The organism is Methylomonas sp. MgM2, assembly GCF_054172045.1.
This window is the reverse complement of the sequence record NZ_JBSYXO010000001.1, coordinates 115,343-172,120: the sequence shown is the minus strand read 5'-3', so window position 1 is coordinate 172,120 and position 56,778 is coordinate 115,343. Positions and strand designations below refer to the sequence as shown.

Annotated in this window: 58 protein-coding genes and 1 tRNA gene (1 of these 59 running past the window's edge); 27 read left to right on the top strand and 32 right to left on the bottom strand. The window is 52.4% G+C overall.

The window, feature by feature from the left end:
* The 4 genes from ACW73I_RS00795 to ACW73I_RS00780 form a co-directional block, all read right to left on the bottom strand.
* Positions 1-382: the 5' portion of a hypothetical protein gene (locus ACW73I_RS00795; RefSeq protein ID WP_458027285.1), read on the bottom strand. It extends 317 nt beyond the left edge of the window; only the first 382 of its 699 coding nucleotides appear in the window; the start codon lies at positions 380-382; its stop codon lies beyond the left edge, outside the window.
* 579 nt (positions 383-961) lie between these two features.
* Positions 962-4,993, bottom strand: coding sequence for a hypothetical protein (locus ACW73I_RS00790; protein WP_458027284.1), 4,032 nt, complete (start codon positions 4,991-4,993; stop codon positions 962-964).
* Between the two features lie 98 nt (positions 4,994-5,091).
* Complete coding sequence (locus ACW73I_RS00785; RefSeq protein WP_458027283.1) at positions 5,092-7,224, bottom strand: CHASE2 domain-containing protein; 2,133 nt, start codon at positions 7,222-7,224, stop codon at positions 5,092-5,094.
* A gap of 23 nt (positions 7,225-7,247) precedes the next feature.
* Complete coding sequence (locus ACW73I_RS00780) at positions 7,248-9,428, bottom strand: HD domain-containing phosphohydrolase (protein ID WP_458027282.1); 2,181 nt, start codon at positions 9,426-9,428, stop codon at positions 7,248-7,250.
* A gap of 217 nt (positions 9,429-9,645) precedes the next feature.
* Here ACW73I_RS00780 and ACW73I_RS00775 point away from each other — a divergent pair, with 217 nt between their 5' ends.
* Complete coding sequence (locus ACW73I_RS00775; RefSeq protein WP_458027281.1) at positions 9,646-10,095, top strand: FecR family protein; 450 nt, start codon at positions 9,646-9,648, stop codon at positions 10,093-10,095.
* Positions 10,095-10,715, top strand: coding sequence for an OmpA family protein (locus ACW73I_RS00770; RefSeq protein WP_458027469.1), 621 nt, complete (start codon positions 10,095-10,097; stop codon positions 10,713-10,715). Before ACW73I_RS00775 ends, ACW73I_RS00770 begins: the two co-directional genes overlap by 1 nt.
* Positions 10,716-10,774: 59 nt before the next feature.
* Here the strand turns inward: ACW73I_RS00770 and ACW73I_RS00765 are convergent, their stop codons facing one another.
* Both ACW73I_RS00765 and ACW73I_RS00760 read right to left on the bottom strand, forming a co-directional pair.
* Entirely contained in the window at positions 10,775-11,194 is a 420-nt protein-coding gene (locus ACW73I_RS00765; RefSeq protein WP_458027468.1) for an FKBP-type peptidyl-prolyl cis-trans isomerase, read from the bottom strand.
* 97 nt (positions 11,195-11,291) lie between these two features.
* The gene (locus tag ACW73I_RS00760; protein WP_458027280.1) at positions 11,292-11,882 is read right to left on the bottom strand and encodes a transglycosylase SLT domain-containing protein; all 591 of its coding nucleotides are present in this window, start codon (positions 11,880-11,882) and stop codon (positions 11,292-11,294) included.
* A 66-nt stretch (positions 11,883-11,948) separates the two neighbouring features.
* Here ACW73I_RS00760 and ACW73I_RS00755 point away from each other — a divergent pair, with 66 nt between their 5' ends.
* Entirely contained in the window at positions 11,949-12,572 is a 624-nt protein-coding gene (locus tag ACW73I_RS00755; RefSeq protein WP_458027279.1) for a PilZ domain-containing protein, read from the top strand.
* On the opposite strand, the gene ACW73I_RS00750 is transcribed toward ACW73I_RS00755, so the two are convergent.
* The gene (locus tag ACW73I_RS00750; RefSeq protein WP_458027278.1) at positions 12,564-13,565 is read right to left on the bottom strand and encodes a glycosyl transferase family protein; all 1,002 of its coding nucleotides are present in this window, start codon (positions 13,563-13,565) and stop codon (positions 12,564-12,566) included. The genes ACW73I_RS00755 and ACW73I_RS00750 overlap by 9 nt on opposite strands.
* Entirely contained in the window at positions 13,562-14,452 is an 891-nt protein-coding gene (cyoE, locus tag ACW73I_RS00745) for a heme o synthase (RefSeq protein WP_458027277.1), read from the bottom strand. The genes ACW73I_RS00750 and cyoE overlap by 4 nt, the downstream gene beginning before the upstream one ends.
* A 104-nt stretch (positions 14,453-14,556) precedes the next feature.
* On the opposite strand from cyoE, the gene ACW73I_RS00740 reads away from it, so the two are divergent.
* The 7 genes from ACW73I_RS00740 to ubiD all read left to right on the top strand — a co-directional run bounded on the left by ACW73I_RS00740 (position 14,557) and on the right by ubiD (position 20,533).
* Complete coding sequence (locus ACW73I_RS00740) at positions 14,557-15,942, top strand: M16 family metallopeptidase (protein ID WP_458027276.1); 1,386 nt, start codon at positions 14,557-14,559, stop codon at positions 15,940-15,942.
* Positions 15,932-17,248: a M16 family metallopeptidase gene (locus ACW73I_RS00735; protein WP_458027275.1), complete on the top strand. Its 1,317-nt coding sequence runs from the start codon at positions 15,932-15,934 to the stop codon at positions 17,246-17,248. The genes ACW73I_RS00740 and ACW73I_RS00735 overlap by 11 nt, the downstream gene beginning before the upstream one ends.
* On the top strand, positions 17,226-17,792 hold the full coding sequence (gene rsmD, locus ACW73I_RS00730) for a 16S rRNA (guanine(966)-N(2))-methyltransferase RsmD (RefSeq protein ID WP_458027274.1): 567 nt from the start codon (positions 17,226-17,228) through the stop codon (positions 17,790-17,792). Before ACW73I_RS00735 ends, rsmD begins: the two co-directional genes overlap by 23 nt.
* Positions 17,793-17,900: 108 nt before the next feature.
* Complete coding sequence (gene coaD, locus ACW73I_RS00725; RefSeq protein ID WP_458027273.1) at positions 17,901-18,386, top strand: pantetheine-phosphate adenylyltransferase; 486 nt, start codon at positions 17,901-17,903, stop codon at positions 18,384-18,386.
* 3 nt (positions 18,387-18,389) lie between these two features.
* Entirely contained in the window at positions 18,390-18,635 is a 246-nt protein-coding gene (locus ACW73I_RS00720; protein ID WP_458027272.1) for a YfhL family 4Fe-4S dicluster ferredoxin, read from the top strand.
* Positions 18,636-18,707: 72 nt separating this feature from the next.
* On the top strand, positions 18,708-18,956 hold the full coding sequence (locus tag ACW73I_RS00715; protein WP_458027271.1) for a hypothetical protein: 249 nt from the start codon (positions 18,708-18,710) through the stop codon (positions 18,954-18,956).
* Between the two features lie 113 nt (positions 18,957-19,069).
* The gene (ubiD, locus tag ACW73I_RS00710) at positions 19,070-20,533 is read left to right on the top strand and encodes a 4-hydroxy-3-polyprenylbenzoate decarboxylase (protein ID WP_458027270.1); all 1,464 of its coding nucleotides are present in this window, start codon (positions 19,070-19,072) and stop codon (positions 20,531-20,533) included.
* A 58-nt stretch (positions 20,534-20,591) separates the two neighbouring features.
* Here ubiD and ACW73I_RS00705 read toward each other — a convergent pair whose 3' ends face one another.
* Together ACW73I_RS00705 and ACW73I_RS00700 are read right to left on the bottom strand one after the other, a co-directional pair.
* Positions 20,592-21,206: a cation transporter gene (locus ACW73I_RS00705; protein ID WP_458027269.1), complete on the bottom strand. Its 615-nt coding sequence runs from the start codon at positions 21,204-21,206 to the stop codon at positions 20,592-20,594.
* An 81-nt stretch (positions 21,207-21,287) separates the two neighbouring features.
* Positions 21,288-21,782 (bottom strand): GNAT family N-acetyltransferase, encoded by a 495-nt coding sequence (locus ACW73I_RS00700; RefSeq protein WP_458027268.1) that lies wholly within the window; start codon positions 21,780-21,782, stop codon positions 21,288-21,290.
* A 194-nt stretch (positions 21,783-21,976) separates the two neighbouring features.
* On the opposite strand from ACW73I_RS00700, the gene ACW73I_RS00695 reads away from it, so the two are divergent.
* The 6 genes from ACW73I_RS00695 to ACW73I_RS00670 all read left to right on the top strand — a co-directional run bounded on the left by ACW73I_RS00695 (position 21,977) and on the right by ACW73I_RS00670 (position 27,171).
* Complete coding sequence (locus ACW73I_RS00695; RefSeq protein WP_458027267.1) at positions 21,977-22,315, top strand: ArsR/SmtB family transcription factor; 339 nt, start codon at positions 21,977-21,979, stop codon at positions 22,313-22,315.
* A 27-nt stretch (positions 22,316-22,342) separates the two neighbouring features.
* Positions 22,343-22,822, top strand: a complete 480-nt coding sequence (locus ACW73I_RS00690; RefSeq protein WP_458027266.1) for an arsenate reductase ArsC — start codon at positions 22,343-22,345, stop codon at positions 22,820-22,822.
* A gap of 18 nt (positions 22,823-22,840) precedes the next feature.
* Entirely contained in the window at positions 22,841-23,200 is a 360-nt protein-coding gene (arsD, locus tag ACW73I_RS00685; protein ID WP_458027265.1) for an arsenite efflux transporter metallochaperone ArsD, read from the top strand.
* Positions 23,201-23,221: 21 nt separating this feature from the next.
* Positions 23,222-25,018, top strand: coding sequence for an arsenical pump-driving ATPase (gene arsA / locus ACW73I_RS00680; protein WP_458027264.1), 1,797 nt, complete (start codon positions 23,222-23,224; stop codon positions 25,016-25,018).
* Between the two features lie 49 nt (positions 25,019-25,067).
* Positions 25,068-26,270, top strand: coding sequence for an ACR3 family arsenite efflux transporter (gene arsB, locus ACW73I_RS00675; protein ID WP_458027263.1), 1,203 nt, complete (start codon positions 25,068-25,070; stop codon positions 26,268-26,270).
* Between the two features lie 82 nt (positions 26,271-26,352).
* The gene (locus ACW73I_RS00670) at positions 26,353-27,171 is read left to right on the top strand and encodes a class I SAM-dependent methyltransferase (RefSeq protein WP_458027262.1); all 819 of its coding nucleotides are present in this window, start codon (positions 26,353-26,355) and stop codon (positions 27,169-27,171) included.
* Positions 27,172-27,220: 49 nt separating this feature from the next.
* Here ACW73I_RS00670 and ACW73I_RS00665 read toward each other — a convergent pair whose 3' ends face one another.
* The 4 genes from ACW73I_RS00665 to hemC are packed head-to-tail and all read right to left on the bottom strand — an operon-like array spanning position 27,221 to position 31,327.
* Positions 27,221-28,453 (bottom strand): heme biosynthesis HemY N-terminal domain-containing protein, encoded by a 1,233-nt coding sequence (locus ACW73I_RS00665; RefSeq protein ID WP_458027261.1) that lies wholly within the window; start codon positions 28,451-28,453, stop codon positions 27,221-27,223.
* A gap of 12 nt (positions 28,454-28,465) precedes the next feature.
* Entirely contained in the window at positions 28,466-29,638 is a 1,173-nt protein-coding gene (locus tag ACW73I_RS00660; RefSeq protein ID WP_458027260.1) for a uroporphyrinogen-III C-methyltransferase, read from the bottom strand.
* Complete coding sequence (locus tag ACW73I_RS00655; RefSeq protein ID WP_458027259.1) at positions 29,622-30,401, bottom strand: uroporphyrinogen-III synthase; 780 nt, start codon at positions 30,399-30,401, stop codon at positions 29,622-29,624. Before ACW73I_RS00655 ends, ACW73I_RS00660 begins: the two co-directional genes overlap by 17 nt.
* Entirely contained in the window at positions 30,398-31,327 is a 930-nt protein-coding gene (gene hemC / locus ACW73I_RS00650; RefSeq protein ID WP_458027258.1) for a hydroxymethylbilane synthase, read from the bottom strand. Before hemC ends, ACW73I_RS00655 begins: the two co-directional genes overlap by 4 nt.
* Before the next feature lie 219 nt (positions 31,328-31,546).
* Between hemC and moaB the strand changes: the two genes are divergently transcribed.
* The 10 genes from moaB (at position 31,547) to ACW73I_RS00600 (ending at position 38,956) form a co-directional block, all read left to right on the top strand.
* Entirely contained in the window at positions 31,547-32,068 is a 522-nt protein-coding gene (gene moaB / locus ACW73I_RS00645; protein ID WP_458027257.1) for a molybdenum cofactor biosynthesis protein B, read from the top strand.
* The gene (locus ACW73I_RS00640) at positions 32,068-32,430 is read left to right on the top strand and encodes a DUF423 domain-containing protein (RefSeq protein ID WP_458027467.1); all 363 of its coding nucleotides are present in this window, start codon (positions 32,068-32,070) and stop codon (positions 32,428-32,430) included. Before moaB ends, ACW73I_RS00640 begins: the two co-directional genes overlap by 1 nt.
* Positions 32,431-32,439: 9 nt before the next feature.
* Complete coding sequence (locus ACW73I_RS00635) at positions 32,440-32,946, top strand: phosphate-starvation-inducible PsiE family protein (protein WP_458027256.1); 507 nt, start codon at positions 32,440-32,442, stop codon at positions 32,944-32,946.
* A 2-nt stretch (positions 32,947-32,948) separates the two neighbouring features.
* Positions 32,949-35,588 (top strand): aminopeptidase N, encoded by a 2,640-nt coding sequence (pepN, locus tag ACW73I_RS00630; RefSeq protein ID WP_458027255.1) that lies wholly within the window; start codon positions 32,949-32,951, stop codon positions 35,586-35,588.
* A gap of 50 nt (positions 35,589-35,638) precedes the next feature.
* Complete coding sequence (gene hisB / locus ACW73I_RS00625) at positions 35,639-36,232, top strand: imidazoleglycerol-phosphate dehydratase HisB (protein WP_458027254.1); 594 nt, start codon at positions 35,639-35,641, stop codon at positions 36,230-36,232.
* A gap of 38 nt (positions 36,233-36,270) precedes the next feature.
* A complete protein-coding gene (gene hisH / locus ACW73I_RS00620) occupies positions 36,271-36,912 on the top strand; it encodes an imidazole glycerol phosphate synthase subunit HisH (protein WP_458027253.1) in 642 nt (213 codons plus the stop codon).
* Positions 36,913-36,977: 65 nt separating this feature from the next.
* Positions 36,978-37,712 carry a 1-(5-phosphoribosyl)-5-[(5-phosphoribosylamino)methylideneamino]imidazole-4-carboxamide isomerase gene (hisA, locus tag ACW73I_RS00615; RefSeq protein ID WP_458027252.1) on the top strand — a complete coding sequence of 245 codons (735 nt, stop codon included), beginning with the start codon at positions 36,978-36,980 and terminating at the stop codon, positions 37,710-37,712.
* 3 nt (positions 37,713-37,715) lie between these two features.
* Positions 37,716-38,489 carry an imidazole glycerol phosphate synthase subunit HisF gene (hisF, locus tag ACW73I_RS00610; protein WP_458027251.1) on the top strand — a complete coding sequence of 258 codons (774 nt, stop codon included), beginning with the start codon at positions 37,716-37,718 and terminating at the stop codon, positions 38,487-38,489.
* Positions 38,489-38,872: a phosphoribosyl-AMP cyclohydrolase gene (gene hisI / locus ACW73I_RS00605; RefSeq protein WP_458027466.1), complete on the top strand. Its 384-nt coding sequence runs from the start codon at positions 38,489-38,491 to the stop codon at positions 38,870-38,872. The genes hisF and hisI overlap by 1 nt, the downstream gene beginning before the upstream one ends.
* A gap of 8 nt (positions 38,873-38,880) precedes the next feature.
* Positions 38,881-38,956, top strand: a tRNA-Thr gene (locus ACW73I_RS00600).
* 77 nt (positions 38,957-39,033) lie between these two features.
* Here the strand turns inward: ACW73I_RS00600 and ACW73I_RS00595 are convergent.
* The 10 genes from ACW73I_RS00595 to ACW73I_RS00550 form a co-directional block, all read right to left on the bottom strand.
* Positions 39,034-40,113 carry a tyrosine-type recombinase/integrase gene (locus tag ACW73I_RS00595; RefSeq protein WP_458027250.1) on the bottom strand — a complete coding sequence of 360 codons (1,080 nt, stop codon included), beginning with the start codon at positions 40,111-40,113 and terminating at the stop codon, positions 39,034-39,036.
* A 306-nt stretch (positions 40,114-40,419) separates the two neighbouring features.
* The gene (locus ACW73I_RS00590) at positions 40,420-40,893 is read right to left on the bottom strand and encodes a FlhC family transcriptional regulator (RefSeq protein ID WP_458027249.1); all 474 of its coding nucleotides are present in this window, start codon (positions 40,891-40,893) and stop codon (positions 40,420-40,422) included.
* An 11-nt stretch (positions 40,894-40,904) separates the two neighbouring features.
* Positions 40,905-41,492 carry an STAS-like domain-containing protein gene (locus ACW73I_RS00585; RefSeq protein WP_458027248.1) on the bottom strand — a complete coding sequence of 196 codons (588 nt, stop codon included), beginning with the start codon at positions 41,490-41,492 and terminating at the stop codon, positions 40,905-40,907.
* A 20-nt stretch (positions 41,493-41,512) separates the two neighbouring features.
* Positions 41,513-42,139, bottom strand: a complete 627-nt coding sequence (locus ACW73I_RS00580; RefSeq protein ID WP_458027247.1) for a FlhC family transcriptional regulator — start codon at positions 42,137-42,139, stop codon at positions 41,513-41,515.
* Complete coding sequence (locus ACW73I_RS00575) at positions 42,140-42,421, bottom strand: flagellar transcriptional regulator FlhD (protein WP_458027246.1); 282 nt, start codon at positions 42,419-42,421, stop codon at positions 42,140-42,142.
* Positions 42,422-42,749: 328 nt separating this feature from the next.
* Entirely contained in the window at positions 42,750-43,223 is a 474-nt protein-coding gene (gene radC / locus ACW73I_RS00570) for a RadC family protein (protein ID WP_458027245.1), read from the bottom strand.
* Between the two features lie 272 nt (positions 43,224-43,495).
* The gene (locus ACW73I_RS00565; RefSeq protein WP_458027244.1) at positions 43,496-45,091 is read right to left on the bottom strand and encodes an ATP-binding protein; all 1,596 of its coding nucleotides are present in this window, start codon (positions 45,089-45,091) and stop codon (positions 43,496-43,498) included.
* A 132-nt stretch (positions 45,092-45,223) separates the two neighbouring features.
* Positions 45,224-46,987 (bottom strand): DUF4942 domain-containing protein, encoded by a 1,764-nt coding sequence (locus ACW73I_RS00560; RefSeq protein ID WP_458027243.1) that lies wholly within the window; start codon positions 46,985-46,987, stop codon positions 45,224-45,226.
* 115 nt (positions 46,988-47,102) lie between these two features.
* On the bottom strand, positions 47,103-47,600 hold the full coding sequence (locus tag ACW73I_RS00555; protein WP_458027242.1) for a hypothetical protein: 498 nt from the start codon (positions 47,598-47,600) through the stop codon (positions 47,103-47,105).
* 152 nt (positions 47,601-47,752) lie between these two features.
* Positions 47,753-48,415, bottom strand: a complete 663-nt coding sequence (locus ACW73I_RS00550; RefSeq protein ID WP_458027241.1) for a hypothetical protein — start codon at positions 48,413-48,415, stop codon at positions 47,753-47,755.
* 165 nt (positions 48,416-48,580) lie between these two features.
* Between ACW73I_RS00550 and ACW73I_RS00545 the strand changes: the two genes are divergently transcribed.
* Entirely contained in the window at positions 48,581-48,958 is a 378-nt protein-coding gene (locus ACW73I_RS00545) for a hypothetical protein (RefSeq protein ID WP_458027240.1), read from the top strand.
* On the opposite strand, the gene ACW73I_RS00540 is transcribed toward ACW73I_RS00545, so the two are convergent.
* From ACW73I_RS00540 to ACW73I_RS00505, 8 genes are all read right to left on the bottom strand, one after another.
* Positions 48,936-49,472, bottom strand: coding sequence for a hypothetical protein (locus ACW73I_RS00540; RefSeq protein ID WP_458027239.1), 537 nt, complete (start codon positions 49,470-49,472; stop codon positions 48,936-48,938). The two genes, ACW73I_RS00545 and ACW73I_RS00540, sit on opposite strands and share 23 nt — an antisense overlap.
* A 358-nt stretch (positions 49,473-49,830) precedes the next feature.
* The gene (locus ACW73I_RS00535) at positions 49,831-51,657 is read right to left on the bottom strand and encodes a VWA domain-containing protein (RefSeq protein ID WP_458027238.1); all 1,827 of its coding nucleotides are present in this window, start codon (positions 51,655-51,657) and stop codon (positions 49,831-49,833) included.
* An 85-nt stretch (positions 51,658-51,742) separates the two neighbouring features.
* Positions 51,743-52,948, bottom strand: a complete 1,206-nt coding sequence (locus tag ACW73I_RS00530; RefSeq protein WP_458027237.1) for a DUF3150 domain-containing protein — start codon at positions 52,946-52,948, stop codon at positions 51,743-51,745.
* Between the two features lie 122 nt (positions 52,949-53,070).
* Positions 53,071-53,823, bottom strand: coding sequence for a hypothetical protein (locus ACW73I_RS00525; RefSeq protein ID WP_458027236.1), 753 nt, complete (start codon positions 53,821-53,823; stop codon positions 53,071-53,073).
* Positions 53,824-53,825: 2 nt separating this feature from the next.
* A complete protein-coding gene (locus ACW73I_RS00520; protein ID WP_458027235.1) occupies positions 53,826-54,767 on the bottom strand; it encodes an AAA family ATPase in 942 nt (313 codons plus the stop codon).
* Positions 54,768-54,872: 105 nt separating this feature from the next.
* Complete coding sequence (locus tag ACW73I_RS00515; protein ID WP_292573776.1) at positions 54,873-55,085, bottom strand: hypothetical protein; 213 nt, start codon at positions 55,083-55,085, stop codon at positions 54,873-54,875.
* Positions 55,086-55,398: 313 nt separating this feature from the next.
* Positions 55,399-56,400 carry a YqaJ viral recombinase family nuclease gene (locus tag ACW73I_RS00510; RefSeq protein ID WP_458027234.1) on the bottom strand — a complete coding sequence of 334 codons (1,002 nt, stop codon included), beginning with the start codon at positions 56,398-56,400 and terminating at the stop codon, positions 55,399-55,401.
* Positions 56,397-56,732, bottom strand: coding sequence for a hypothetical protein (locus tag ACW73I_RS00505; RefSeq protein ID WP_458027233.1), 336 nt, complete (start codon positions 56,730-56,732; stop codon positions 56,397-56,399). The genes ACW73I_RS00510 and ACW73I_RS00505 overlap by 4 nt, the downstream gene beginning before the upstream one ends.
* Positions 56,733-56,778: the final 46 nt, after the last annotated feature.

Below are 56,778 nucleotides of genomic sequence, written 5' to 3'. Positions count from 1 at the left end.
CCTGCAGCAGCGTAACATCCACTTCATATTTCGTTGCCGCATCGGCGCCCAGCGGGCATTGCCATGCATTCGCATCGAATGTCTCCGGCAATGGTTGCGAGCCGCGGTATTTGATGGTGAGCTGGGTCTTTTTGCCTTTGGTTCGCTGCCTGGCGATCACCGCATAGCCGGCAGGAAGATCGGCAGGAGCGGTGACCGAGAAGTACGATACTCGGTATTCTTCCGCTTCGTCGGGTGCCGGTAACCGGAGTTGGTCGATTACCTCGGCGGCGGAGCGGGGGCCACCGTTCGTCGGGTCCCATCGAATTGCGAATTCCGCCGGCTCATCAGCCGCAATGGCACTGGAAAACGATAGCAGAATACATCCAACGATTCGAAACATGCTCGGGTTCATAAATTTCTAAAATCAATATTTATCGGAAATGGCCTGACCGGTCATGGCTGCCGGCATAATACTACGGCCTTCCGGCAGCTGCCTAATCTTGCGAGCCGGTTTAAAATCTTGAACAAACTGCCGGGATTAATGGCTTGCTGTAAGGGCTAAAACAGTCGCTCGCCGGAAACCCGGTTCTGCCTCCTGTGGGACGGGATTGGCCCGGTCAAAAACGGTAGCGGCCTCAATTTATGTAACCGCTACATGTTGTAATCGCTAAATTTCTGTCTGCTCCAATGTTATTAAACAAATGGATTACCGGCGAATTTGGCATCCTGGCGGAACCTATTTTCTTACGATCAGTTTGCGGCATAGAAAAAATAACGATTTTTTTGATACGGCATGTTCAGTCTTTACGGGAAGCAGTCAAAACGGTGAAAACGCATCGCCCGTTAGAAATTCACGGCTGGGTGGTATTGCCCGAACCCATCGACACAACAAAATGTACGCGCCGACGGTAATCGAATTTATACATTTTCAGGCCGGGCTTGAGCCGAGGCGGATAAAACCACCAGGATGTAACGTTGCCTATGCGCTGTTTTGTTGAATAACCGGCTTTTTCCGCCATATTCCGCCGCGGGAAAAACACCCCCAGCCCCAGCGCAGCCAGTCGAGCAAAGAGATTGCCATCCATAACGACCAAGCCAGCATCAGTAGCCTATAAAACATCATCGGTACCGATACCACCGTGGCGGTCGGTAATTCGGCATCGGCATGGTCTTGGTACCAGTTTAAGGTTGTCGCCGTCGATTCGTTACCGCTGATTTGCATATCGGGTGTGCCCAGCAAGCCTTGCTGTACCGCGCCGAATAGCAACAGTAAAGCAATCAGGGTCAATAACGCCAAAGCCGCTTGAGCGAGATTAAAACGCCGGCGTTCGGCACAGGTTTGACGTTCGCGCAGACCCAGCGCAAACAACCAGGCTGCCACGGTTAAGGCCGCGGCGATGTGCAATTGGCTTAAGCCGATAAACAATAAAAACCATTGTCGGGTTTTTAACGGCACCATGGATACGCGGCCCAAGCCTATCGAGATCAACAATAAAACAATGAGCAATCCCCAAATCAGCGCTGCCGGACCGAATTTAGGGCCTAGGGTAAGCAATACCCAGCGGTCGTCCGGCGAAAGGACCTGAATGTGGCTGTTGACGCTGTTCACGCCTAGATCGACGGTAGGCGTCGTCATGAATGCGGCCAGGCCCTCGGCCATTTGCCAGTTCAAATTGATCTGTTGAGCGCCGGGGCGAATGGGCAAGGTCACAGTATCGCCTTTTTGCCGAACGGCTTGGCTGATGCCGTCGATGCCGACGTTCTGCAGCATGGCCGCCGGAGGTAAGCGCAGGGTATGTTGCCCGCCTTTGGAGCTGCGTAGGTCCAGGATCAAGTCCGCCACCAAGCTACGCTTGCTCGGCTGGATTTTCAGCCGGCTCTTGTCTATCGTCAAGGTCGGGCCGGGTACCGCTTGAGGCCGAGTAATGGTCAATGCGACGGATTCGCCCGGCCAAGGCCGCCATTCCGGCATCCAGGCGCCGCTGTTGTCTTGGTGATGGACCGCTGCGATACCGGCGATTTGCAAATGCCAGATAGGGCTGACATCGGCTCGCCAAAGCTCGCTCCATTGCGTTGTGTCGCTGGCTTTAAGCGTCAATTGATCGCTTTTTTCCAGCATCGATGACCACTCCAGGCTATGTTGGCCGGCTGCCATATTGACCAGTACCTTGCCGTCTTTCAAGCGCACATTGGCATCGGTTACGGCTTCGCCAGTCAGCAAAGGCAGTTCCAAAACGACGGGCTCGTTACTTCCGGACAATCGGACGATACGAGTGGTAACGCTCCAATCCAAACCCAAATGCAGCGTTCGTTCTACGCGGATAAAAGGCGGCAAAGCGGCTTGGTTTAGATCTTGTCCTTTAATATCGCCTTCCAAATTCAAGCGCTTGAATTCCAATTGCGGGCCGGTCTTGCCGTCTTCGTACAGGCCGTCGATTCGCCAGCCTTCGCTGCGGCGAATTCGCGTGTGCTGCGGTGTCAATGGGAGGGGTAGAGTGAATTTATCCAGAGGCGCATGGCGGCCATGCATGACGACGCCATGCACGCCCGCGGCCAAGCCCAGCCATAGCGAGCCGTCATTCTGACGGACCAAGGCTTCGGCATCCTTGCCGTCGACCGCAATGTGTTCGGGGAACCATTGCTGAAGCTGCGCCGGCAAGGGAACGCCTAAGTTTTCCTGTGCATCGACTTGCAGTTGGATTAGCATGGCCTCGGCTGTGATGTCGATGTTCATGCTAGGAATTTGAGCACAAGAGGGTAAACATTCGGGCGGTTGCAACAGTCGCTGTTTCAATTGCTCCAGCAGGGCTTGATCGGGAATATCGGCGAAGCTGTCCGGTGCCGGTGCGATCAATAACGGGACCAATATCCATGCGCCCGGCGCCGGCAAGGAGGATTTCCACGGTTTGTTAAGTACGCCCAATACCTGTAGCGTCATTAGCGCGGCCAATAATGCTTGAAGAATATGCATCAACATGGTCCAGAAGGGAGGCAAATACCAGAGGCGTATGGTTTGCCGGCCATCGACGGCGCCGTTCCAGGATAATTGCACGGTTTGCCACTGCCACTGCGGTAAGCCGGGGCCTGTTTGCAGATTGGCTTCCGGATCGATACGGTCGAAATTGGCCGCCGAGTCGGTGCCGCCGCCCAAGGACGAAAATACACGGCTCTTATTCAGACGGGCAGGTGCGGCGGGCGCAATGGATTCCATCGCCTCCTTGGCTTGCATGGGCATAGCCCTATCTTCTTCCGCTGCCGTATCGGTCGCCGTATAGGATGCCGGCATGATGGGTTGCCAAGGCTTTTCCAGCTGCGGATAAATGCCGACGCGTATCTGTGCAATCATGAACGGCACGACGATGAGGGTTAAAATCAGCCAGCAGGCGTTACGGTACCATTTGACCCAGTGATAAAAACGGCTGTCCGGTAACACGCGCAACAGCGCAACGGCCGCCAGGATATGCAGCCAAATCAAGCGTGGGGCATCGGCTTCATGCCAAAACAGCATCAGGCTGAATAAGGCTAGGGCTCCCCATTGCCATGACCATAAACGCGTGATCGTCAACCCTGTGATCAACACTAAAAACAAGTCCAACAAGGTCCAACGCGTCAGCCAACTGTCCGGTTCGTTATCGACCCCGGCGACGGCCAGCAAGCGCCAGCCGGGCGGGATGTTGAGTTCCGCCCGGGCTTGCCGGAAAGATTGTTGCCAGCCAACGGCGTTCACCCGGCCGATATCGGTTTGAATCCGGCTGTCGGCTTGCAGTTGCAGGGCTCCGCGGCGGACTTCTATGCCTTCTTGTTCGTCCAGCCGAGTTATCAATTGATTTTGCCCGTTCAGCAGCGCTTGACCCAGTTGGATCTCGGGAACGACGTTCAAGCGCCAATCCCGGGTCATGTTGCCGCTGATATTGTCGTTGACGGTGTAGCCGCCGCCGTCAAAATCCAGCCATAGTTTGCGTTCCAAGTTTAATTGGTTGGGTTCCGGTTCGGGATCGCCTTTTCTGATCAACTTGAAGTGCATGCTCTGGCCCTGTTCGACCTGATACGCCGGCAGATGGCGCCATTCCGGCGGCATATTGGTCTGGCTGGCGTCTATAGCGGATAGATTGTCGATTTCGACCAGACGCAACGCCGGCATGGCTTGGAAGGCCCAAAGTTCGGTTTCCGGCCAGTCGGGGTCTTTGACGGGGAAATCGAGCCGGGTTAGATACCCGGGATGGCGGGCGCGGATATCGATAGTCCAACGCCCGGCCCGAACTTGCACCAACAAGCGCCCGTCTTTTTCTATGCGGGCCGGCAGAGGACTGTCCAATTTAATCGGAATAAAGTCCGGCAATAAGGCATGTGACAAAGTCACTTCCCTGGCGCGGCCGGATACGTTCAGTTCCAGGCGGGTGATTATCTGTAAGGGGTTATCGTCGACGATTTGTCTGAATACTTGTAAATTCAGATTGTTCTGCCGGTTTTCGTCCGTTTCCGAAGGTTGCGAACTAAGCCATAGCGCCGCCCGGTCTATACGCGGGTAAGCGATGGTCTTACCGTTCAGATGGAGTTCGATCAGGCCCGTGTCGTCCGGTATCGTCAATCTTTCCGGGAGTTTTTCCCATAAAAACGTTCCGCGTAGCTGATAATGGCCCGCCTCTCGCCATACCGCCGGCTTGCCGTTGTGTTCGATGACGATTGCCGGCGTCTGGTTTACCGAAACTTGCTGGGGCCAGTTTCGGTCGTCGCCCGGTAAAAAGATCCAACCGGCTTGGTACAGCACCCATTCGCCGCTAAATCGGCCGCCCGTCGCCTCTAAATCCAGTTGCAGTTTTCCGGTCCAGCTACACTGTTTTTTTTGAAAATCGCGATAAAAAAACGGACATTGATAATCAGGCTGATCGGACATGACCCAGGGTATCCAGGGTTTTAACAATTCCGGAACTTGTTTCGTATCCATAGCCATCGCAGGAAAAACGCTAATACTACAGATCAATGAAATCAATAAGCCGCGAAAGTAGTTCATGTTAACTGCTCCGGTCGTGGGTTGGGTGTGCGTGGTCGGAAAAACTATAAGGCAAATTTACCTTTTTACCCCGATGTCATTTTTATCGGTAATGGGGTCTATTTCCGATCCAATCTGATTAAATCGTCTCGTTCACCCTTTAGCAACCGTTGTAAATGAAAATAGGCCAGGGTGTCGTTCGGATTTTTATCGATAATCCGTTGAAACGCGGCGATTGCTTCCGGCCGTTTGTTTTGCATCAGCCGATAGGCGGCGTCGTATTCGGCAAGTGCGGTTAGGTCGGCGTTTTTTGGGGATAAAGGCTCGAACACCATCAGCGGATTCGCTTTGCCTTTTACCGATAAATGCCCGATCGGCCTGGATAGCATATCGGGACAGGCTTTCAGGGTGGTTTCCGAAACACAGATCAGGGTGCCGAGGTATTTGTTGGCACTTTCCAAACGGGAGGCCGTGTTGACCGGATCGCCTAAGGCGCGGTAATCGAAAATGGTTTTTCCGCCAAAGTTGCCGACGATCACCGGGCCGCTATGCACGCCGATCCGAGTTTGGCCGAATGCAATGCCTTCGTCGTTCATGCAGCGGCTGTAGCGCCGGGTAAATTCTTGCATATCCAATGCGCATTGAATGGCGCGGCGCTGATGATCGTTTTGTTTAATGGGTGCGGAAAACAGAATGGCCACCGAATCACCCACAATACGGTCGAGCGTGCCCTGGTGGGAAAAGGCAATAGCAATCATGTTTTCCAGGTACTCATTCAATAGATTGACCGCATGGCGCGGATCCAGATCTTCCATTAATGCGGTAAAGTCAGTCAAATCGGTAAACACAAAACTGCAGTTACGCCGACGACCGCTCAATTCGAGTTCCTGCGGATGCGCAATCAGATAGTCGACCAAATTGGGCGAGACGTAACGGGAGAACGCGTGTTTGATCCAGCGCTGACGGCGTTCACTATGAAAATGCCGAAATAGGCTGGAGTACAGAAAAACCACCAATAAACCGATGGTCGGCACCATGGGGTCGATCAGCAGGCGGTATTCGGCAAAGGCGCGCCAGCTGACGGCCCAAAAGCCGGTCAGGCTCAGAAGGAAGACCGTAAGCGATGTCGCTATCCTATAGCTCAATGCGATACAGCCTACTATTAAGCCGCCGCCCAATAGAAAAAAAACTTCCAGGCTTGCGTGCCAGAACGGGCGGACCAGTTGGGTGCCGCTCAGCACTTGTTCCAGGGCTTGTGCATGGACTTCAATGCCGGGAATGACGGTTCCTAGCGGACTAATGCGCAAATCCATTATGCCCGGCGCAGACGCACCGATTAACAGAATTTTGTCTTTGAGGCGCTCCGGCCCGATGTGCCCTTCAAGTATGCGCCAGGCCGGAATGTAACGCTCATTGGCCGGCCGGCTGTAGTAAAGCCAGATTTCGCCTTTTTCCGTGGTCGGAATCCGAATGTTGCCGACGCTTATTTCGGCTAATCCCATGGCGGCTTCGTCGTGGCTTCGTAATATGTAGTTATCGGTTTGCTGCGCCACGCGCAAAGCTTCCATGAATAAGCTAGGCACGATTTGATTCCGGTAGCGTAACGCCACCGGAACCTTCCTGATGACGCCGTCGGAATCGACAACGAACGTTAGCGCGCCGTTGCCGGAGGCGGCCGCTTCCAGCATCGCTAACGATTGGATGGAACCTTCGAAGGCATGTAAAAAAGGTAGGGACGAATGGCCGATTTCAATGAAACGTGCGGGCAATTTCGGTGCGTCGGCGCCTGCGGTTTCGTTTAGCGCAAATCCTAAGACAGACTTGCCGTTAGCGATGCTTTCGGCCAATGCTCGGTCATGGTCGGGTAAACGGCTGAGCACTTGCCGTTCGGTAGGCGATAGCTGCCATAGCTCCGACATGACCTTAGGCGAGGTACGGTCTTTTTCGGCGAAAATAATATCAAGAGCAATCGCCGCCGGCCCGGACGTTTGCAGCGCCGAAATCAGTTTGGCTATCTGGGTACGGGGCCATGGCCACTGGCCCAGACGTTTCAAGCCCTCGTCGTCGATATCGACGATGGTTACCGGCGCATCTTGATAAGGACGGGGTTTAAGGCGTTGATAGTAATCGAAGGTGTTGTTTCTAAATAGTTTTAAAGGCAGCGGGTCCCATATGTAAAGGCCGGTGTTACCCGCTATTAGGACTATCAATACGGCAAGACTGACAGGGAGGCGCTTGGCGACGTTTTGCATGAAATCCGATGCCCAGTGCGTTGCTACTCTAGGAAATCGCTAATTTCGACTTCATCGATCTGTTCCGGTTTGAGATATTTTTTCGCGTACGCCATATAGACACCCGTCCTCAAAAAAAGATCGTATATATCGGGATCGATGTGCCGGTTGTTTTTCATGCTGTAAAGGATGCCGAGGGCTTCCGACAAGGTGTAAGGCCGTTTGTAAGGCCTGTCCGACGCGGTGATCGCTTCGAAGATGTCGGCAACCGCCATGATACGGGCGGGAATGGATAATTCCGAGGCGTGCAGTTGCCGCGGATAACCGCGTCCATCCAGAGTTTCGTGATGTGTGGATGCATATTCCGGAACCCGTTTCAAAAAATCCGGGAACGGAATTTTTTCGAGCAGTTTGATCGTTTCAATGATGTGTTCGTTGATTTTGTAACGGTCTTCCTTGTTCAGAGTGCCTTTACGGATGCTGAGATTATAAATTTCGCCATAGTTAAACATATCGTCCGGCACCAGCATTTTGATTCCCAATTCGGGATCGGGTTTTTCATGATTTGTGCGAGGGACAATATGCTTGGGTTTATCGGAAAGCAGCCGTTCTTCGACGGGTAGTGCCGGTCTAACTTGGTCTTTCAGGTTTATGGTGTCTTCCTGAGACAATCCCAGCGTATCGTCGAAATAACGCAACCAAGTCTTTTCGGCCAATTTTTTTATCCGTTCGCAATCATCGTCGTGCATGTATTCCCGGCCTATATTGCATTCGGCGATAAAGGCGAAGTCTTCATGGAGCTGGGCTTTTTCCCGCTCGAACCGCTGGCGTGCATGCTCAGGGTCGGCACCTGCCAGCATGGATTTTAAACGTCTAATATCGGCGTCACGCAGCAGTACTTCAAAGCGCATACGAATTTCGTGAATCCGGTTATAGAGCATGTCGAGTTTGGTGGCTTTGTCGATCACGAATTCCGGCGTCGTGATCTTGCCGCAATCGTGCAGCCATGCGCCGACTCGAAATTCGAACCATTGATCTTCGGATTCGAAATTGAAGGAGGCTAACGGGCCTTCGGTCTGCCTGCAAGCGGCCTCCGCCAGCATGATGGCCAACTCGGGAACGCGCACGCAATGGTGTCCGGTATGCGGGCTTTTGGTGTCCAAGGCCGTTGCCAACACGCGGATGATGCTCTCGGTCGTGGTTTTTTGCGCGGCGATCAATTGGAGATTATCCAGCGCGATCGCGGCTTGCGCGGCCAGCGCTTCAACCAAGGGTACGGCATCATCCGCAAAAGACGTCAGCTTGCCGGTCTCCGGATCCAAGGCATTGATAAATTGCAGGATTCCTATTACGTTGCCGTTTCTCGGCGCCATCGGGACCGTCAGCAGCGAAACCGTCCGATAACCGGACTGCGCATTGAAATTTCGAGTGCCGCTGAAATCAAAACGAGAGTCTCGATAGACGTCGTCTATTAGAATCGTTCGCTTGTGATTGGCCGAGTAGGTCGACACATAGTTGTCGTTAAACCGGCCGGTTTCCGGGTCGATGAGAAGCAACGCCTCGAACGGCAACAGATCGCTTCGCGTCCGCGTGGCAAAGCGTAGCGTATTTTCTTTGGTGACCAGATACATGGTGCCCGCATCGCAGTGCAGCAATTTTTTCCCCTCTTCCAGTATGAATTGCAGCAAGCGGTCGCGGCTTTTTTCCATGCCCATCATCAAGCCGCTATCGATCAGCATGTTGAGTTTTGCGGTTCTGTTTGTTATCGCGCGCTCTAATCGCTCCCGAATAGCTTGATTGGCGAGGAAATAACGCCTGAATATCAGAGCGTTTCTGATTTTAAGTTTGGTCTCCGATGCTTGGAGAGGTTTATAAAGAAAGTCGGTGGCGCCCAGGTCTAACTGCGAATCCCGTTCGTCGGACGACCTTTCCGAGGATAGAAGCAGAGTCGGCAATTGTTCGAGCAGAAAATGTCTTCTGATTTGCGGTAAGAGTTTATCGGCCGTTAGGCTGTGGCCGTCGATATCAATGAGTAAAATATCGAATTCGCTGGCCAACAGGAGCGGAAGCACTTGGTCGGGGTCGCTTACCGAATGCACATCGCAATTCGGGCAGTAAGCCCGGATGCAATCGCTTAAGCCGGAGCCGGACGAGTCACTGCTGCTCAACAGTATCTTGTTGTGAGTCGATACGCCGGTCCGCGAAGACGTATTTGTATGGGTCACGGATTTTGTTCTCTAGAGCGCTGAGTTGGGTATGTCAGGAAATATAGCAGACCTTGCATAATCTTCCGGCAAATATTCGGGCTAAATCACGCAACTTCTGCTGTATAAGCTAATAATTTAAAAGCAGCTTTTCTCTCGCGCCGGCGATTCAATGCCATTGGAAGGATTGTAATTAGCAGCTATTTTTATAGTAATGTCAATGCAGTTTGGAGGAGTGATGCCTAGAAATAAATTGATTCTCGCGATTATGGCGGCCGGTTTCCTGTCCTTTCCGGCTAGGGCAAATGATAAGGTGCTTGGGTATATCAAAATCGTTAGCGGCGAAGCGGTTGTGACATCGGAGTCGTCCACTGTTCCGGCTCAACCGGGGATGCCGTTGTATCTCGGAAACATCTTAAAAACCGGGGAAAACGGCGGGTTAGGAATGACGTTTAAAGACAATACCGTGATTTCTCTGGGGCCGAATACCGAGGTTACTATTGACGAATATCTTTACGCGCCCGCTAACGATGAATTGAAGTTGAGCGCCAATTTGATTAAAGGCGCATTGCATTATATTTCCGGGGTAATCGCAAAACTGAAACCTGAAGCCGTATCGGTAAAAACGCCGTCCGGTATTATCGGCGTGAGGGGTACGCGTTTCCTGGTCAAAGTGGAGGCGCAGTGATGGTCATCGCAAGAAGGAAGACGGCGGATTCGGCGCATTTAGCCTTTAGCGCTTTGCTATTGTTCAGTTTTATGGGCTTGAGTGCCTGTTCCCAATCGTACGTGGTGTTGTTGGCCGAAGAAGACGGTAGCTTGGGTAAGGTTGTGGTAAGCACGCCCCGGGGGGCGACTACGCTGGAAAAAGACCGCGACGCGGTGAACATGACGGAAAATGCCGGCGAAACGTTTACCGCGACTGAAGAACAAATACAAAAGGATTTCGGCCGGGCGCTCGCAGCCAGTCCGCAAAAGCCGGTGTCCTATTATTTGTATTTCATAGAGGGGACGGCAAGGCTGACGCCCGAATCTCAAAACGAGATTCCGAAAATTATCGACGAAATGAATAGGCGGCCTGCTGTCGATATCTCCGTCATCGGGCATACCGATACCATCGGTAATGATCGGGACAATGCCCGATTAAGCTTGGCGAGGGCACAATCGGTGGCTACGTTGTTTGTCGACGCGATGACGGATGCCGAAAGAATCACCATCGATTCGCATGGTGAAAAGAATCTTCTGATACCTACTCCGGACAATACCGGCGAACCGAGAAATCGCCGGGTCGAGATAACGATTCGATAATAAGGCGAAGAGAGTTCCGCAGCTGGTCAAGCCGAGAGTTTGGCCAGCTGTTCGATGGCTTAATTGACTTTGATTAATTCAACGTCGAATATCAATGCCGCGTTCGGGCCGATCGCGCTACCGGCACCGCGTTCGCCGTAAGCCAAATCGGATGGAATGAAAAAGCGATATTTGGCGCCTTCCTTCATAAGCTGCAATCCTTCGGTCCAACCCGCGATGACACGGTTAAGAGGGAAAGTGGCCGGCTCGCCGCGGCTGTACGAACTGTCGAATTCCTTGCCGTCTATCGTGGTGCCCTTGTAATGCACGGTGACATTGTCGGTCGCTTTTGGCGACGCGCCGCTACCTTCGCTGAATACCATGTATTGTAGGCCGCTGGCCGTTGTGATCACGCCGGGTTGTTGGGCGTTTTCGCTCAGAAATTTTTCGCCAGCAGCTCGGTTTTCTTCGGGAGTAGTGGCGTTTGCCATCGAGAACATAATAAATCCTATTAAAAAAGCGCTTAAGATCGCAATGATGCGGTTTCGAAGTTTTTTCACAGATGTGCTCCTCTAAAAATCGGGGCCGGCTAGTGTATCAGTTTTCGTTTTCCAACTCTTGCCGGCAAGTGGCGAGTTGCGCATCGTATTGCCAGGCGCGCCGGTGAACTTTTTGCGCGACGTTGATTAGCCATCCTTTGTTTTGATAATGCCGGCGCCGATACCCGGTCAAGCCCTCATGGTAAGCTAGATATAAGTTGTTAGCGTCGTATACGGGAATGCCCAATTTTTGGTGGGTCATTGCGCAGTACCAAGCAACAAAATCGCAGCTATCCGCGAAATCGTCACGGTCCGCCCAGTTGTTTCCGCTTTGTTGCTGGTAATCGGACCAAGTGCCGTCTTGCGCCTGCGGATAACCGTAAGCGCTGCTGGATCGAAACCAAGGGATAAAGCCCAATATCGTCGGTCGCGGCGGTTCGGCGTCCGCAACAAATCGGGACTCTTGGTGAATAATCGACATTTGCACCGCAATCGGCACGCCCCAGCGTTGGGACGCGGCCAGCGTTGCCCGATACCAATCGTCTTTTTCCCGAAATATTTCACATATGTTGCCGGTGTCGTGCGGAGGGATATTGGCACATGCCGATAATGCGACTAAGCTTACTGGACGTAAGGACTTAAATTTCATTCCATTTGAACTCCTGGTTCTGACCTGTAATTTGAAGTGGACGCAATGATTAATGCACTCTCTGACATGGAAAAACGAGCATATCGCAAAAAGCTCCGTTCCGAAGGACTTATTTATCTGGGCTTTGAAGAACATCGGATTCAGGTGGTCAATCTGTCCTTAACCGGTTTATTAGCGGAGTTTAAAGCGGCTGCTTCGGTCAACGGCGTTAAGGACATTTTTCAAAGTATTCAAGTTTCGCCGGTAGTCGATATTTATTTGCCCGATCTGCGCATGGCAGGCGAAGCGGAAGTCGTCCGCGCCGAGTCTACGGAACAAGGACTTCAAATTGCGATCGAATTTCGCAATATATCCTACGATGTCGAAAACTTGCTATACAACCGCCGGGCTTATCGCAAAAACATGACCGCGCCCGGCCAAATTAGCGTCGGCGAAACCGTTTATGCATTCAATACGGAGAACGTTTCGGTCGACGGCATCATGGCCCATATTCAAGGCAGAATTACAGTCGAAACAGGGTCGGCCGTTCACTTCAGTTTTAAGCATTTGGACTTACAGGGCGAAGCGGAAGTCGTGTGGACGGAAATTGGCGAACAGTCGACTTTGTTGGGGCTTAAATACTTATATCTCGAACGTGATTCCATTCCCGGAGTGCCGCGTTTTCTGCGTGATACCGGGACATCAGCCTAAGAGCCGTTGGCGGTTGCGCTTGGCCCAATATTGCTGCGCGATGTGATGGGCGTTTTCCCGGGTATCGGCTTTCCCCAGCAATTTTAAGGCGACGGCCGCAGTGCCGATTACGGTTGCTTCGGCGAATTCGTCTTTAGTTTTGTCTTGCCATAGGTCGGCGAGTTGTGCCGGATTAAGCTGCTCGGCTTTCATATGTCGGCGTGCAAATAAAGCCGGCCAAAGTTCGTCCTCCAATTCACCGTCCCGCACGCTTTGCACCAGACATTCGACATCGGGATTGCGCTCGGTTTCCCCGCCTTCCCCTTTTAAGACCGCCATATTGCGTTCACCCAGCAACAGAGCGGCATGTTGATGCACTTGCCGGTAACCGGGGTGAAAAATGCCTTGAATGGTATGGCTGGCATTGAATGGATTCAACAGCCTGACCAGGGTGTGTACCGGCGAGCGCAGCCCCATGGTCGGGCGCAGATTGATCATGCCGTAAAGCGCGGGGCAGATGTGCTCGAGCGATAAATAACTAAAGTTATGCGCAGCCAATTGTTGTTCGGCCTCGGGCATGGAATGGGCGGCACGGATACCGATGGCGTTCAAGACGTTTTCGGTGTAAAGCCGGCCTTGAGTATGGCCGCCCGCCCCGTGCATGAACACCTTGACGCCGTTTTCCGCCAACAGCAAAGTCGACAACAAAAACCAAGGTAAATGGCGGCGTTTACCGGCATAGGAAGACCAGTCCAAATCGACGCGCAATGACGGACTGAAGTCGAAACTTTCTCGAGCGGCCCGCACAAAACCGGCCAGTTCCTGTTCGGTCTCTTCCTTGATACGCATTAACATCAAAAAAGCGCCTAATTGAATCGGCAACACTTCATCAGCCAAAATCATTTTCATGGCCCGATAGGCTTCGTCTTGAGTCAAAGGGCGGGCGCCTTTTTTGCCCTTGCCCAGGATTTTGATGAATTCGGCGAAAGGGTGCTCTTGTTCGGTAACTGTCATGATATCGAAAACGGGTAATAGTGGTCGATCAAAAGAGCCGCGAAGATCAGCATCAGATAAATAATTGAATAGCCGAAGGTGCGCATGGCGGTTTTATTATCTTTTTTGCGCATCATCTGAATCGCGTAATAAAGGAACCCCAGCCCCAACAAAGTGGCCGGGAGCAGGTACAGCAAGCCGCTCATGCCCGTTAGATAAGGCAACAGCGTGGTAAGCAGCAGCAATATGGTATACAGCAGGATCTGTAAGCGAGTGAATTCGACGCCGTGGGTAACCGGTAGCATCGGAATTTCGACTTTGGCATATTCGTCGCGGCGGGCGATGGCTAGCGCCCAGAAATGCGGCGGCGTCCAGACGAAAATAATCAAAACCAGCAACAAGGCATGGTGATGAATTTCGCCCGTCATCGCGGTCCAGCCTAAGAGCGGAGGCGCGGCTCCGGCGATGCCGCCGATGACAATGTTTTGGGGCGTCAATTTTTTCAAGTAAACGGTATAAATGAGCGCGTAACCGATTAACGATAAAAAGGTTAGAAAGGCGGTCAGCGCGTTGACCATGAATACCAGCATGATCATGGAGACAGCCCCTATCGTGCAGGCGAAAAATAAGACCTGGCGGGAGTTCAATTCGCCTTTCGGTAGCGGCCGGTGTTGGGTGCGGGCCATTTCCGCGTCGGTTTTTCGGTCGATGAAATGGTTGATGGCTGCGGCCGAAGCAGCCGCTAAAGCGATGCCGATCGTGCCGTACAGAAAAAGACCCAATGGCGGCCAACCGGGGACCGCCAACAGCATGCCGACGATAGCGGTAAACACGATTAAAGCCACTACCCTCGGTTTACAGAGTTCATAGTAATTTTTTAAGGATAATGTCGTGTTTTTGGCGGTCATTCGCTTCCGAATAGTTTAAAGATCTATAAAGCTATAGAATAACAGTGAACCTTTAATTATTGAAATCATCTCAAACGATCGTTTTTACTGACAATGAGGGAGTTATGAAATTGGAATTTTTGAAGCGGGGGATGGCCGCAGCGATGGTATTGTGTCCGGCATTTTCGGTCTGTGCGGAGGAAGGCACAGTATACGAACACGTGTTTGCTAACGGCATGAAGATCTTGGTCAAGGAAGACCATAGGGCGCCGGTGGTCGTGTCGCAGGTTTGGTATAAGGTCGGCAGCAGTTACGAGCCGGGCGGCATTACCGGTATTTCGCATATGCTGGAACATATGATGTTCAAAGGGACTAAAGCATATCCGGCCGGTGAGTTTTCCCGCATCGTTGCCGAGAATGGCGGTCAGGAAAACGCTTTTACCGGCAGCGATTACACGGCTTATTTCCAGACTTTAGAAAAATCGCGGCTGGAAATCAGCTTCAAGCTCGAGGCTGACCGCATGCGTAATTTGGACTTAAAAGCCGAAGAGTTGGAAAAGGAATTGCAAGTCGTCACCGAAGAACGCCGGATGCGCACCGACGACAAGCCCCGTGCTAAAACCTTGGAGCAATTCAATGCAGTGGCTTTTAGCAATAGTCCCTACAAACATCCGGTCATCGGTTGGCCATCCGATATCGCAAATTACAAGATTGACGACTTAAAAGCCTGGTACCAACTGTGGTATGCGCCCAATAATGCGACTTTGGTCGTCGTCGGCGATGTCGATCCCGATCAGACTGTTAATTTAGCCAAGCAATATTTTGCCGGCTTGAAACCCAGCGATATCAAACCGCTTAAGCCGCAGACCGAAATAAAGCAAGAAGGCGTGCGTAAGCTCACTGTCAAAGCGCCGGCCAAATTGCCTTATTTGATGATGGGGTACAAAGTGCCTGTTTTGAAGACCGCCGATCCCAAATGGGAAGCGTATGCGCTGGAAGTACTGGCCGGCATTCTGGACGGCGGCAACAGCGCCCGATTGACGTCGCGCTTGGTTCGCGGCAGGCAGATAGCGGTTTCCGCCGGAGCGCAATACGATTTGAATTCACGCATGGCCGACATGTTTATGCTGGAAGCAACGCCGGCGGAAGGCAAGAGCGTCTTGGATCTGGAATATGCCTTGAAGGAAGAGGTCTATCAATTGCAAAGCCAATTGGTCAGCCAGGAGGAATTGCAGCGCATCAAGGCTCAGGTTTTGGCCGACGATATTTATCAAAAAGATTCGAATTTTTATCAAGCGATGGAATTGGGTTTATTGGAAACGGTCGGTTTAGGCTGGCAAAAAGCCGGCGAATATGTCGCCAATATCAACCGGGTCACTGCCGAACAAGTACGCGACGTGGCGCGCAAATATCTGATCGAGGACACGCTGACCGTGGCTTATCTGGAGCCGCAACCCATTGCCGATACCCCGGAAGCGGGCAAAGAGATAGGAGGTCGCCATGCGTTTTAATTTGATTGCTTTTTGTTTGTTTTTTATGAGTCAAGTCGGTTGGGCCGGCGTCGATATACAACACTGGCAAACGGATCAAGGCACGCGGGTTTATTTCGTGCAAACCCCGAGTTTGCCCATGGTGGATATTCGCGTGGCTTTCGATGCCGGCAGCGCTCGCGATGGCGATCAATTCGGCTTGGCGGCCTTAACCTCGGCCATGCTGGACACCGGAGCCGGCAAGTGGAATGCCGATGAAATAGCCAACCGCTTCGAATCGGTCGGTGCCGCGTTTTCCAACGGTATTTCCGAGGATATGGCATGGTTGTCGTTGCGCAGCTTGACGCAGCAAGACTTATTCGATAAGGCATTTGAGACCTTTCAAACCATTTTGTCGGCTCCAAGCTTTAATGAAGACGATTTTCAGCGCGAAAAAAATCGTACTCTGGCCGGACTGAAGCACAGGGAAGAGTCTCCGGGCGCTTTGGCCAACATTGCTTTCCAAAAGGCTTTGTATCATGACCATCCCTACGCGCACCCTGAAGAAGGCATGGTCGAGACGGTGGCGGGCTTTGGAGCTGACGACCTAAAAGCGTTTTATAAACAGTATTATGTTGCGGCTAACGCGATTGTCGTTCTCGTCGGCGATATCGAGCGGAAGCGGGCCGAGCAACTCGCGGAGAAATTAGTTGCCGGCTTGACGCTTGGGCAAAAGCCGGCGGAAATTCCGCCGGTGACGATGCCGTCAAAACCGAGTGTGCTGCACATCGAATTTCCGTCCACTCAAACTCATGTGTTGTCCGGCATGCCGGGGGTTGCCCGCAAGGATCCCGATTACTTTACGCTATACGTAGGCAATCATATCTTGGGCGGGGCCAGTCTGGTATCGAGATTGTTCGACGAAGTCAGGGAGAAACGGGGTTTGGCCTATAGTGCGGCCAGCCAATTCATGCCGTTGTATCGCGAAGGGCCGTTCGTGATGAGCTTGCAGACGCGTAATGATCAAACCCGACAAGCGATTGACGTGATGGACGCTACGTTGAAAGATTTCGCCGAAAACGGTCCGACCGAACAAGAATTGATTGCGGCTAAGAAAAACATCACGGGCGGTTTTGCCTTGCGCACGGATAACAATAGCAAGTTAATGGATTACGTCACCATGATCGGTTTTTATCAACAGCCTTTGGATTATTTGGACGTCTTTCCCGCCAAAGTGGAAGCGGTAACGGTGGACGATATCAAGGATGCGTTCCAGCGCAGGATAAAACCCGAATGGCTGCAAACCGTCACCGTGGGGAACTCGGGTGCCAAAGGCGGCAGCGATTAACAAGCTGCGTATCATTGGCGGCGAATGGCGGAGCCGGGTCATCACGTTCGACGATGCGCCCGGTTTGCGGCCCACGCCGTCCCGCGTCAGGGAAACGCTGTTCAATTGGCTGCATGCCGATGTTCCCGGTTGCCGTTGCCTGGATTTGTTTGCCGGCAGCGGCGCGCTCGGTTTCGAAGCGGCGTCAAGAGGTGCCGCCTACGTGCTGCAGGTCGAAAATAATCTGAAAACCTGTCAGAATCTGCGGCGGAACGCAGTTGAATTGAAAGCGGACCGAATCGAAATAGTTCATGCCGATGTGCGGAATTTTGTACCGGATTACCCCGATTCATTCGATTTGATTTTTCTCGATCCGCCGTTCGCTCAAGGTTTAGTCGAACCGATATGCAGGGAGATAGCGAGGGGCGAGCTGCTGAAACTTTACGGCAAAATCTACATCGAAACCGAAAAAAATTTAAGATTGGATGGCATGCCCGAAAATTGGTCGCCATTGAAACAAAAAACCGCCGGCGATGTCCGTTACAGTTTATATCAACGTCGGTAAGCGCTGAAAGCGCGCCGATCGTGCCGGAGATTCACCCGTCCGTCATTAACGACTGCTTTTATTTGGCGGATGCTTTAAAATCCGCCATCCGGAAACCGAAACAGCCTGATGCAAATTACCGCAATTTATCCGGGTACTTTTGACCCGATTACCAATGGTCATCTTGACTTAATCGCCAGGGCGTCGAAGCTTTTCGACGAAGTGATTGTCGCCGTGGCCGAAAGCCGCGGAAAACAGCCTTTATTCGGCTTGGATGAGCGCGTGCGTCTGATTGAAGGCTTAATCGGGGAATTTTCCAATGTTAGCGTCATAGGTTTCGAGAATCTTTTGGTCGAATGCGCCAAACAATATAACGCCAGCGTCATTATCCGCGGTTTACGGGCCGTGTCGGATTTTGAGTACGAATTTCAAATGGCCGGAATGAATCGCCGGCTGGCACCGGACATTGAAACCGTTTTTCTGACGCCGGCCGAACAATACGAATTCATATCATCCAGCATGATACGGGAAATCGCCAAATTGCACGGCGATGTGTCGGGTTTCGTGCCGGAAACGGTCAAGCAACAGTTAATTAACAAGTTTAAATCGGAGTGATTTATGGCTCTTATCATCGGCGACGAATGCATCAACTGCGACGTCTGCGAACCGGAGTGCCCAAACGGCGCTATCTCGCAAGGCGAGGAAATTTACGTGATCAATCCTTCTTTGTGTACGGAGTGCGTCGGTCATCACGACAAGCCTCAATGCATGGAAGTCTGTCCGGTCGACTGCATCGGCAAAGATCCGGACAATGTGGAAGACCAAGATGGTCTGTATCAAAAATATCTGCGTTTGAGCAGTTAACGCATTTGGTATTTTAGTTTTTGGTAATATTTTTTTCGAAACATTCTATTCATCCTTAGCCACGAGATCATCATGCCCGAAAACATTTCCAATAACGCCCTGATTCTTGCCTTATTGTCTTTGAACGGTGAGATTGCCATTCAAAAAGATTATTTGGAGTCGGGAGAAATTCCTGATGGCGAACTAGAAAACGAGCAAGAAGTGCTCGATGATCTGGAGCAGGCTTTTATGGAGTTTGTCGACGTCTATAAAGCCAGAGCGAAAGCCGACAAGAGTTTGCCTGGTCTGGAAGAATTGTTGGCAGGCGAAGAGGAAGCTTAATTCGCGCCATGATTTGTTCATTTGCCGGTCGAGTCGGCCAATGACGGAGCGCGCCGCCGGGCGACCGCTGTCCGCTAGCACTCGCCCGGATTCCGTCCGACACTGCCCTTGTTATGAAATATAGAGACTTACGAGACTTCATTCGGCAACTGGAAAAACAAGGCGAACTAAAACGCATACAAGCGGAAGTCGACCCGGTGTTGGAAATGACCGTGATCTGCGACCGGGTGTTGAAGCAAGGCGGTCCGGCCTTGCTGTTCGAGAACCCGAAAGGTTTCAACATTCCGGTGCTGGGCAATTTGTTCGGCACACCGAAACGGGTGGCGATGGGGATGGGCGCCAGCGACATTTCCGAATTACGCGGGATCGGCGAGTTGCTGGCCTATCTGAAAGAGCCGGAGCCGCCCAAGGGCATGAAGGATGCGATGGAAAAGTTGCCGGTGTTCAAGCAAGTGCTGAATATGGCGCCCAAAATCGTCGGCTCCGCGCCGTGCCAGGAACTGGTTCGCACCGGCGACGAAATCGATCTGGCGGATTATCCGATTCAAACCTGCTGGCCGGAAGATGCGGCCCCGCTGATTACTTGGCCCTTGGTGATTACCAAAGGACCCAACAAAGAACGGCAAAATCTGGGCATCTACCGGCAACAGGTCATAGGCAGGAACAAGGTCATTATGCGCTGGTTGGCGCACCGCGGCGGCGCCTTGGATTTCAAGGAGTGGCAGGAAAAATATCCGGATAAGCCTTTTCCGGTTGCAGTGGCCTTGGGGGCCGATCCCGCCACGATATTAGCCGCTGTGACGCCGGTGCCGGACCCTTTGTCGGAATACGCTTTCGCCGGTCTGTTGCGAGGTAGTAAGACCGAAGTCATCAAATGCCAGAGCAACGATTTGCAGGTGCCGGCCAGCGCCGAGATCGTGCTGGAAGGCTTTATCTATCCGGGTGAGACGGCTCAGGAAGGGCCGTACGGCGACCATACCGGCTATTACAACGAGGTCGATGAGTTTCCGGTTTTTACCATCGAACGCATCACGCAGCGGCAAGCGCCGATTTATCACAGCACTTACACCGGCCGCCCGCCCGATGAACCGGCTATTCTAGGCGTTGCCTTGAATGAGGTTTTCGTGCCGATCTTGCAGAAGCAATTTCCGGAGATCATCGATTTTTATTTGCCGCCGGAAGGTTGCTCTTATCGCATGGCCGTGATCAGCATGAAAAAGCAATACGCAGGCCATGCCAAGCGGGTCATGCTGGGTACTTGGTCCTATCTGCGCCAGTTCATGTACACCAAGTTCGTGATCGTGGTCGACGACGATGTCGACGTGCGGAATTGGCAAGACGTGATCTGGGCGATCACCACGCGGATGGACCCGGCGCGCGATCTGACGATATTGGAAAACACGCCGATCGATTATCTGGACTTTGCCTCGCCGGTATCCGGTTTGGGCTCCAAGGTCGGCTTCGATGCCACAAACAAGTGGCCGGGAGAAACCGCTCGGGAGTGGGGTAGGCCCATCGTCATGCGCGCAGATGTGATTAAAAAAGTCGACGCGATATGGGATACGCTATTCGACTGAGGCAACTCCACCAGGCGCGGCGTCAACCAAGCTTTTTTCCGTCGCGGAGACGGTTGGATTAACTCGCGGCTTTGAGCTCTGCTAGGGCTGATTTGATGACTCTAAGCGCCGAGCGCATCAAGAACCAGACTAAACCGGCCGCTACGACGATATCCGGCCATCCGGAGCCGGTTAGCCAGACCGCGCCGGCGGTGACGAATACCGAAAGGTTAACGGCGATGTCGTTTCGCGAGCATTCCCATACCGAACTCATGTTTACGTCTTCATGCCGGTGCCGCCAAAGCAAGAACAGGCAAATTGAATTTGCGGCAAGGCCGAGCAGGCTGAAGGCGCTCATGACTTCGAATAGCGGCGTGCTGGGAACGATTAACTTGTAGATGATTTGACCGGCTACGGAAACAGCGGCGAAAAGAATTAAACCGCCCTTGAATAGCGCGACTTTGGCTTTGGCGCTAGCCCCCTTCGCAACGGCATAAAGGCTGAGGCCGTAGGTCAGGGCGTCTCCGAAGTTGTCTAGACTGTCCGCCAGAAGCGACGTTGAGTCGCCGTATATCGCAGCCGCCGCAATAACAAAAAACATCACCGCATTGATGCCCAGCACGCTCCAAAGCGTTCCGCGCTGTTTTTCCCGTAAAGCCTCCAACGAGCAGTGGTTATCACAGCAGTCGCTCACGGCTAAATCCCCTCAATGTATAAATGGTCGGCGGCGCCGTATCTGTGCGGCGCGGAAACGGGTCAAATTGAATCATCATATCTAAACCCCATTTGAACGGATGCTCTTCTCCATGATGAAATCATCCATAAAGAATCCATCGCCGATATCCTTTTTCACTTCATCCACGATATCGAATCCGCGATATTGGTACCAAGAAATGCTGCCGGCGTTAAACCGGTTGACGGTCAGCCAAAGCCTTCCGATTTTATCCTTAACGCATTTTTGCTCGGCGAAATCCAATAGAGACTTGCCTATGCCCACGCCTCGGGCCGAACGTTTCAGGTAAATTTTGCTGATCATCATTTCGTTTTTTTCCGAATCGGGAATCAAGCTCATGTAGCCTACCGACAGATGTTCGATGCTCGCCAGATAATATTCCCCGCCGCCGGAGATTTGGCTTTGAATGGCGCCGGCACTTTGAAAGTTCCGCAACATATAATCCACCTGCGCTGCGCCGATGATTGGCGTGAAATGCTGAGTCCAAATTTCTCGCGCCAATGCCGCAACAACATTGATTTCATCGGCTGTTTTCACGGGTGTTATTTCGGCGGACACTGGGCTTGTTTTTTCAGAATGGGTGTTAACCGTTAAGGCGAAAGTCTCCTTCCGTCAATTCGGAATAGCCACTAGCTTATTTCCGAACTGTATGGATGTCTAGTTTGCTTTAAGTTCCGATTGGAAGATAAATTTTTATTTTTATATTTCAATAATTGTTGTATAGTTGCCCAATGAATAAAGAACTCGCTACCAAATTGTTTGAATCTTTGGCGTCCGGGGTACGTTTGGATGTTTTTCGCTTGTTGGTCAAGCATGCGCCGACCGGTCTGGTTGCCGGGGAAATTGCTACGGAATTGGCTTTGCCGCCCACCAATCTGTCGTTTCATCTGAAGGCGATGACCCACGCAGGTCTGGTTAATGTTACGCAAGAAGGCCGCTATCAGCGCTACCGGGCCGATTTAACCGTCATGCAGTCGCTGATCGATTATTTAACAGCCGAATGTTGTGCCGGCCATGCCGAGCGCTGTTTCGATAATGGCGCGGCGTCGACTTGCTGCGAATCGGACTGAATTTTTCCACTCTACGAGCTTTGCAATATGAACGTCCTGTTTCTTTGTACCGGTAACTCCTGCCGCTCTCTGATGGGCGAGGCAATATTCAACCATCTTGCGCCGGACGGTTGGCGTGCCATCAGCGCGGGCAGCAATCCCTTGGGCCGCTTAAACAGTCGCGCGGTGGCCAAGCTTGAAGAAAAAGGCATATCGACCGAGGGTTATTACAGCAAATCCTGGAACGATCTTCCCGAAACGCCGGATATCGTTCTCAGCGTGTGCGGTAACGCCGCCAACGAAGTTTGCCCGGCTTATCTGGGCCCGGTCATGCGCAGCCATTGGGGCGTGGAGGATCCGTCACATGCCGAAGGCACGGAGGACGAAATCGACGCGGCTTTCGAGACCGCTTACGGCATCTTGCGCTATCGCATCGAACAATTTCTGGCTTTGCCGCTGAACGAATTGAAAAACGATCCTGATCGTTTGAAAGCTGAGCTCGATCGCATCGGCACGTTATTACCCTAAACAACCGGGATCTCTATCATGACTACGATACAAATTTATGACCCCGCCTTATGTTGCAGCACCGGCGTTTGCGGCACGGATGTCGATCAGCAATTGGTGACTTTTTCGGCTGATGTCGATTGGGCCAAACAAAACGGCGCCCGGGTCGAACGCTTCAATTTAGCCCAACAGCCGGTAGCCTTCGCCGAAAACGCCGTCGTCAAAGCCTTTCTGGAGCGTTCCGGCGCGGAAGCCTTGCCGGTGATTCTGGTCGACGGCGATATTGCCTTGGCCGGCCGTTATCCCAGCCGATCCGAACTGGCGCGCTGGGCCGGGATCGACCTCAACGCCAACGCGGAAACCGAATCAAGCTGCTGTTCCGGCGGCAAATGCTGTTAATCGCCAATTGCGTTTATGGTCATGGCCGACATGAAATTTCTGGCTCAAGCACCGCGCTTTCTGTTTTTCACCGGCAAGGGTGGGGTCGGCAAGACTTCGATCGCTTGCGCCTCGGCGGTCAATTTAGCCGATTCCGGTCGCCGGGTGTTGCTGGTCAGTACCGATCCGGCCTCCAATGTTGGCCAGGTATTCGGCACGGAAATCGGCAACCGGATTACGGCAATCTCCGATGTGCCCGGCCTGTCGGCGCTGGAGATCGACCCGCTAGCCGCCGCTCAAGCCTATCGCGATCGCATCGTCGGTCCGGTACGCGGCGTGCTGCCCGAAGCCGTCGTCAATAGCATAGAAGAGCAATTATCCGGTGCCTGCACCACGGAAATCGCCGCCTTCGACGAATTTACCGCGCTGCTGACCGACCCCGCGCTGACCGCGGACTATCAGCATATCGTGTTCGATACCGCCCCGACCGGACATACCATAAGGTTGTTGCAGTTGCCCGGCGCTTGGAGCGGCTTTTTGGAAGCCGGCAAAGGCGATGCGTCCTGCTTAGGGCCCTTGGCGGGGCTGGAAAAACAACGCAGCCGGTACAAGGCGGCGGTCGAGGCTTTGGCCGACGCCCGGCGTAGCCGATTGATTCTGGTGGCCCGCGCCCAACAAACCACACTGCGGGAAGTCGCCCGCACCCATGAAGAATTGGCCGCCATCGGTTTGCATGATCAATATCTGATCATCAACGGTATCTTGCCGCCTGCCGAAACGGCCGGCGATCCGTTGGCCTTGGCGATCCATCAACGCGAGCAAGCCGCAATGGCAAACATTCCGACCGCACTGCAAACCCTGCCGGGCGACCGGGTCATGCTGAAGCCGTTCAATCTTGTCGGCCTCGATGCTTTACGCCGATTGCTGGTGGAAACGGTAGAGGACGCGCCGGTTTTCGTGGATTCGGCTAACAACGGGGCGGCAGAACCTAGCCTGTCCGACTTGGTCGACCGGATCGCGGCCGACGGCCTCGGTCTGGTGATGCTGTTGGGCAAGGGCGGCGTCGGCAAGACCACGCTGGCGGCCGCCATTGCGGTTGAACTGGCGAGACGCGGCTTGCCGGTGCATCTGAGCACGTCGGATCCGGCCGCGCACTTAAACGAAACCTTGAACGGCGCGCCGGACAATCTGACCGTCAGCCGTATCGATCCGCAACGCGAAACCGAGCGTTACCGTCAGCATATTTTGGAAAGCAAAGGCGCCAATCTGGATGATCAAGGCCGGGCGCTGCTGGAAGAAGACTTACGCTCGCCGTGCACCGAAGAAATTGCGGTGTTTCAGGCTTTTTCCGCCATCATCCGCGAAGCCGACCATCGATTTGTGGTCATGGACACCGCGCCGACCGGGCATACCTTGCTGTTGTTGGATGCGACCGGCGCTTATCACCGTGAAGTCGGCCGGCAAATGGATGGCAAACGCGAGCCTTACAGCACGCCTTTGATGCGCCTGCAGGATCGCAAGCGAACCAAGCTTCTGATCGCCACGCTGGCGGAAACCACGCCGGTATTGGAAGCGGCCGAACTGCAAGACGACTTGAAACGGGCCGGCATCGAGCCGTGGGCTTGGATCATCAACAACAGTGTGGCGGCAGCGTCGGCGAAATCGCCCATATTGCGGCAACGGGCGGCGAATGAGTTGCGCGAGATCAACGCCGTTGCAACCCGCCATGCCCAACGTTATGCCGTGGTGCCCTTGGCGCACCAAGAGCCGGTCGGGCCCGAACGCCTGCTTGACCTCGTTCGCAAACGCTCAATATCCTCCATGACCAAACTGGATTGACCCGCGTGCAGCCGGCACCAGCTATCCCGTAACCACTTTCATATTAAGCATGAACGCGCCTCATCAAACGAATACCATGACCGACAAACAACACGATATGGGTTTTTTCGAACGCTACCTGACGTTATGGGTAGGCTTGTGCATAGCCACCGGCATTTTGCTGGGCGCCTATGCGCCGGAGCTTGCCAATACGCTGGACGGCATGAGTATTACCGTCGACGGCGCGCCGGTCATTTCCATCCCGATTGCGGTCTGCCTTTTCTTCATGATGTACCCCATCATGGTCAAAATCGATTTTACCGAAGTGGTCAAGGCCGGTAAGAGTGTCAAACCGGTCACGCTGACCCTGGTAGTCAACTGGTTGATCAAACCATTCACGATGTACGCGATCGCCTATCTATTTTTAGGTATTCTGTTTCGGGAGCTGATCGGCACCGAGGCGGTCGACTTGGTTAAGATGCCGTTCGGTCTGGATTTGCCGGTTGGCAGCCGGTATGGTGCAGGTACTGTGGTCGTGCAGGATGGCGTAAAAATGCTGACCGTGCCGTTGTGGCGCAGTTATCTGGCCGGCTGCATCTTGCTGGGCGTCGCCCCTTGCACCGCCATGGTGTTGGTTTGGGGCTATTTGGCCAAAGGCAGCGCCGGTCATACCCTGGTGATGGTGGCGATCAATTCGTTGACGATGCTGTTTTTATACGGCTTGATTGGCGGATTTTTGTTGGGCGTAGGCAAATTGCCGGTACCTTGGCAGGCCTTGTTATTGTCCATCAGCATTTATGTGGCCTTGCCGTTGCTGGCGGGCTTTTATTCCAGAAAATGGATCATCGCCCACAAAGGCCTGGATTGGTTCGAACAGAAGTTTCTGCATTTATTGACTCCGATCACCATCATCGCCTTGTTGGTGACCTTGGTGTTGCTGTTTTCCTTCAAAGGCGAAGTGATTACCGCCAACCCGCTGACCATCCTATGGATAGCGATACCGTTGGCGATCCAGACCGTTTTGATCTTTGCGCTGACCTACGGAGCCGCTAAACTCTGGGGTTTTTCCTATCAAAATGCCGCACCTTCGGCGCTGATAGGCGCATCCAATCATTTTGAGGTCGCTATCGCCACGGCAGTAATGCTGTTCGGGTTGTCATCGGGCGCGGCTTTGGCTACCGTGGTGGGCGTATTGATAGAAGTGCCGCTGATGTTGGCCTTGGTCGGTTTTTGTAAGCGCACGCAACATTGGTTTGCCGGGAGCAGTTTATAGCTTGTCCTAAGCTTGGTTTCACAGTTAACAGCGGCAGTCCGGATTTACTCTGATCAGTCCAATCAAGAAAGGCACCGGGACTATGAACCAATACGAACAAGCCAAGGCAAAAGCCGCGATGGCCTACAATATGGCGGCGGATTATTTCGATCATCCGGTCGCTTCCTTCTGGCACGGCTTCGGCCGAAAAACCGTGGAGCGCATCGCTTTACGTCCGGGCGAATCGGTGCTGGATGTTTGTTCCGGTAGCGGCGGGTCGGCTTTGCCGGCCGCAGAATACGTTGGTCCCAATGGAAAAGTGATTGCCGCCGATCTGGCTGAACGGCTGATTGCGTTGGCTGAAACTAAAGCCAGGGCCAAGCGGCTTGAGAACATCGAGTTTCGCGTGGCCGACATGCTGGATTTGGGCTATCCGGACGCCGGTTTCGATGCCGTGGTGTGTGTCTTTGGAATATTTTTCGTGCCGGATATGATTGCGGCGGCCCGGGAATTATGGCGCATGGTCAAGCCGGGAGGGCGTTTGGCGATCACTACCTGGGGACCTGATTTGTTCGAGCCGGCGAACGGCGCTTTTTGGGAGGCGATCGGCAACGTACGGCCCGATCTACAGCGCAGCTTCAATCCGTGGGAGCGCATTTCAAATCCCGATGGTTTGCGGCGGATGCTGGCCGCAGCGGGAGTCAATACCGATAATATCGTTGCCGAGTCCGGCTCGCATCCCTTGAATTCGCCGGAAGATTGGTGGGCCATCGCGATGGGCAGCGGTTACCGAGGAACGCTGGCGCAATTGGACGCGGAAACCTTTGCGCAAGTGCGTGACGTCAATTTGTTACGGCTGGATGAAGAGCGAGTCCGGTCGATTAGTACCAATGTGGTCTATGCGGTAGCTGCGAAACAATAACGACCGAGTGGGGGCGCCAATGCGATATCACCGGCCACTATGCGTGTGCTTAAGCGTTCACCGTTTCCACTTGAGTGAGTATTTCGCTGGATGCCAGTTGCAATCCGCGTTTATAGTAATTGCAAGCTTGATCCTTATCGCCCTTGGCATACATCACGTCGGCCAATAACTGGTAGGCGCCTACCGACGAGTCGCCATTCAGGCTCTTTAGCAAATACTGCTCCGATTTTTCCATTTGCCCAACTTTCAGCGCTAATTTGCCCAACACTTTTAACAGGGCCGGGTCGTTCGGGTAAACCGCCAGCCATTTCTCGGCCGCCTGCAATTGTTTACCGCTGTGTTCCGTTTCGATATTGGCGTAAAGTTCCAGTGTTGTGGAGTCCCAATGTCTACCGAGCTGTTCGATCACGGTTTGTTCGATGTCGTGGCCGGCGCCGGCGTTGATCATCGCCGCAAAATAAATATTTGCAATGCCGGATAAGATTTTAATGTGTTCCGGAATATCATTCCAACAGGCCTGTATCGCCGCCGCTTCATTTTGTTCGGCCGCTTTTTTCAGCAGACTGCTATAGGCCTGGGTTTCCAGAATTTTTACTTCGGCTTCCATCAGCACCTTATTCTGCTGTAACGAAGGCAGTAAACGGCTCAAGCCTTCCCAGTCGCCTATGTGCTGGTAGGCTTGATGCATCATTTTCAATACGCGGGCGTGGCCGGGATTGATAGAGTGTAGTTTGCTCAAGGTTTCGATGGCCTGTTCGAATTGTTGTTCCGACATGTGCAATTCGGCTTGGGTGAGGCCGACCGTCAGATTATCCTCGGACGATTGTTCGGCCGCCTTCTGCAAGTATTCGTCGCGTTTATCAAACGCGCCGCGAGATTGCGCGGCCCTTGCCGCCGTCAGATAATGCAGCAAAGGCGTTCCGCTATTGGCCGCGTGCTTGATCAGGGTTTTTTCCGCGCTTTCCCAATTACCGTCGGCGGCGTCGAATAAACCCGCAATCAAGGCTTCCTGCGAGCGATTGAATTTAACCGAGCGGCGGTGTTTCGCCAAGCGGCTAGGCAGGCGCAACAGCGCGCCCAGTAGACGAAAAAAAGTATATAACACGAAAAAACCAATCACTTGCGCAACTGTATATACGGTTAGCGAAGTCTCTAGCGACCAGTGGCCGAAACCGATGAGTACGTAGCCCGGATCGTTATGCTTCGCCAACCAACTATGCAGCGCATAAGCGACGGCCACCGCAGTCAGCAAGGAGATAAGAAAATAAATGACGTTTCTCATGACAGAACTCGTTTATTGTTGGCCGTTTGCCGGTTGTTGAGCCTGATCGGGAGCGGGTTGTGCAGGCGTGTCGTTCAATAGGGCTTTGTCGGTTTCCAGGCGTAATTTGCTGATGTCTTTCAACAGTTTCAATGAGCCGCTGACATCGGGATATTGGCTATGCAACCGCACGGACGCCAGCTTATCCATTTGCGCGGCAAAATTTTCGGTTTGTTGATTCTCGGCGAAATTTTTCAATAACCAGGCTTTGGCATCGGCGATACTGCTTTTGAACAAGGTATCGTTTTGTTGCACCAAGGCAATTTCGATCATTTCCAATCTGACCTTGAGCTGTTGCTTGATGAAGTGCGCTTCTTCGGGCGTCAGCACGGCATTAACCGGTTGCTCGGTATGTCGCAAGACGACATAGCCTTCCAATTGTTTGGCGACCTGTTCCAGAATTTCGTGGCCATGTTCGGATAAGTCTTGTTGAGCGGGCTCCTTTTCGGGTTGTTTGCCGGCGTGCGGTAAAAATACCGAAAGATTTTCTACCTCATCTTGTAGATGCTGAATGCTGGCATAAATGCCGACGATATCCGGCTCTTCGATGTTATTCAACGCAGCGATTTCTTTTGCGATTTGCTCGCGAACTTTAAATACCGAGGCATCTCCGCTTTCTCTGAGGCGTTGATCGGCCGCTTCCAATGCTTCGCGAGTCGTGTCGACGTCGCCGACTAAATGTAAGCGCTGATTCGCAACGCTCAGCAAATATTCGGCATCGGCGATTAGCCAGTCGCCGCGCGTTTTACCCAACTGACGCTGTAATGCCAGTATCGATGCTTCCAGTTCTTTGCGCGTCGTACCCAAACGCTCTTCGTGCAGCTTGGAAAATTCGGCCAAGGTTTGGGTGAAATGATTGTCTTTGCCGGTCATTTCGGCATTCACATTGGCAATTTGGGATTGAAGATTAGATAGCTGCTGTTGCAGATCATTCAGTTCTTTATCGACTTCGATTAATCTCAAGCTTTCTTCGCTGCTTTTGCTATCCTGCGTGGCGCGCAATTGCTGCATGAAATAGAAGCCGGCAGCGGCCAGGCCGACTACCAATGTGATAGCGATGATGCCGATCCATAGACCCGAATTAGACTTTTTAACCACGACTACCGGAGCTTGCTTTTCTTGTTGTTGTTCAATTACTTCGGTCACTGTTTTCCCCGCAAAATAACATCGTCAATGTCTCTAAAATGGCCGCATCTGTCGGCTGCCGGCTGACTGAAATGTGTTCAAAACTCAATTTTTGGGCTAATTGCCCTATTCGGTTGCTGACCACAATTAGCGGCAGCTTGCGCAATAAAGATGCCGTCGTCCGGTCTAACAATGCCAAAAGATTTTGTAGCGCTTCGCTACTGGTGACGGTGCTGGCCGCCAGCTTGCCTTCTCGTAACGGTTTGATCAGCGTGTCATTGTTAGTCTTAGGACAGCAGCGCCGGTAAACCTCTAAATAATCTACGGCGGCCCCTCTTTCTCTTAAGGTTTGGGCTAGTTTTTCCCGGCCGCCTACACCGCGCACGATCGTAATTTGTTGTCCGACAACATTTTGCATGATTGGTTCGGCCAGCAAACCTTCGCTGCTGAATTCTTGTTCGGGCATGCATTTTACGTTTAATCCCGCTTGGCGCAGAGCCTCCGCCGTCGCCTGGCCGATGGCAGCCAGTTGCATCGGCCGAAGACGGTCTAATTCGACGGCAAGCGTTTTCAACCCAAATTCGACGGCATTGGCGCTGGTAAATATCAACCAGTCGCCGGCCAGCGCTTTCGTTATTGCTTCCATCGTAACCGAGGCCGGTCGGATTTCCAAAGTCGGAAAGCATAGCGCTTGTCCCCCGTGTTGCTCAATGAGCCGGCAAAGTGTGCCGGCTTGAGCTGCGGGGCGGGTAACGAGTACCAAAGCGCCATTTAAGCCGTTCATCCGGAATATAACTCGCGTAGTATCCTGTCGGCGCCTTGGGCCAACAAGTCCTCGGCCAGCGCCCGTCCCAATTGTTCCGCTTGATTCAGCTCGCTGTCGGCAGCGGCGCGATATATTGTGGAACCGTCGGGGCTGCCGACCAGGCCGCGCATGAACAAGCGGCTGCCGCGAATTTCGGCAAAACCGGCAATCGGGACCTGGCAGCCCCCGTTCAATCGGGCGTTCATCGCGCGCTCGGCGCTCACGCGGATACTGGTCTGCTCGTCATGCAGGACTTTCAAATAATCGTGTATTTCGGCATCGTCGATACGACATTCAATACCGATGGCGCCTTGGCCTATGGCCGGCAAACTTTCGTCGGGTGTCAGCCGCGTCGTGATACGTTCGCCCATGTCCAATCTTATTAAGCCGGCAGAGGCCAAAATGACGGCGTCGTAGTCGCCGGCATCCAATTTGGATAAGCGCGTATTGACGTTGCCTCGCAGACTCAAGATTTCCGCCTGCGGAAATTTTTGCTTAATCTGACATTGTCTGCGTAAACTGGAAGTGCCGATGCGGGCGTTGCCGGGCAATTCAGCCAAGTTCTTGAAACGATTCGATACAAATGCATCCGTGGGATCTTCGCGTTCCAAGATCACCGCAAGATGCAAACCTTCCGGAAACTCCACCGGAACGTCTTTCATTGAGTGCACCGCGATATCCGCACTGCCTTCGAGCATGCCTTGTTCCAGTTCTTTGACGAACAGTCCCTTGCCGCCGACCTTGGCCAGCGGCGCATCCAAGATTTTATCGCCGCGGGTAACCAACTTTACCAATTCGGTTTTGAGACCGGGAAAAGCTTGCTGCAGCCGTGACGCGACGTGTTCGGCCTGCCAGAGTGCGAGCGGGCTTTGTCGGGTTGCAATGCGAATAGTTTTTTCAGCCAAAATAGCTCCTGCAGAATCATGACGAAATTCGATGGTGACGTCGTTTTCGCTAATATATCCGGGAAATAAATATTCGTATTGTAATCCGATTCGGCGATGAAATTCTTTAGAACTTGTTACTTTTGCGCAACATTGTTTTAAATTAAGAACCGAGTAAGCGCTTGATTTGTACTGTGACGGTTTCTTAGAATGCCTAACTTATCGAGCCGGAGCCTATAGATGAGCGAAGACAAGGGATTTATCCCATTAAATATAGCCGTGTTGACAGTGTCCGATACCCGCACGGAAGAAAACGATGTTTCCGGTTTGACATTGGTTACCGGGATAAACGACGCCGGTCATCGCCTGTATGACAAAAAGATTGTGCGCGACGATATCTATCAAATTCGTGCTATTGTCAGCCAATGGATAGCGGATCCGGCCATACAGGCGATTATCAGTACCGGCGGCACGGGCGTGACCGGTCGCGATGGCACGCCGGAAGCAGTGGCGCCGCTATTGGATAAAGTATTGGACGGTTTCGGCGAAGTATTCCGGATGATTTCGTACCAAGAGATTAAAAGCTCGACGATGCAATCACGGGCGATCGCCGGTGTTGCTAACGGCACTTATATCTTTTGTGTGCCCGGCTCGTCGGGTGCTTGCCGCACCGCGTGGCAAGATTTGATTAAGGACCAGCTCGATTTTCGGACACGGCCGTGCAACCTGGTGCAGTTAATGCCGCGTTTACTGGAGAAATGATGCAAGCCCGTTTTTTGTTAATCGCGGCCATGGCCGGTTTTACCGGCGTGGCGATGGGCGCCTTCGGCGCTCATGGTTTAAAGCACGTGCTCACCGAACATTATTTAGAGGTCTATAAAACAGCCGTGAATTATCAGATGTGGCATGCGCTGTTATTGGCCGTGGTTGCAGCGTTGCCGCAGCAGCGGCTATTGACCTGGGCGGGCTGGTTGTTGATTACGGGTATTGTATTGTTTTCCGGTAGTCTTTATATATTGGCCATCGGCAAAATAGGCTGGCTGGGTATGGTCACGCCGTTTGGCGGCTTGGCGTTCTTAGCGGCTTGGGCCTTGTTGGCCTTTATTGCGTACCAACATCGGTGAGGTTGAATCATGGCGCTTCGGCCTTCGGCACCCTCTCATAAATTGCCCGATTTGGATAGCCGCGAAGAGAAGTTGCCGCAGCCGGAAGACGAACTAATCAAAATACTGCATCGCGTCATTCATTTTGCGGTCAGAATATTGGCGGTGTTGATGACCTTGGTGATTTTATGGGGTGTGGCCGATGTGGTCCACGTGCTGTACCAAAAGTTAATGATGCAACCTTTTTTGTTGTTGACGGTCACCGACATTTTGGCCGTTTTCGGTTCGTTTTTAACGGTATTGATCGCGATCGAAATCTTCATCAATATCACGGTCTATATCAAATACGACGCTTTGCCGATTAAAATGGTCGTCGCTACCGCCTTGATGGCGATTGCCCGAAAAGTCATCATGTTAGAGATCGAAGATTTGGATTGGCATTATGTCGTCGCGATGGCTGCCGTCATCGTGGCGTTAGGCATGACCTATTGGCTGATTTCCTTTAAACCCAAACCCGTTTTTCAAGACGAGCGATAACTATGCGCGAAGCAACGCCTCAAACGATTTATTTAAAAGATTACACGCCGCCCGAATATTTGATCGATGACATTGAGCTGAGCTTCGAGTTGGATGAGGAGCGGACTTTGGTGCGGTCGATTTTAAACCTGCGCCGCAATCCCGAAAGCCGAGCCGACGGCGTGTCTCTGACCTTGATGGGCGAGGAGCTGGAATTGATCAGCGTGGCCTTGGATGGCCGTCCGTTGGCGCAAGGCGACTACGACCTCGGACCGGAGTCCATGTGCATACATCAGGTGCCGCAAGACAAGTCGTTCGTCGTCAGCATTGAGAACCGTATCAACCCAAAAGCCAATACGGCATTGGAAGGCTTATATCTTTCCAACAGTATGTTCTGCACCCAATGCGAGGCGCAAGGCTTTCGAAAAATTACCTGGTTCCTGGATAGGCCCGATGTGATGACTCGGTTCAAAACCACCCTGATCGCCGATCCGCAGCGCTATCCGGTGCTGCTATCCAACGGCAATAGGGTCGATCTGGGCGAATTGGATGACGGACGGCACTGGGTCAGATGGGAAGATCCCTTCGCAAAACCCTGTTATTTGTTCGCTTTGGTCGCGGGACAATTGGAGTGCGTGAGCGATGAGTTTGTGACGATGAGCGGCCGCCGTATCGAGCTGGAGATCTTCGTTGAACGCCATAATATAGACAAATGCGCGCACGCGATGGAGTCGCTAAAAAATGCGATGCGTTGGGATGAGGAAACCTACGGGCTGGAATACGACCTGGATTTATACATGATTGTCGCCGTCGACCATTTCAACATGGGAGCGATGGAAAACAAGGGATTGAACATCTTCAACACCAAGTTCGTATTGGCGCGGCCCGATACCGCGACCGACAGCGATTACGAACATATCGAAGGGGTGATCGGCCACGAATATTTTCATAACTGGTCGGGCAACCGGGTAACCTGCCGCGACTGGTTCCAGTTGAGCTTGAAGGAAGGCTTTACGGTATTCCGCGATCAGCAGTTCAGTGGCGACCGCTCTTCGCCCGCCGTCAAGCGCATCGAAGATGTCAACATGTTGCGCACCCGTCAGTTTGCCGAAGATGCCGGGCCTTTAGCCCACCCCGTTCGGCCCGAAGCCTATATGGAAATCAACAATTTCTATACGCTGACGGTCTACGAAAAGGGCGCGGAAGTCGTGCGCATGCTGCATACTATTTTGGGCGCCGAAGGCTTTAGGAAAGGCTGCGATTTATATTTCAAGCGCCACGACGGGCAAGCCGTGACTTGCGATGATTTCATCAATGCGATGGAATCGGCCAACAACGTCGATTTTACTCAGTTTCGCCGCTGGTATTCGCAAGCCGGAACGCCGGTACTGTCGGTGGAACAACATTACGACGCCAATGCAAAGCAACTGGATTTGATCATCAAACAAAGCTGCCCTGTGCCGAATCAGGCGGAGAAACCGCCTTTGCATATCCCGGTTAAACTGGGATTGCTCGCTGCCGACGGGTCGGCGGCAGCCATAAAACTCGATGGCGAGACTCATCGGGAAGTGACGCTGAATGTGACCGAAGCCGAGCAAGTTTTTGTTTTTCATGATTTGCCGTCTGAGCCGGTCGTATCGTTGTTGCGCGGTTTTTCGGCGCCGGTCAAAGTTAAAATGTCGCGCACGTTAGAAGATTCGGCGTTTTTGATGCGATACGACAGCGATAGTTTTAATCGCTGGGAAGCCGGGCAACAGTTGGTCGTACAGGTTATCTTCGGACTGATCGAAGACCTGCAGCAACAGCGCCCTTTGCATTTGAATGCCTTGGTCATCGAGGCCTTCCGGCATTTATTAGCGGAAGAAGAGGACGATTTGTCCTATCAGGCTTTGTTGTTGGCGCTGCCGGACGAAAGCTATCTGGCCGGGCAAATGGACGTGATCGATGTCGATGCGATTCACCATGCGCGGGAGTTTGTCAAAACCACCTTGGCCGACGCATTGCGGGACGAGTTCAAGCGCGTGTATCTGATTCATCATCGCGACGAGTCCGGGTGTTTCGATGCCGGCGCGGTCGGTAGACGCCGGTTGAAGAACGCCTGTTTGAGTTATTTGATCAAGCTGGAAACAGCGGAGACCCAGCGCATGGCGGAGCAGCAATACCGTAACGCCGGCAATATGACCGACCAAATGGCAGCCCTGTCGGCTATCGTCAATAGCCGGCACCCGGCTAAAGTCGATTGCCTGGATAGCTTTTATCGGCAGTGGCAGCAAGAGGCCTTGGTGATAGACAAATGGTTTACGTTGCAGGCCACCAGCATTATGCCGAATACCTTTGCCACCGTGCAGCGATTGATGCAACATCCGGCCTTCGATATGAAAACGCCGAACCGGGTTCGCTCCCTGATCGGCGCATTCAGCCAATCCAATCCACTGCATTTTCATGCTAAAAACGGCGAGGGTTACCGGTTTTTAGCGGATCAAGTATTGGCGTTGAACAGCTTAAATCCGCAAATCGCTTCACGCATGGTGACCGGGTTGGCGCAATGGCGCCGTTACGATGGCGAGCGGCAGGAATTGATGAAACAGCAATTGCAGCGTATCGTTGCTACGGAGCGTCTGTCCAAGGATGTTTACGAAATTGCTAGCAAGAGTTTGGCGTAGTTGTCACAATCACGTAAACTAATGCCGAAATAATCCCATTTTCAACAACAATGAACACACGTACCGCGCTGGTCGAACGCAACACCCTGGAAACCCGGATAAAGGTCACCGTTAATCTGGATGGCGACGGCAAGGCTTCCTTCGAAACCGGCGTGCCTTTTCTCGATCATATGATGGATCAAATTGCCCGTCATGGCTTGATCGATATGAATATCGTTTGCCGCGGTGATTTGCATATCGATGCGCATCACAGTGTCGAAGACATCGGTATCACTTTGGGGCAGGCTTTTGCGAAAGCCTTGGGGGATAAAAAAGGGATTTACCGCTACGGTCATGCCTATTGCCCGTTAGACGAATCTTTGTCGCGGGTCGTTGTGGACTTTTCCGGCCGCCCCGGGTTGTTTTACGGTGTGGAATTTAACAGAGCGATGATAGGTTCATTCGACGTCGATTTGCTTAAAGAGTTTTTCCAGGGCTTCGTCAATCATGCCGCCGTGACGCTGCATATCGACAATTTGAAAAGCGGAAACGCCCACCATATCGCCGAGACCGTGTTCAAAGCCTTCGGCCGTGCGGTGCGCATGGCTATTAGCCATGACCCGCGTATGGCGGGTATCATGCCTTCAACCAAAGGTAGTTTATAATCGTCCCAGAGCTGTTTTCTTCTTAATCCTTAACCTTTATGTCATCAGTTGCCGTTATCGATTACGGAATGGGGAATCTGCATTCCATTGCCAAAGCCCTCCAACATGCCGATGTCAACACCTCGATAGAGATCAGCGCGGACGCCAAAGTCATCCAGGCCGCCGATCGCGTGGTATTCCCCGGCGTCGGTGCGATACGCGATTGCATGCAAGCCTTGTATGAGCTGGATTTGGTCGGACCTATCAAACACGCCGCCCGAAACAAGCCTTTTTTAGGCATCTGTTTGGGCATGCAAGCACTGTTGACCGATAGCGAGGAAAATGACGGTACGGCTTGCTTGGATTTGTTTCCCGGTCACGTACGCCGTTTCGCCGATGATTTACGCGATGAACGGGGCCAATTGCTGAAAATTCCGCATATGGGCTGGAATAGGGTCAAGCAAAAAGAACATCCGTTGTGGCGCGACATTCCGCAGGATAGCCGTTTTTATTTCGTGCACAGTTATTTCGCCAGCCCGGACCGCGGCGAAGACAGCATCGCCACCAGCGAGTATCCAAGGCCTTTTACTTGCGCTTTAGCCCGAGATAACATATTTGCCGTGCAGTTCCATCCTGAAAAAAGCCAGTCGGTGGGTTTGCAATTACTGCAAAATTTTTTGCGATGGGATGGCGCCGCGTAACCGACCGTCGCATTTCGACTTTTTTAACCTTTTGAATTAGATGATTTAAACGCTGGAATAGAACTATGTTGCTGATACCCGCAATTGACTTAAAAGAAGGGAAATGCGTACGCTTACGTCAAGGCCGTATGGAAGACGATACGGTATTTTCTGAAGATCCGGTTGCCGTGGCGGGACGCTGGGTGGCGGCCGGTGCAAAACGCTTGCACCTGGTCGACTTAGACGGTGCTTTCGCCGGCAAACCGAAAAACGCCGAGATCATACACGCGATCGTCGAAGCCTTTCCCGAGGTACCCGTCCAAATCGGCGGCGGTATCCGCGACGAAGATACGATACAAGGCTATCTGGATGCGGGGGTCGAATACGTCATCATAGGCACTAAAGCCGTCAGCGAACCCCACTTCGTGCGCGATGCGGCGATCGAATTTCCCGGACATATTATCGTCGGCCTGGATGCGAGAGACGGTAAAGTGGCGATCGACGGTTGGTCGAAATTGTCTCGGCACGATGTGATCGACATGGCCAAGAAATTCGAATCGCAGGGGGTTTCGGCCATCGTTTATACCGATATTTCCCGAGACGGTATGATGCAGGGCGTCAATATCGAAGCGACCGCCAAATTGGCGCGTTCCGTGACGATTCCTATCATTGCTTCCGGCGGTATCACCAATATCGACGATATCCGCGCGTTGGGTAAGTTCTCGGGCGAAGGCATCATGGGTGCCATCACCGGCCGGGCCATCTACGAAGGCACGCTGGATTTCGCCGAAGCCGTTAAATTAGCGGAATCGTTCGAGTAAATTATGAGCTTGGCCAAGCGCATTATTCCGTGTCTGGATGTCGACAACGGTCGCGTCGTGAAGGGTGTGAAATTCGTCGACATCCGCGATGCCGGAGATCCGGTAGAAATCGCCCGCCGTTACGATAAGGAAGGGGCCGATGAAATCACCTTTCTGGATATTACCGCCACACACGACGATAGGGACACCATCGTGCACGTCGTCGAACAAGTGGCCAGTGAGGTATTCATTCCATTGACCGTGGGCGGCGGCATTCGGACTTTGGACGATATTCGGCGCATGCTGAATGCCGGTGCGGATAAAGTCGGGATCAACAGTGCCGCGGTATTTCGTCCCGAATTCGTTAAAGAAGCGTCCGACCGGTTCGGCTGTCAATGCATCGTCGTCGCGATAGATGCCAAAAAAGTGAGTAAAGACGGAGAAGAAAACCGCTGGGAAATCTTCACCCATGGCGGCCGCAAGCCAACAGGTATCGACGCAGTCGCATGGGCGATTAAAATGACCGAATTCGGCGCCGGCGAGATTTTACTGACCAGCATGGATAAAGACGGTACGAAATCGGGGTTCGATTTGGACTTAACGCGTGCGGTCAGCGAGGCGGTCAGCATTCCGGTGATCGCCTCGGGCGGCGTCGGCAACCTGGATCACCTGGCCGACGGCATCATCGAAGGCAAAGCCGATGCGGTGCTGGCGGCCAGTATTTTTCATTTTGCCGAATATACGATCGAACAAGCCAAACGCCACATGCAATCTCGCGGCATAGAGGTAAGACTGTGATCGCCAATTACTTGGATGAAATCCAATGGACCGAGGACGGCCTGGTGCCTGTGATTGCCCAGCAGCACGATACGGGCAGAGTGGTCATGTTTGCCTGGATGAACCGAGAGTCGTTGGCGCTTACCGTATCGGAGGGTTACGCCACTTATTGGTCGCGTTCCCGCCAGCGCTTATGGCGCAAGGGAGAAGAGTCCGGACACCGGCAAAAGGTCATCGATATACAATTAGATTGCGACGGCGACGTCATATTGATTAAAATTGACCAGGAAGGCGGTATCGCCTGCCATACGGGTCGCGAAAGCTGCTTTTACCGCAGTCTGGTCGACGGCGAATGGCGGACGATGGAACCCGTCCTCAAAGACCCTAAATCCATCTACAAATAAATCACAAAGCCGGCATAGCTCAGCAGGTAGAGCAGCGCACTCGTAACGCGAAGGTCGTAGGTTCGATTCCTATTGCCGGCACCATTTTTATGCTAAAAAATCAATTGGTTATGGCTTTGTGATAAACCAGTCGATTTTTGCTAATTTACCCACTGGGTAAATCACGATGCCAATCGCAACATAGTTACCCCTTCAACCTTAGTCAGCATCTCGACTGCCGTTATCAATTCACCAACTTCTGCTGGCGAATAATGCACCGTGATGTCTCCATCAATGTGATGCATCAACGCTTTTCTGGTTTCCAATGGCACACCCGCAAGTCGTAACCTCCTTGCAAAGGTATGTCTAAGGTTGTGAGGCCCTGATAAAACCTCTTTGCCTACAGGTAACTCCGCTCTTACCCAAGCTTTTTTCCAGGCGGAGTTATACATTCGAACGACCGGTTTCCCCCTGTAACCAAAAACATGCGTGGCAATTTTCCCACGCCGGCTTTCAATTATGTTTCTCGCCGTACTGTTTAGTACCAACAAGCACGGTGTACCATTTTTAGTGAAATCTCCCGGCACTAGGAAGACAGACGTTCCGATTTCAGGAATTTTGATTTCCCATTCCCAACGTAATTCACCAACTACTTTATCCCTAGCACCAGTATTCACAGCAAACATGGCCATTTCAGCCAAATGCGAAGGCAGCTCTTTAAAAAAACGCCGTTGCTCTTCAATGTTCAGTGGATAAGGATGCGCAGTGTCTCCCCAATTTGGGGACCGTAATAAAGGAGCTGTCGGTAACCAAGGATTATTGTCCATGTCTCGCCATACCCGAGAGGCAAGAGACAATATCCTTCTTACAACAGATAACTCCCTATTAACAGTACCGCTTTTAATTCCAAGTTTCTGGCGATGCTCAATGTAGGGCTGTAAGGTGCCTTGATGCACTTGATCAATTCTAAGATGCCCAATCCAAGGATCCAAATTTTCCAAGCACTTGGCATCTCGACTCAAGCTAGGTTTGACCTCCTCGTTTAGAAATTTTGTTGCAGCTTCTCGAAACGTCCGCAGTTTCGGCGCAGCCGCTTCCGTTTTAGCTGCAGCTATCGCTCTATGGTATTCCGCCTCTGCTTCGATTTGCGAGCTCGCTGTAAAGCGGTGGCGAACTCTTCCGATCCCGTCGATCCGTTTGTCGACGGAACCTTTCCCTGTTTTCTTGTCCCAGTACAACCCTGGGAGTTTGTTTCTTGCCATGATGGTTGCTCCTTAACCCTCACGTTGCGGGTTTTATATTCATCTAAAGCGTGATCCAGGTCAAGTCGATCAAAGCCAATACCTTGGTTTCCCATTTGAATTTCGGGAAGATTGGGACGAATCTCACGATCAAACAAGGTTCGCCCCATACCAGAGTAATACTGTGCTTCTGGCAGCCTTAAGATTCTTGGTGGGTAATTACTCGTCATGTTTTAAATTCCGCCAATCAGGCAAAAATAGGCTGTATCTTCCTGGATTCTTACTGCCAACTTGAAAATTAAAAAACCGCCATGCACCTGCTCAATCTCATTTTTTTAGACGTGTCTTGCAAACCCCACACCGCTCAATATGATTCATGCGGGCGCGCAGCAAATTCCAGCAATTACAAACAGGACATCGCGTCAGTTCAATTGTGTTAGCTAATAGTTCTTCAATAATCACACTGGTTTCGGAGAAAGCCAGTTTGCTGGCCGGGTGCATTTTCTTAAAAGCATCAAAAGCATTGATGAGTTGGTAAATACTGCGTTGGTCGATGATGAACTGAGCCTGTCTATAACAAGCAGCAAAGGCTGCAGCCTCTTTATATTGTTGGTTAGTGCGGGTGAGCGCGTGAATGGATTGTTTATTATCACCGGAACGCGCAGAAAACCCATGATATTGACGATAAGCTTTTCTCAGCCATTTGATTGAGATGTTTGTTTCTTCATGAATCATGGCAACACGGGCTTTACGTTTGATGAGTTCAAGGGCCAGTGTTTGTTGCTTGTAATTATCTAACATGACCACTCCACCTAACCCGCAGTGAAAGCCAACAACAAATCAACCAGATCATGGTGACGCTGTCCAAAGCCCTGAATAAATTGCGATGTAAAGCGGGGAGCAAAACATAAACAACCGGATCGGGCGAGAGCCTGCATTTCGTCCATAGACAACTTTGCCACTGCTAATCGCAACTCTTCATCGGCAATTCCCATGATCAAAAGCGCTTGTAGGGCATTTTCTCGGGCTACGGTACGCACCTTTACTAGCCACGCCAGATTCAGATCATAGAGCTCTTGATCAACGGTCTCCTGATTCTGGCTCATCAATCTATCTACAAATTCATCCACTTTGGTCAAGGCATCCTGCATGATCGCTTCTACAGCCGGGCTCATATTGACTACCCGCAACTTGCATTTGAGGAAGTCAGCTCCAAACTCGTTCACCAGCGTGAGGATGGCTTCCTGGAAAAAACCTATAGAGATGGATTCGACCCCTTCAAAGTCCAGTGTCAGGCATTCGTTGAGCAAAAAACATTCTCTCGCTCGTTGTACCAGTTGCATACCATGACAGGTCTGGGGTGTTTTCAGTTTGGTGAGGTGCTTGATGACGACATACATAACAATCTCCTTGTCGGTGGTTAAGTCGTCGACAACCGTGCATCCCGAGCTTGATCGACTTGCCTGCCAAGACAAGCCGCCTTGTAGCGACGTATGTTTTTTTCAGCCCAAACCTCACAAATTGGGCAGCGTTGGTAAAATTTTGGCACTGTGTTCAGTACGATATGCCGGGATTGACAGGTTTCGCATAAAACGAGCCGACTTTCCCGGCTATTTAATTGCTGAATAAGATGCCAAGCACGGTTAATAACCAATAAGTTACCGCGATCAGCGCTAACGCCCAAACCACTGAGATTATTGGCTCGCCGAAATACTTCGCTGTACAGCGCGTAGGCAGCCAAGAATCGCCTAGCGTTGATAGAATTCTGACTGTGGAGTTGAGAGATATCCGCAAAAATGCCCAGAAAAGTCGAAGCATGTAGCGCATTCAGTGATGAACGGGCAATCCAATAAGAATCGTACGGCAACATGCCTGATTTTGATGGGCTGTGATGGGCGTCCTTGTGCAGACGAATCGCCACCTTGCGACCGATGCCACAGAGATGCTGAACGACTGGTGGCCTTGCCCCTAACCGAATGAGTTTGTTCGCCATGGACATCGTTTCCAAAAATTCCGGCAAAGCTATTTCGCTGGGTATCCGATACATTCAGACATCCTCCGCGTTATCAAGCTCGGACATCAGCAATGCGCTATGCACGGACGGTGCCATATGCTGTGGAGTCTTTAGCGGTAATAAACGAATGATGGCCCGACTGTTACCCGCCAATGCCCGCATCTTTTCCACTGTCAATGTTTCCATGACACTGAGCTGTTTCTGATTCAGGCCAAAACGCCAGGCGGCTTCCAGAGCGTTGCTACGGACAGATTCACGAACCAGCATCAGATATTCAAAATTGAGTTGCGATAGATCTTCTTCCAGTGTCGACATTACTTGTCTTCCCGTGTTCGGCAAATTCGTTAGGCCTTATGCTAGGCCCACGCACTGGAAAAATCTCACACGGAAAGTGGTCTGATTTGGGGTACTTTCCTCGCAAGACTTTGCGGGGCGTTGACTGGGAGACGGTGAAAAAACAGGAAAAAGCGGAAGATGCTGGCAATATTTGTGAAGCATTTAACAAAAATGCATCATGATGGAAAAATGCGCCACCGTCTGAAGGACGGGGCGCTGTTATCACATTTTTTTCTTGAAATAGCCTATTAGACCAATCTCCACGTTCTGTGAGGTGTTGGTCTGCCTTGATTGCCCAAAAGCAAGCTCACAACAAGCCATGCTCAGCGAATGAATACACGGTTTCGCCGACGATGAAGTGGTCGAGGACTCGAATGTCAATCAAAGACAAAGCCGCTTTGAGTTTTGCTGTAATCACACGATCGGCCTGGCTGGGCTCGCTAATCCCCGACGGGTGATTATGCGCCATGATCAGAGCCGCGGCATTGTAATGCATGGAGGCCTTCACCACTTCGCGCGGATATACGCTAGCGCCGTCAACCGTACCCCGGAATAATTCATCGCAGGCGATGACGCGGTGCTGATTGTCCAAGAACAGACACACAAATACTTCGTGCTCATACGGCGCCAATTTTAACTTGATACAGTCCTTCGCCTTGTCCGGACTGGTCAAGGCTTCGCCTCGACTAAAAGTGCGGTTGTAGATCTGAATGGCCTCTAAGATGACATCCTGTTCATCGGCCATACGGTAACGATTATTGGTTCCTCGAATGTATAACATGGGCTTTCTCCCGTAATCATAAAATTTGGAGAAAGCAGCCCCTTGCGGAGTGGACTTTCTCCGGAAGGGTTGTAAGAATATTCAAAGCATCGTCAGCGATGTCTGCAGGCGTTGACCGTCGGCAGAACACATTTCGCTAAAGACGCTTAAGCTGACGCCAGTACTGCGTCAGGTGTTTTGGAATGCGTGCTTGTTAAATGGTCGTTCGCCAGAAAACCAGCCAAAAGCCACGGGCTAACACAGCCGCGACCATCGGCCCGATTGGGTTTCGACTACATTTCCGCAACGGTGACGACATCGCCACTATTGCCAAGCACGATTTGAAAGGTCCTGGAAAACAGCGCCGGACAACTACCAAATTTCGGCAGCAGTCGTTGCAATGCATCCGCGGGTTTATCCGCCGTATTGGCCACCACGAAGTTATGAAAATCCCATTCATCGGCTTCCTTGGCGGATTCCATGAACGTATCCCATTCGTCGTAGTAGGACGATGCCTGGCAAATCACCAAACCGGATGTCTCCCGACTGGGTACAATGAAGCGGTCCTGATCCTCGTCATAGACGGCATCGTGATCGATGTCGACAGACTCGCCATTCAGGGTTAACCGGTATTTTTCACAAAATACCGCCTGACCATTCACCCATTGCCCTTCAAAAAAAGCGCGGTGCGTTTCGTTGACGATGTCCAAGGTGATTGCCGGCCCGTTCAAATCGACCAGATACGAAAATAGCCAATGCTTGGCATCTAGCCCCGGCCGAAATACCCGATAATCGCGGTGCCAGGCAAACATCCAGCGTAGCCCACCGACCTCATCGAGATCATCCAAGTCGGCAACTTTGACAAGGCCGTTTTCCACATCACTTCGACTGACCGGCTGCGAATCCACTGCCAAATTCACGCTGCTGCAACCTTCCTTGATCGGATAATCCTGAATGATGGCCAATACCTGTTTCGGCAATAACGGCACGTCATTCAATAAATCCAGGCAGCGGTATGTTTTCAGGGTGTCATAGCCCTGTACAAAGTCCTCCGCCGATAGCTGGCTCTTGATCACGTCCAGTCGCTGCCTGGCTTCCCGTTGCAGAACCTGTTTGACCTCGGCAATGACCTGCGCTTCATCGATCAATTTATCCCGATCGGGCAACCGCGCGAAATACCGGCTTGAATCCAAGTGAATGACATGACCGGGGTCTCGTTCGTGATGACTGTGATAGACCGGTAAACCTTGCAGATACAGATGAAAATACTCCGTTTGCCGCAACCAGTCTTCGCCCTGGGACAAGCCATACAAGTAAAGATCGCCCAGTTCGGTCTTGATGAACGGTAATGTTGATGTGATCGCTCGCGGCCGATCCAGGCTGACACCGTTAAAGCGCACTTCAATCGGAAATCCCCGCGCCAAGCGACGCAACTGGGATTCGATCTGATCCGCTTCCGGTTTGAACTGGGTCAACGTCAAACGCGTGATGCCTTGCCAGTCCGCGGGTTCGATCACAATCGGTTGGAAGGCCAAAAGCGCGGCCGTATCCACCGAAAAGCAACCGCCTTTGCTGTCGACGCTGATGGCATCGCAGGCAAAGATTGCCGACAAAAATCCCAATCCAAACGGATGTTCCCGTTCGATGACCTCAACGTCCCAGCCGGACTCTGCTACGGTGAGTAACGTTTTCAAACAGGCGATGCCGCAGCCATCGTCACACACCGTCAAGGTTCGAGCATCTTCCGAATACTCGAAGCTGATGAACCTGGCGCCGGCGCGGCGGGCATTCTGCATCAGTTCGCCCAGTACCGTGGTGGACTGGGTAAAGCTGAAGCGCAGGTTGTTGATCAATTTTTCGGGGTTGACCGATAATTGTGTGGTGTTCATGTGCGTTCCTCCAATAAAAAAGCCCCGAGGAAACGACACAGTCCAACCCCGACGGGGAGAACGGATCATCTCCCCGAGGCGGGTAATACTGGCTAGGCCAGTGGTTAAGTTAAAGACCTGTATAACACCGGATTACGATGCCAAAGCCAGGTCGGTAACCGATGGTAGATACCCCACCCATTCCAGCAAGCTGGATGGTTCGTTTTCCAATACCGCATCGGGATCGATGCCCCGGCAGGCAAGTACCGTGCTCATTGCCTGGGTTAACAGACGATGGCCTTTTTCCCGTTCCGACTCGCCGCCGTGCTTGATCGCCCAAAAGGGATCGAAATGGACATGCCGGCTACTGCGAGGACACTGCTTGTTCACTTCGGTGTGAAACGCCCGATCTAAGTTCTCTGCCTGTTCGAACTGCTGCCAGAAACCTTGTCCGGCATGTGTATCCACAGGCGGCAACCAGCGGCGCTGGCGACCGACCCAACGGTTCATGCGGTCGATCAAGGTTTTGCTCTTTGGAAAAAAGTGGATGGTGCCGACGCCTGGATAATAGCGAACGTCAAAATAACTGCCGCTGATCCGTTTTCCAGCCCGAAGTTCATGAAAATGCTGCCGAAACACCGACACCAAACTCACGTCCGCTTCGGTCTTACCGTCGAGCAAGGCAAACACCTTGTCGAAATCCGCTAACAGACGTTCCGACTCCCAGTTCAGACTGTTATGATAAGACTCAACTTTGTGCCCTGGTAGAACGAAACGCGTGGTTTTGATCCGCATCCCCAGCATGCGATGTTTGTCATTGCTTTTCCAGCCCATGTAAAACACCGCATTGTCACTGTAATAGCGGGTGATCAGATCGAACACATCGCACACCATGCTCAGTTGAATTTCACCTTGCTGCTCGATGATGCCTTGCAGAAAGCCATAGATATTCGGCACGGTAAATTCCAAGGACTTCACCGTTTCGAAATCCGATTCCAAGCGTTTCTGTGCCGCCGATGATAAGCGTGAAGTGACCTGTGTCGAGCGTAAGATGCTGGCCCAGGCCCGATTCTTCAGATCGTGATAGCGTTTGAACAGCGTCCGCTTCACCGCATCCGATGACGAGTCGTCTTCACTGCTGATACCGCCACCGCTCAGTTCGCCGAGGGTTTTGCCCAGCATGGTCCGATAACGGCTGGCACGGGCTTCACTGACCACGGCCTGTCGCGCTGCTTCGACCGCGGCATTGAACATCAACACCGCGTTATCGATGAAGGCATTCGGCAAGGCCAACTCATGGGGCAATTGAAACGCGCCCGCCACATCGTCGGCCTCCCGGCGATCCTGGCGCAAATCGTCCAGAATATTGCCGAGAATGTCCTGTTCGAAGGTCGACGTTTTTTTCAACCAGACCAGGGCCACGTCGACCGGCGTTTTGCGTTCGGCATCCTCGCCGGCGAACATTTCCGATAAAAACTCAACCTCGCCATGCTGCTCGATCAACCGCAACAACATCTGGCGTTCTTTCGAAAAAGGATTGCGCACGGTTTCAGCATTGAGGATGGCGACGATTTCACCATCGAATAAAATCTCCCAAGCCTTCAACACGTGTTTGGCGCCGTCGGCAAACGGCGGATTCATGATGATGTGAGAATAGACACTGCCGCTTTGAAACTGCAGAAAATCCATCCCCACCACCGCATAACCTTCATCGCGCAGAACCGCGTGTTTGCGGATATCGATTTCAATGCAATCAATCGGCAAACGTTTACCGTACTGGTATGGCCCTGGACGAAGCAAATGTCCTTCGCCTGCTGAAGGCTCCAATACCCGCGCGAATTGCTGGTTCTTGAACATCGCCCAAGCTTTTCGACTCAGTGCTTCTGGCGTGGGGTAATATTGATAAGGATCTGTCATGGTATTCTCCAAAGAAGCCCCTGACGACCGATTTATCCCTGGCGGGATAGAATCATCCCGCAGGGGTAGTGTGAAAAACTCGGCTTAACCGAGTGTCAAAAATGAAAACGGCGCGTCAGATCAACGCGAACCGCTTACCTTGAATGAAGTCCTGATACTGCCGGACTTCGGTTTTCACTTTGAACCGGGCATGCACGCCGCCATCGATCCAGATTTCCCACGGCAAGCGTTTAAGCTCGCCCCTGACCAGTTCTACTGTGCCAACCCGAAAATCATCATGTTGGTAAAGCACCTGGCGCGGGCTGTCGATACGGACGATGCAATGATCCAGCAAGGCCGGACCGCCGATGTCACCCGGTTCGATCAATAGCGGCACTTTGATCGTGCCGGTTGAGCGACCAATCCAGCCGATGACATCGTGCTCATCGAGCCAGGACTGACCGGTAGCTGGATCTCCGTAATACAGCCGGATTTTGCGTCGGCTATGGCGAAGCTGTTCTAACAACTCGACCACCGGTTCTGGTGTATCGGCGTGGTAACAGGTACCGGACGGTAATCGCTGATACTGGATGCAATGCCCCGTGCTGAAGGTATGTTCAAAGACTTGATTCATGATGTTGTCCTCAAAAAATACGGAAACATCACGATTCCCCAGCGGGAATAGGGCATTCCCGTTTGGGTGGATAAAAATGAGTACCGAATCGAATGATTTGGCTAACTCAGACTTGTACAAATTGTGCGCATAAAAATTTCAGCGCACAGTTTTCAGGATTGGATGTCCAGCGCAGGTTTTCCCAAGGCTTGTAAAGCCACAGGAATCAACTGATCCAAGTCGTCCCAATCGATACTGCCGCCTCTAGTTTCGCCTTGTTGATAGGCTTCAACCAATCCCCGACAAACCCGCATGGCCGCTTGCTCTTTCTTCAATTGCCGTACCGAATGATCGGGTTCCGGCCATTGTTCAACGGAAACGCATTCCCAGACTAGGCTTTCACCCTCCGCTTCATGATATTCATCGGACAATAACGGCATGGCAGCGGTGTCATCCCAAATCGTGGCATCGTTGAATGCCTGCTCGGCAAGCTGTTGTGCCGCTTCGGGACTGTCCGCGGTGATACCGACCGAAACCCTGTGCACATAGTCGATTTCGTAGGAAACTACGAAGAGCCGATTCACGCCTTCCTGCGTTGCATTAGCTAAGGCTGGTTCTTCGACTGGTGATTCGGTTTCCGCCAATTCACCCTCTACTAATGCGCTTTCATAAGGCTCGATTTCCTTGTTGCAATCCGGACAGCGATCGTTACAAGCGCAATCCCAACCATCCTCCCATTCGGTTTGGCAGTATGGACAGCGGTACTGATTCAGATAACGAACCGCACTGTTCTCAAGTGAGGTTGCGCCAACGCTGGGTTGGTTGATTGTTTTCATGGTCATGACCTCCAAAAAATGCAGGAACGACCACCCGGCAGGATGAAGTTCCTGCTGGGTGAAAAACGCTGAATTAAGCCTAAATCTGGCTCATGCAGCGGGGTTGAACTCGCACAAAAATCGGTATATGGTGGTTAAAACTCACTAAAAAGCAGAGAAATAGCCATGTTTGACGATATTTTGCGCATTTTTGATTTCCTCAGTCCTAAGCGGACGGAGGAGCCGTCTCCAAGTCGAAAACCGATGGCGATTCCGGTCGACGAACCACTAAAAGTCGTTCGACATTGCCAACAAATTTTCCAAAAATTGGATGTTTTGGAAGCCGACGTGCTCAAGCGCGTTGATAATCCTGAACAGGCCTGGCCGTTTCTAAACAAAATTCGCCAAATACGTCGGGAAACCCAGAACGATTTGTTGTCGCTATTGCCCGAAGGCAGTTGGGCATTTGCCGATGAATCCAGTCAACACGAGATCCCGGTTCGCCGTATCAATACGGCAACCGGAACCACGTTACGGGTATTCAATGGCGGGCTTGCTGATTAGCCGGTAATGCGTTGGCAGTACCTTTCAGCGCTTCTCGCAATTGAAAAACCTGTTGGGCAGTTTTAGTGGACTTGTCGTCCACCATGGCTAAACCGGTCGCTTTTTTTGAACGCCGCCGAGGTTTTACTTCGACTTCGTCCGCAACAGTCATCGGTTTGATTTTAAATAGCTCCCGCTCCAGTTTGGCGATTTCAATATCCGCCTCGTAGAGTTTGATTGTTTTCTGTTTGGCTTGATATTGAAGTTCCAATCGCTCCAACTCGCGATTTGTTTCACGATTACGACTCTGAATTTCCTGACGCACCGAATCCGATATCGCCAACCAATCCATATCCTCGCGGCTACGTGGCATGATGACCGGTAGCCGATGTCGTGCCAAACGCTGCGCACGATAGCGGTGAAACGTTTGAGCTGTGTGTTTCAACGCGCTCAGCATTTGCAACGCGGTTGCCAAAATCACCCGCAAGGCGAGGATGAACATAGCCAGTAGGATGACGCCGAAAATAAAGTTCATTGAAGTTCTCCGTTGAAAATTTAAGAAAACACTTCGAATGAACAGCACCCGGCCGGGCGATGGTCGCCCGAAGCGGGTTTTTTGATTTGCAGCAGTTAATACCTCTGCGTTTTACATCGGGCTTAACGCACCCGACACGATCACGATTAACGTGCTCGCCGCCTAAAGACGGAACGCCGACCAAAGTCGGATTCAGCGTCCTGGAAAGAACGCATGAAGTGTCTGTTTGTCGAATGAGCTCCAGTAAGTGAGTGCATTCGACAAACGGCGGTTGCAAACGGCGGTTGCAATCAGCTACCCATAGCCACAATCGCTCAGGTTAAGACCTAAGGATTGGGCTACGGATAATTGACTGGCCTTAGGCCGCCAACAACAACGATTTCGAGAGTTCGAACAATTGCGCTCTCAGTTCTGAAAGGTCGTTAATGGTGATGGCTATCGGGAACAGATGACTGACATCCAATCCCAAACCGACACCGACCGTTTCAATTCCACTATCGCGGCAGCGCTGCAACAATTCCAGCGTGTTCAAGGTGTCGTTGGGCTGACCGTCGGTCATCACCATCAACACCTTGCGCGGTTCCCGGCAACGCAGCAGTGACGCCGCACCAAACCAAATCGCTTCCGTCATCGGCGTACTGCCAACGGCGGCCAGCGAAAATGCACCGGTTCGGGCCTTCACACGTTGGTCATGTTCCAGCAATCGGAATACCGAGTCGTCTTGAGCCCCAGGAAACGCGGTCACGCCGGGATTAACCCCCGGAATGCCTTCAAAAGCTAAAGCCAATGCCAAGGTGGCTTCCAACGCAATCGGCATACGCGATCCGATGGGCTGGCCTTGGCTATCGGCCACCTGATAACCCATGCTTTCGGATTTATCGAGTAACAGATGGATGGCCGTATTGGGTGCCACCTTGGACTGCTTGCGCTGAAACAGCTTGGTTTCGCCGAGTGGTAAGCGGTGTAAACGTTTGCTGTCCAACCGGCTGCCACGACAAGCGTGTTGCGTGCGGCTTAGGGTTTGCGATTGGACGATGCCTTGCAACGCGGCGCGGATTTTCCCTGATTCGCCTTGCACCTTGCGCAGTAAAACCGCTCCGGCTCGCTCATCCATTGGTGGCTCGTGGCCACTGGGCATCAGCAATTCCGATTCATTTTCCGCGGCCAATGACAAAGCCGATTTCAGGGATTCGAATAAATCCTGCTCGATGTCACCGTCTCCGGCGGACAACAGGGTTTGCAAGACGCCCATCGGGTCGGTAATCTCTGTATTTTCTTCATCCTCATCTTGCGGATTGGATGAAGCGCTATCGGAAGATGTTGTCGGTTCTTCGTCAGGATTTTCCGGATTCGATGCATCGTTACCACCGAATTCTGAAGACGATTCGTCATCAGTGTCGTTTGGTAAACGTTCATCGGGTTCCGAGCTATTCTGGGAATCTGAGCCATTCGAATCATCCGAATCCTGTGAGTCTGAAACTTTGGACTGATCCAAATCATCCGGTTCAGGCGAGGAGTCCTCATTTGCCGATGGCCTTGCCTGATTGCGTTGCCTTTGTTGCTCGAATTCCTGCTCAATCATGATCAGGATGCGATCAGTCAATTGCAGGCAATCGGATTCAGACTGCAAACCCAGCGGTACTTCGGACAGCAAGCCTTTCAGGCGCGTTACCGCACCTTTCGGAAAACTCGCTTTCAGTGCCGCTTCGGTTTGTTCGACCAACGGCCGTAACGCCGTTTGACCCAACACCCTGGCTCGCAGACTCTTCAAAACAAAGCTGTACAAAATATTGGCCGGATGATCATCGATACGGCTGGCGACAAAGTCGCCTTTGGCAATCATATTTTCAATCACGGTTCGTATCGTCAGTCGCGTCCCCGGAAAGTCCTTGGCCAGTTCGTGCTCGATGCGGATATCTTCAATCGCATTGCATAAGCGCCGGCGTAATACCGAACTGCCATAGCTCAGCGTAAAATCCGAATAGCGAATATGTGCGGCTTCATGGGCTAACAGCCCCCAGGCAACATCCTGATAATCCGGATCGTCGCCGTCATAGGCGGGCAGTTGAATCGATCGTCCATCGGTATAGGCTTTATCGCCGCCGACACTGACTTTGACCCCAAAGCGATTGCCAATGGCTGCCGCAACGATGGGGAATGCGTTGTGTAAGGTTCTATTTTTCATGGTGTGCTCCAATTGTGGAGGGCAAACCATGATCCCAGTGGGACATGACTTTGCCCCCGTGGGTGAATGGTTAAATGGCGTCAGATCAGAACCAGTAGTCCTGGTCGGAATCGTCCGTTTCCTCATCGTCGCCCGCCGTCACCGTTGCCGGTTCCGCTGCGTTTTCCGAGTGTTCGTATCTAGCCGCATCGCTATCGGTTTCCAAATTGGATTGACTTTTATCCAGCAAAACCTCCAACGCCCAGTTATCGGATGCCGATTCCACTTCGAGCTCATCGTCAAAGATGCCATCAAACAGATCGGTAAAGTCCGGATCGTTTGCAACGTTCTCAACATTCACTGGAGCGGGTAATGAGGGCTGTACTGATGATTCGAGTTCCGCTTGATCAACAGATACTTCATCATCAACGTCAACATTGGTATAGGCATCGGTCTGGACTGCCGGCGCTTGTCCAGCCAACAATCCTTCACCGTGCCGCCGAGTTTTATCCGGATCGGCCAGCAACATCGCCATGGCGAGGATTTCCTGCAGCAAACCACCTTCGATCGAACCTCTGTTCGGGATTTTGCCGAACAAGTCATCGATCGTCTCTACCACCGGCGCCACCCGATAGTCCAAGAAACTCAAACCATCGAGTTTATCGCGGATGCGTTTGATCGGCCTCAGCGCGTTGCGGGTAACCTGTTCCTTGCCGAGTAACGATTGCTCGACCAGCAAGTTGGCGTCTACCGCAATTTCATGGAACATCTGCTCGCTCAACGAACCGATTTTGCTTTCCAGGCGTTCGACCTCCTGTTTCGGCAACTGTTCGGGTAAAGCGACCGAGACCACCAGATAATCAAAGGTCAAGCGGGTGGCGACCAAAGCCACCGAGTCGATGGCCTTTTCGATGATGCCGGCAAATTCCGGATGTTTGACCATCCAGTCTTGTACCGCCGCATCGTAGCCATCCAAAAACTCTGCCCGTGCCTCGGCAAAATCCCCGGCGATACGATCTAGTTCCGCCGTGACCCGCGCCGCTGCTGCGACCGGTACGATGAATCCGCCTAGAAATCGGGTGCCGACGCGTAAACAAATGCGTTCGGCTTCCTTCTTTAGACGGTTGAACACCGATAGCCGATCCGGATCGAGCAAGCGTTTCGAGCCCAAACTGGCCAAATCCTCCGGTGGCAACTTGCTACCGTCGGCCAGTACCAGATCCTCTTTGTTGAGCTTTTTGCGCGCGCCGTAAATCGTGGCGTCGACTTTGATCAAGACCACTTGATCCAAAATGAGTTGAGTTTGTGTCATGTGAACCTCCTATGGAAGAAGGCACACTGACCCCGCAGAGGCGAATGGCCCCTTCCGGGTGAATGTTAAAAAATACCTGCATCGAACGCGATACAGGGCTAAACGGCATGTCCGCCAGCGGATCAAAACCAGTGATCGGTTTGATCCGCCATGGCCAACGCAAGATCGAGTCGGGGTTTCAAAAGCCCCAAGTTTTCAGCCAGCGACCTTATGTTCTCGACGTCGGTATCGAATAATGCCAATACCTCGGTTTCAGCCCTGAGGTCCGCCGACACATCACGGCCGCTTTCAGTCGCAATGTCCACCGAGACACCGGGAAAGGCAGCATGTTTCAAGGCCATCAACCACAGCCAAGGCAATATTCCGTGTTCGAGATGGATTTGCCCACTGAGATCAAAGGCATCCTCGCCCAGACTGGCATCGAGCAGTTGTTGCCAACCGAACCAGTCGCTTGTGGCAAGTCCTTGAGCCTGAGACCAGGCCTCCAGATCGCCCAACCAACGCCGTAGCGCGATGCCCATATCGAGCAAGGTAACGTGCCCAGCGCGGCAATCGACATGCCAATACAGCTTGTCGACCGCGACCAGTGGGGTTTCTGTCGACACGGGTACCGGATCGGCTATCGTCGTGGAACGGGGCAGACGGATGTTGCCATCGGCATCGATTTCGACTTCGCCGACAAACACATAGCCCTTGGCCTGCTTTTGCCGTTCGATTTCGTGCTGGCGAATACCGGTTCGCGTGTTGATGCTGGGCAGACGAGAAGCTGTCTTGCCCCAGCGGGTGGTGATACTGCCATCCGAATTACTTCGGACCGCCCAGTCTTTGGAGCTGCCGTCAGCATTACGATGACGGTATAAAGTCCAAGCCGTCATGACTACACCGCCCAATCGTCCCCAAACACATCCTTGGCGATGCGATGAATCGCTTCGCGTTCGGCGGGTTCGGCACGAAAGGTCAAAGCCCGATCCAGCGAATAAGCCAAGGCATTCGGCGCACTTTTGAATGTGGCGACCAACGATGCCCAACGCACTAAACCGCGCGTCGATAAGGTCACCGACAGCATGCCACCGCCATCCGGACCGCCGATGAAGACTTTACGAATCTGATTGGCCACCTTGATCATGCTTTCCCGTACCGATTCCGGCATGGTCGGCACCACATCAGCCAACAGCTTCATTTCGTCTTCGGGCTCGGGGTAGCCGACTTCCATCAGCCTAAATCGATCCAGAAACGCCAGGTTTTGACGTAATACGCCTTGGTACGAACCCGACTGATCACCAGACCCTGCACTATTGCCGGTCGCGACCAAACGAAACTTCGGATGCGGCGTAATCACAGCGCCGGTTTGCGGAATCGTTAGCGGTTTCCCTTCAACGATTTCATTCAAGCCAATCAGCTCGGCTGGATCGATGGCATCGATCTCGTTGATCAACAATATATGGCCCAGACGAACTGCCAGGGTCAACGGACCATCGATCCACTTCATCGCGCCGCCGTCGACCAGCATGTACTGGCCGAGCAGATCGTTGAGTTCCAATCGACCGTGGCCGGTGACCGAATGCACGCCCCAGTTTAGACGCGCTGCAACTTGTTCCAACAACGAGGTTTTACCGGAACCGGTTGGACCGGTCAGATATAAGCCGTCGCCATTGTGGGCGCCTAAAAACGCCAACACATCGCGCAAGTGATCCTTGCGAAACACGTACGGCTTTTTCGTTGGCACATAAAGGTTATTGGCCGGAATAAAGCCTTCCACTTTCATGGATGCCGGGGCCTGAATGCCGAAGGTGTCGGCGATGGAATAGGATTGATACATGGTGAGCTCCTCGAGGACTAGCCTCAAATGACAAGGGGCGCACCGGCCCCGAGGGGTGATGAGCCCCGACGGGTGTAAAACACTGGCTAACCAGGGGAGAAAAAATTAACGTAACTGCATGACGCAGTACATCGCCCATTCGGCGCGGGCTAACAGCTCCCGATCCATCAAACGAACGATGCGCTGAATGTCGCTTCTCAAACCGGGGTCCGAGATTTGACGGTGCATCTCCAGCAGCAACCGCCTTTTGGCCTGGATGTCGTCGCTATTGGCAACGTTCAACCAGCCGTGCAAGGTTTTCCAAAAGTCGTGATTCATGATGACCTCCTTCAATAGATAAAAAGGGTCACCAAGTCCCGCAAGGGTGATGAACCCCAACGGGACAAACAAAAAACACCAGGCTTGACGCACCTGGCACACGAGGCAAACGCTCATGCCGCTTAATAACGGAACGCCGGTCGAAACCGGATTCGGGATTCCACGAAGGGAATGCCTGAACGATGCGGGTTTTGAGTTGGACTTTTTTCGAAAGCCCAGCCTAAAACCGACATGCCCAACCTGAACCGATCCTGCCGTCAATGAATAAACATCCCGTAACCGCTTGGGTTACAGGATGTCTTGAAACGAACCATCAAAACCAAAAGTCCACACCCGCCAGATCTTTCAAGGCTTGGGCATCGAATGGCACTTCGGCATGTTTGCCGTCGTCTTCTCGGCAGGTCACACGAACTCGCGTGGCCGACGGTTTTCGGTAGACTTCCAGTGACGCAGCCTGAACATCCGGTTGCAAGGTTTGAAGTGCCGCCTTGTAATCGATAGCACCCTGGCTTTGAAAGCGGCTGATGCGTAACCCGGAATGCTCCGCAGCCACGTAATCGCCCATCAAGGCCACCAAGGTGTTTTCAATGCTCGACTGCTCATCCTCCAACTGGTTGAGTTGGCTTTTGAGATCCAAGATGGTCAACGCCCGCTGCCGATACGTCGCCGCCAGTTGTTGCCATTGCCGTTCCACCTTGCCGTGCGGCAAATACAAATCGCGTTCCGGATCCTTAGGCGGTTCCTTTTTCGATTTGACCGCCGACCAGAAATCCATCGCCGCTTCGACCAACTCGGTGAGAAAGCGCTCATCGCGCTGAATCTCGAATTCCACATCCTGGCCTTGGTGGTAGAAAAACAAAAAGCCGCGTTCGGCTTCGGCGACCAGTAGTTGCTGTTGCACCTGGCACCAATACAACTGATAGGCCGCCGAAGCTTCCCGATTCAACGCCACATCCAAGAACGTGGTCTCGTGGGGGCATTTGATTTCGACGGGTTCATTCGCATCGGACAAGCCGTCAAACGAGGCCCGCATCAAAGGATACTTTTCCGACTCGCCGCACAGCGGCAACAACATCAGATCGTGTTTATCCTCGAAGCGGTGCAGAGCCTCGGGCTCTTGCTGGATGCCGGCGCGGATCAACGGGTTGTTGTCCAAACTGGCTTCCAACACCAGACCGATCTTTTCTGCCCAGAGTCGCCAATAGCTTTTATACGGTGAGCGGTTCATGACGATGGCCGCTTCACTGGCACTGACGCCTTGTGAACGCCATTGCCGCCAGGCATCGGAACGTTGCGAAACGTCGACGATTTTCATTGCCAGGATTCCGGCAACTGAATGTGACAACCTAATCGCAACGAGGGCACGCCGCGTTGGGATAAATGCCGTTCGCAACGCTGCGCCCAATGGTAATCAGCAAACAGCAACAACACGGCATCTGGGGTTGGCAACACCAAGCCGCCAAAGCTCTCTACCAAATTACATAATTCCGCTTTGGAGGGTTTGTCGACATCTGCAACTGTTACGCTCGGTTTAAAGCTGCGTTCTAAAAAGCCGCGCCCATGCCGGCGAATCACCGTGGGTGAGTCGTAACGCCGCCAGTCGGTATGACAGGGCAGCCGGTTCAATGATTGATCGATTGCGTTCATGATCTCTCCTGATAATTGAAGAGCGTCATGTCCGACCCCGTGGGCG

Coding starts and splice junctions, on each gene's coding strand:
- ACW73I_RS00790 (WP_458027284.1), bottom strand. CDS start 4,993: ATGAACTACTTTCGCGGCTTATTGATTTCATTGATCTGTAGTATTAGC.
- ACW73I_RS00785 (WP_458027283.1), bottom strand. CDS start 7,224: ATGCAAAACGTCGCCAAGCGCCTCCCTGTCAGTCTTGCCGTATTGATA.
- ACW73I_RS00775 (WP_458027281.1), top strand. CDS start 9,646: ATGCCTAGAAATAAATTGATTCTCGCGATTATGGCGGCCGGTTTCCTG.
- ACW73I_RS00770 (WP_458027469.1), top strand. CDS start 10,095: ATGGTCATCGCAAGAAGGAAGACGGCGGATTCGGCGCATTTAGCCTTT.
- ACW73I_RS00765 (WP_458027468.1), bottom strand. CDS start 11,194: ATGTTCTCGATGGCAAACGCCACTACTCCCGAAGAAAACCGAGCTGCT.
- ACW73I_RS00760 (WP_458027280.1), bottom strand. CDS start 11,882: ATGAAATTTAAGTCCTTACGTCCAGTAAGCTTAGTCGCATTATCGGCA.
- ACW73I_RS00755 (WP_458027279.1), top strand. CDS start 11,949: ATGGAAAAACGAGCATATCGCAAAAAGCTCCGTTCCGAAGGACTTATT.
- ACW73I_RS00750 (WP_458027278.1), bottom strand. CDS start 13,565: ATGACAGTTACCGAACAAGAGCACCCTTTCGCCGAATTCATCAAAATC.
- cyoE (WP_458027277.1), bottom strand. CDS start 14,452: ATGACCGCCAAAAACACGACATTATCCTTAAAAAATTACTATGAACTC.
- ACW73I_RS00740 (WP_458027276.1), top strand. CDS start 14,557: ATGAAATTGGAATTTTTGAAGCGGGGGATGGCCGCAGCGATGGTATTG.
- ACW73I_RS00735 (WP_458027275.1), top strand. CDS start 15,932: ATGCGTTTTAATTTGATTGCTTTTTGTTTGTTTTTTATGAGTCAAGTC.
- coaD (WP_458027273.1), top strand. CDS start 17,901: ATGCAAATTACCGCAATTTATCCGGGTACTTTTGACCCGATTACCAAT.
- ACW73I_RS00720 (WP_458027272.1), top strand. CDS start 18,390: ATGGCTCTTATCATCGGCGACGAATGCATCAACTGCGACGTCTGCGAA.
- ACW73I_RS00715 (WP_458027271.1), top strand. CDS start 18,708: ATGCCCGAAAACATTTCCAATAACGCCCTGATTCTTGCCTTATTGTCT.
- ubiD (WP_458027270.1), top strand. CDS start 19,070: ATGAAATATAGAGACTTACGAGACTTCATTCGGCAACTGGAAAAACAA.
- ACW73I_RS00695 (WP_458027267.1), top strand. CDS start 21,977: ATGAATAAAGAACTCGCTACCAAATTGTTTGAATCTTTGGCGTCCGGG.
- ACW73I_RS00690 (WP_458027266.1), top strand. CDS start 22,343: ATGAACGTCCTGTTTCTTTGTACCGGTAACTCCTGCCGCTCTCTGATG.
- arsD (WP_458027265.1), top strand. CDS start 22,841: ATGACTACGATACAAATTTATGACCCCGCCTTATGTTGCAGCACCGGC.
- arsA (WP_458027264.1), top strand. CDS start 23,222: ATGGCCGACATGAAATTTCTGGCTCAAGCACCGCGCTTTCTGTTTTTC.
- arsB (WP_458027263.1), top strand. CDS start 25,068: ATGAACGCGCCTCATCAAACGAATACCATGACCGACAAACAACACGAT.
- ACW73I_RS00670 (WP_458027262.1), top strand. CDS start 26,353: ATGAACCAATACGAACAAGCCAAGGCAAAAGCCGCGATGGCCTACAAT.
- ACW73I_RS00665 (WP_458027261.1), bottom strand. CDS start 28,453: ATGAGAAACGTCATTTATTTTCTTATCTCCTTGCTGACTGCGGTGGCC.
- ACW73I_RS00655 (WP_458027259.1), bottom strand. CDS start 30,401: ATGAACGGCTTAAATGGCGCTTTGGTACTCGTTACCCGCCCCGCAGCT.
- moaB (WP_458027257.1), top strand. CDS start 31,547: ATGAGCGAAGACAAGGGATTTATCCCATTAAATATAGCCGTGTTGACA.
- ACW73I_RS00640 (WP_458027467.1), top strand. CDS start 32,068: ATGCAAGCCCGTTTTTTGTTAATCGCGGCCATGGCCGGTTTTACCGGC.
- ACW73I_RS00635 (WP_458027256.1), top strand. CDS start 32,440: ATGGCGCTTCGGCCTTCGGCACCCTCTCATAAATTGCCCGATTTGGAT.
- pepN (WP_458027255.1), top strand. CDS start 32,949: ATGCGCGAAGCAACGCCTCAAACGATTTATTTAAAAGATTACACGCCG.
- hisB (WP_458027254.1), top strand. CDS start 35,639: ATGAACACACGTACCGCGCTGGTCGAACGCAACACCCTGGAAACCCGG.
- hisH (WP_458027253.1), top strand. CDS start 36,271: ATGTCATCAGTTGCCGTTATCGATTACGGAATGGGGAATCTGCATTCC.
- hisA (WP_458027252.1), top strand. CDS start 36,978: ATGTTGCTGATACCCGCAATTGACTTAAAAGAAGGGAAATGCGTACGC.
- hisF (WP_458027251.1), top strand. CDS start 37,716: ATGAGCTTGGCCAAGCGCATTATTCCGTGTCTGGATGTCGACAACGGT.
- ACW73I_RS00595 (WP_458027250.1), bottom strand. CDS start 40,113: ATGGCAAGAAACAAACTCCCAGGGTTGTACTGGGACAAGAAAACAGGG.
- ACW73I_RS00590 (WP_458027249.1), bottom strand. CDS start 40,893: ATGTTAGATAATTACAAGCAACAAACACTGGCCCTTGAACTCATCAAA.
- ACW73I_RS00585 (WP_458027248.1), bottom strand. CDS start 41,492: ATGTATGTCGTCATCAAGCACCTCACCAAACTGAAAACACCCCAGACC.
- ACW73I_RS00580 (WP_458027247.1), bottom strand. CDS start 42,139: ATGTATCGGATACCCAGCGAAATAGCTTTGCCGGAATTTTTGGAAACG.
- ACW73I_RS00575 (WP_458027246.1), bottom strand. CDS start 42,421: ATGTCGACACTGGAAGAAGATCTATCGCAACTCAATTTTGAATATCTG.
- radC (WP_458027245.1), bottom strand. CDS start 43,223: ATGTTATACATTCGAGGAACCAATAATCGTTACCGTATGGCCGATGAA.
- ACW73I_RS00565 (WP_458027244.1), bottom strand. CDS start 45,091: ATGAACACCACACAATTATCGGTCAACCCCGAAAAATTGATCAACAAC.
- ACW73I_RS00560 (WP_458027243.1), bottom strand. CDS start 46,987: ATGACAGATCCTTATCAATATTACCCCACGCCAGAAGCACTGAGTCGA.
- ACW73I_RS00555 (WP_458027242.1), bottom strand. CDS start 47,600: ATGAATCAAGTCTTTGAACATACCTTCAGCACGGGGCATTGCATCCAG.
- ACW73I_RS00550 (WP_458027241.1), bottom strand. CDS start 48,415: ATGAAAACAATCAACCAACCCAGCGTTGGCGCAACCTCACTTGAGAAC.
- ACW73I_RS00545 (WP_458027240.1), top strand. CDS start 48,581: ATGTTTGACGATATTTTGCGCATTTTTGATTTCCTCAGTCCTAAGCGG.
- ACW73I_RS00540 (WP_458027239.1), bottom strand. CDS start 49,472: ATGAACTTTATTTTCGGCGTCATCCTACTGGCTATGTTCATCCTCGCC.
- ACW73I_RS00535 (WP_458027238.1), bottom strand. CDS start 51,657: ATGAAAAATAGAACCTTACACAACGCATTCCCCATCGTTGCGGCAGCC.
- ACW73I_RS00530 (WP_458027237.1), bottom strand. CDS start 52,948: ATGACACAAACTCAACTCATTTTGGATCAAGTGGTCTTGATCAAAGTC.
- ACW73I_RS00525 (WP_458027236.1), bottom strand. CDS start 53,823: ATGACGGCTTGGACTTTATACCGTCATCGTAATGCTGACGGCAGCTCC.
- ACW73I_RS00520 (WP_458027235.1), bottom strand. CDS start 54,767: ATGTATCAATCCTATTCCATCGCCGACACCTTCGGCATTCAGGCCCCG.
- ACW73I_RS00515 (WP_292573776.1), bottom strand. CDS start 55,085: ATGAATCACGACTTTTGGAAAACCTTGCACGGCTGGTTGAACGTTGCC.
- ACW73I_RS00510 (WP_458027234.1), bottom strand. CDS start 56,400: ATGAAAATCGTCGACGTTTCGCAACGTTCCGATGCCTGGCGGCAATGG.
- ACW73I_RS00505 (WP_458027233.1), bottom strand. CDS start 56,732: ATGAACGCAATCGATCAATCATTGAACCGGCTGCCCTGTCATACCGAC.